Annotated in this window: 57 protein-coding genes, 1 tRNA gene and 1 pseudogene (2 of these 59 running past the window's edge); 43 read left to right on the top strand and 16 right to left on the bottom strand. The window is 66.5% G+C overall.

All coding sequences use genetic code 11. The annotated features are described in order from the left end of the window. A protein-coding gene (locus C1A30_RS29945; RefSeq protein ID WP_101951839.1) for an SDR family oxidoreductase crosses the window boundary here: on the bottom strand, positions 1–526 show its 5' portion. Its footprint begins 224 nt before the window's first position; 526 of the gene's 750 nt are visible here — the first part of the coding sequence; its start codon is at positions 524–526; the stop codon falls past the left edge of the window. A gap of 85 nt (positions 527–611) precedes the next feature. Further along, a complete protein-coding gene (locus C1A30_RS29940; RefSeq protein ID WP_101951837.1) occupies positions 612–2078 on the bottom strand; it encodes an aldehyde dehydrogenase in 1467 nt (488 codons plus the stop codon). 140 nt (positions 2079–2218) lie between these two features. Between C1A30_RS29940 and C1A30_RS29935 the strand changes: the two genes are divergently transcribed. The 9 genes from C1A30_RS29935 to C1A30_RS29895 all read left to right on the top strand — a co-directional run bounded on the left by C1A30_RS29935 (position 2219) and on the right by C1A30_RS29895 (position 9424). Beyond that, complete coding sequence (locus C1A30_RS29935) at positions 2219–2803, top strand: TetR/AcrR family transcriptional regulator (protein ID WP_101951836.1); 585 nt, start codon at positions 2219–2221, stop codon at positions 2801–2803. Then, positions 2800–4002 carry a cytochrome P450 gene (locus tag C1A30_RS29930; RefSeq protein ID WP_101951835.1) on the top strand — a complete coding sequence of 401 codons (1203 nt, stop codon included), beginning with the start codon at positions 2800–2802 and terminating at the stop codon, positions 4000–4002. Before C1A30_RS29935 ends, C1A30_RS29930 begins: the two co-directional genes overlap by 4 nt. Beyond that, positions 4003–4830, top strand: a complete 828-nt coding sequence (locus tag C1A30_RS29925; protein WP_101951834.1) for an SDR family oxidoreductase — start codon at positions 4003–4005, stop codon at positions 4828–4830. Positions 4831–4838: 8 nt separating this feature from the next. Further along, positions 4839–6179, top strand: a complete 1341-nt coding sequence (locus C1A30_RS29920; protein ID WP_369974219.1) for a cytochrome P450 — start codon at positions 4839–4841, stop codon at positions 6177–6179. Between the two features lie 10 nt (positions 6180–6189). After that, entirely contained in the window at positions 6190–6393 is a 204-nt protein-coding gene (locus C1A30_RS29915) for a ferredoxin (RefSeq protein WP_101951830.1), read from the top strand. Further along, entirely contained in the window at positions 6393–6938 is a 546-nt protein-coding gene (locus C1A30_RS29910) for a hypothetical protein (protein WP_101951829.1), read from the top strand. Before C1A30_RS29915 ends, C1A30_RS29910 begins: the two co-directional genes overlap by 1 nt. Positions 6939–7003: 65 nt before the next feature. Then, positions 7004–8131 carry an NDMA-dependent alcohol dehydrogenase gene (locus tag C1A30_RS29905; RefSeq protein WP_101951827.1) on the top strand — a complete coding sequence of 376 codons (1128 nt, stop codon included), beginning with the start codon at positions 7004–7006 and terminating at the stop codon, positions 8129–8131. 5 nt (positions 8132–8136) lie between these two features. Next, positions 8137–8571, top strand: a complete 435-nt coding sequence (locus C1A30_RS29900; RefSeq protein WP_101951826.1) for a nuclear transport factor 2 family protein — start codon at positions 8137–8139, stop codon at positions 8569–8571. Further along, a complete protein-coding gene (locus tag C1A30_RS29895; RefSeq protein WP_101951825.1) occupies positions 8567–9424 on the top strand; it encodes an SDR family NAD(P)-dependent oxidoreductase in 858 nt (285 codons plus the stop codon). The genes C1A30_RS29900 and C1A30_RS29895 overlap by 5 nt, the downstream gene beginning before the upstream one ends. Here C1A30_RS29895 and C1A30_RS29890 read toward each other — a convergent pair. Further along, on the bottom strand, positions 9414–10688 hold the full coding sequence (locus C1A30_RS29890) for a glycosyltransferase (protein ID WP_369974218.1): 1275 nt from the start codon (positions 10686–10688) through the stop codon (positions 9414–9416). The two genes, C1A30_RS29895 and C1A30_RS29890, sit on opposite strands and share 11 nt — an antisense overlap. A gap of 10 nt (positions 10689–10698) precedes the next feature. Between C1A30_RS29890 and C1A30_RS29885 the strand changes: the two genes are divergently transcribed. Further along, on the top strand, positions 10699–11103 hold the full coding sequence (locus C1A30_RS29885) for an HIT family protein (RefSeq protein WP_200828466.1): 405 nt from the start codon (positions 10699–10701) through the stop codon (positions 11101–11103). Between the two features lie 3 nt (positions 11104–11106). On the opposite strand, the gene C1A30_RS29880 is transcribed toward C1A30_RS29885, so the two are convergent. Together C1A30_RS29880 and C1A30_RS29875 are read right to left on the bottom strand one after the other, a co-directional pair. Then, positions 11107–12543, bottom strand: a complete 1437-nt coding sequence (locus C1A30_RS29880) for a cell wall metabolism sensor histidine kinase WalK (RefSeq protein WP_101951822.1) — start codon at positions 12541–12543, stop codon at positions 11107–11109. A gap of 21 nt (positions 12544–12564) precedes the next feature. Further along, complete coding sequence (locus tag C1A30_RS29875) at positions 12565–13284, bottom strand: response regulator transcription factor (RefSeq protein WP_067795208.1); 720 nt, start codon at positions 13282–13284, stop codon at positions 12565–12567. A 126-nt stretch (positions 13285–13410) separates the two neighbouring features. Between C1A30_RS29875 and C1A30_RS29870 the strand changes: the two genes are divergently transcribed. The 9 genes and pseudogenes from C1A30_RS29870 to C1A30_RS36255 all read left to right on the top strand — a co-directional run. Then, entirely contained in the window at positions 13411–14202 is a 792-nt protein-coding gene (locus tag C1A30_RS29870; protein WP_101951821.1) for a hypothetical protein, read from the top strand. A gap of 23 nt (positions 14203–14225) precedes the next feature. After that, positions 14226–14300, top strand: a tRNA-Thr gene (locus tag C1A30_RS29865). A 34-nt stretch (positions 14301–14334) separates the two neighbouring features. Then, complete coding sequence (locus C1A30_RS29860) at positions 14335–14739, top strand: HNH endonuclease (RefSeq protein WP_101951820.1); 405 nt, start codon at positions 14335–14337, stop codon at positions 14737–14739. Between the two features lie 52 nt (positions 14740–14791). Beyond that, positions 14792–15781, top strand: a complete 990-nt coding sequence (locus C1A30_RS29855) for a TIGR03885 family FMN-dependent LLM class oxidoreductase (protein ID WP_101951819.1) — start codon at positions 14792–14794, stop codon at positions 15779–15781. Beyond that, complete coding sequence (locus C1A30_RS29850) at positions 15778–17457, top strand: alpha-amylase family protein (protein WP_101951818.1); 1680 nt, start codon at positions 15778–15780, stop codon at positions 17455–17457. The genes C1A30_RS29855 and C1A30_RS29850 overlap by 4 nt, the downstream gene beginning before the upstream one ends. Before the next feature lie 71 nt (positions 17458–17528). Beyond that, positions 17529–17774: a BatC protein gene (locus C1A30_RS29845; RefSeq protein ID WP_101951817.1), complete on the top strand. Its 246-nt coding sequence runs from the start codon at positions 17529–17531 to the stop codon at positions 17772–17774. After that, the gene (locus tag C1A30_RS29840; protein ID WP_101951816.1) at positions 17746–18993 is read left to right on the top strand and encodes a cupin domain-containing protein; all 1248 of its coding nucleotides are present in this window, start codon (positions 17746–17748) and stop codon (positions 18991–18993) included. The genes C1A30_RS29845 and C1A30_RS29840 overlap by 29 nt, the downstream gene beginning before the upstream one ends. Beyond that, the gene (locus C1A30_RS29835; RefSeq protein ID WP_101951815.1) at positions 18990–19883 is read left to right on the top strand and encodes a sucrase ferredoxin; all 894 of its coding nucleotides are present in this window, start codon (positions 18990–18992) and stop codon (positions 19881–19883) included. The genes C1A30_RS29840 and C1A30_RS29835 overlap by 4 nt, the downstream gene beginning before the upstream one ends. Then, positions 19819–20721, top strand: a pseudogene (locus tag C1A30_RS36255) (MBL fold metallo-hydrolase); the annotation flags it as partial. The gene C1A30_RS29835 and the pseudogene C1A30_RS36255, both read left to right, overlap by 65 nt. On the opposite strand, the gene ponA2 reads toward C1A30_RS36255, so the two are convergent. The 3 genes from ponA2 to C1A30_RS29815 form a co-directional block, all read right to left on the bottom strand. Continuing rightward, on the bottom strand, positions 20684–23200 hold the full coding sequence (gene ponA2 / locus C1A30_RS29825; RefSeq protein ID WP_235010398.1) for a transglycosylase/D,D-transpeptidase PonA2: 2517 nt from the start codon (positions 23198–23200) through the stop codon (positions 20684–20686). The pseudogene C1A30_RS36255 and the gene ponA2 overlap by 38 nt on opposite strands. A gap of 101 nt (positions 23201–23301) precedes the next feature. Further along, a complete protein-coding gene (locus C1A30_RS29820) occupies positions 23302–24384 on the bottom strand; it encodes a dihydrodipicolinate reductase (protein WP_200828465.1) in 1083 nt (360 codons plus the stop codon). Positions 24385–24389: 5 nt separating this feature from the next. Beyond that, positions 24390–25415, bottom strand: a complete 1026-nt coding sequence (locus C1A30_RS29815; RefSeq protein WP_101951813.1) for a Rieske 2Fe-2S domain-containing protein — start codon at positions 25413–25415, stop codon at positions 24390–24392. Between the two features lie 49 nt (positions 25416–25464). Between C1A30_RS29815 and C1A30_RS29810 the strand changes: the two genes are divergently transcribed. Next, positions 25465–26076, top strand: coding sequence for a TetR/AcrR family transcriptional regulator (locus tag C1A30_RS29810; RefSeq protein ID WP_101952979.1), 612 nt, complete (start codon positions 25465–25467; stop codon positions 26074–26076). A 7-nt stretch (positions 26077–26083) separates the two neighbouring features. Here the strand turns inward: C1A30_RS29810 and C1A30_RS35880 are convergent, their stop codons facing one another. Beyond that, entirely contained in the window at positions 26084–26245 is a 162-nt protein-coding gene (locus C1A30_RS35880) for a hypothetical protein (protein WP_200828464.1), read from the bottom strand. A 110-nt stretch (positions 26246–26355) separates the two neighbouring features. Then, positions 26356–27951, bottom strand: coding sequence for a hypothetical protein (locus tag C1A30_RS29805; RefSeq protein ID WP_101951812.1), 1596 nt, complete (start codon positions 27949–27951; stop codon positions 26356–26358). Between the two features lie 464 nt (positions 27952–28415). Here C1A30_RS29805 and C1A30_RS29800 point away from each other — a divergent pair, with 464 nt between their 5' ends. The 7 genes from C1A30_RS29800 (at position 28416) to C1A30_RS29770 (ending at position 38487) form a co-directional block, all read left to right on the top strand. After that, complete coding sequence (locus C1A30_RS29800; protein ID WP_101951811.1) at positions 28416–31169, top strand: LuxR family transcriptional regulator; 2754 nt, start codon at positions 28416–28418, stop codon at positions 31167–31169. A gap of 61 nt (positions 31170–31230) precedes the next feature. Then, positions 31231–31896: an Abi-alpha family protein gene (locus tag C1A30_RS29795; RefSeq protein WP_235010262.1), complete on the top strand. Its 666-nt coding sequence runs from the start codon at positions 31231–31233 to the stop codon at positions 31894–31896. Then, the gene (locus C1A30_RS29790) at positions 31893–33155 is read left to right on the top strand and encodes a DUF445 domain-containing protein (RefSeq protein WP_101952977.1); all 1263 of its coding nucleotides are present in this window, start codon (positions 31893–31895) and stop codon (positions 33153–33155) included. The genes C1A30_RS29795 and C1A30_RS29790 overlap by 4 nt, the downstream gene beginning before the upstream one ends. Positions 33156–33225: 70 nt before the next feature. Further along, positions 33226–35415 (top strand): GAF domain-containing protein, encoded by a 2190-nt coding sequence (locus C1A30_RS29785; RefSeq protein ID WP_101951810.1) that lies wholly within the window; start codon positions 33226–33228, stop codon positions 35413–35415. After that, positions 35412–35792 (top strand): response regulator, encoded by a 381-nt coding sequence (locus C1A30_RS29780; protein ID WP_101951809.1) that lies wholly within the window; start codon positions 35412–35414, stop codon positions 35790–35792. The genes C1A30_RS29785 and C1A30_RS29780 overlap by 4 nt, the downstream gene beginning before the upstream one ends. Further along, positions 35792–36913, top strand: a complete 1122-nt coding sequence (locus tag C1A30_RS29775) for an adenylate/guanylate cyclase domain-containing protein (RefSeq protein WP_101951808.1) — start codon at positions 35792–35794, stop codon at positions 36911–36913. The genes C1A30_RS29780 and C1A30_RS29775 overlap by 1 nt, the downstream gene beginning before the upstream one ends. Beyond that, a complete protein-coding gene (locus C1A30_RS29770; protein WP_101951807.1) occupies positions 36910–38487 on the top strand; it encodes a peptide ligase PGM1-related protein in 1578 nt (525 codons plus the stop codon). The genes C1A30_RS29775 and C1A30_RS29770 overlap by 4 nt, the downstream gene beginning before the upstream one ends. Here the strand turns inward: C1A30_RS29770 and C1A30_RS29765 are convergent. Beyond that, the gene (locus tag C1A30_RS29765; protein WP_101951806.1) at positions 38474–39181 is read right to left on the bottom strand and encodes a cutinase family protein; all 708 of its coding nucleotides are present in this window, start codon (positions 39179–39181) and stop codon (positions 38474–38476) included. The genes C1A30_RS29770 and C1A30_RS29765 overlap by 14 nt on opposite strands. A gap of 57 nt (positions 39182–39238) precedes the next feature. Here C1A30_RS29765 and C1A30_RS29760 point away from each other — a divergent pair, with 57 nt between their 5' ends. The 3 genes from C1A30_RS29760 (at position 39239) to C1A30_RS29750 (ending at position 42294) form a co-directional block, all read left to right on the top strand. Continuing rightward, positions 39239–39604: a hypothetical protein gene (locus C1A30_RS29760; protein ID WP_101951805.1), complete on the top strand. Its 366-nt coding sequence runs from the start codon at positions 39239–39241 to the stop codon at positions 39602–39604. Positions 39605–39725: 121 nt separating this feature from the next. After that, on the top strand, positions 39726–41813 hold the full coding sequence (locus tag C1A30_RS29755; RefSeq protein ID WP_101952976.1) for a DUF4185 domain-containing protein: 2088 nt from the start codon (positions 39726–39728) through the stop codon (positions 41811–41813). Positions 41814–41817: 4 nt separating this feature from the next. Continuing rightward, positions 41818–42294: a hypothetical protein gene (locus tag C1A30_RS29750; protein ID WP_101951804.1), complete on the top strand. Its 477-nt coding sequence runs from the start codon at positions 41818–41820 to the stop codon at positions 42292–42294. Here the strand turns inward: C1A30_RS29750 and C1A30_RS29745 are convergent. Continuing rightward, positions 42280–43149, bottom strand: a complete 870-nt coding sequence (locus C1A30_RS29745) for a DKNYY domain-containing protein (protein ID WP_101951803.1) — start codon at positions 43147–43149, stop codon at positions 42280–42282. The genes C1A30_RS29750 and C1A30_RS29745 overlap by 15 nt on opposite strands. Before the next feature lie 16 nt (positions 43150–43165). Beyond that, positions 43166–43819: a M15 family metallopeptidase gene (locus C1A30_RS29740; protein WP_235010260.1), complete on the bottom strand. Its 654-nt coding sequence runs from the start codon at positions 43817–43819 to the stop codon at positions 43166–43168. Positions 43820–43912: 93 nt separating this feature from the next. On the opposite strand from C1A30_RS29740, the gene C1A30_RS29735 reads away from it, so the two are divergent. From C1A30_RS29735 to C1A30_RS29700, 8 genes are all read left to right on the top strand, one after another. Continuing rightward, positions 43913–45142, top strand: a complete 1230-nt coding sequence (locus C1A30_RS29735; protein ID WP_101951801.1) for a cytochrome P450 — start codon at positions 43913–43915, stop codon at positions 45140–45142. Positions 45143–45196: 54 nt separating this feature from the next. Beyond that, the gene (locus tag C1A30_RS29730) at positions 45197–46315 is read left to right on the top strand and encodes an XdhC family protein (RefSeq protein WP_101951800.1); all 1119 of its coding nucleotides are present in this window, start codon (positions 45197–45199) and stop codon (positions 46313–46315) included. A 55-nt stretch (positions 46316–46370) separates the two neighbouring features. After that, positions 46371–48686 (top strand): xanthine dehydrogenase family protein molybdopterin-binding subunit, encoded by a 2316-nt coding sequence (locus C1A30_RS29725; protein ID WP_101951799.1) that lies wholly within the window; start codon positions 46371–46373, stop codon positions 48684–48686. Next, positions 48686–49315 (top strand): SRPBCC family protein, encoded by a 630-nt coding sequence (locus tag C1A30_RS29720; protein ID WP_101951798.1) that lies wholly within the window; start codon positions 48686–48688, stop codon positions 49313–49315. Before C1A30_RS29725 ends, C1A30_RS29720 begins: the two co-directional genes overlap by 1 nt. Further along, positions 49312–50187: a xanthine dehydrogenase family protein subunit M gene (locus C1A30_RS29715; protein WP_101951797.1), complete on the top strand. Its 876-nt coding sequence runs from the start codon at positions 49312–49314 to the stop codon at positions 50185–50187. The genes C1A30_RS29720 and C1A30_RS29715 overlap by 4 nt, the downstream gene beginning before the upstream one ends. After that, positions 50180–50653 carry a (2Fe-2S)-binding protein gene (locus C1A30_RS29710; RefSeq protein WP_101951796.1) on the top strand — a complete coding sequence of 158 codons (474 nt, stop codon included), beginning with the start codon at positions 50180–50182 and terminating at the stop codon, positions 50651–50653. The genes C1A30_RS29715 and C1A30_RS29710 overlap by 8 nt, the downstream gene beginning before the upstream one ends. Positions 50654–50728: 75 nt before the next feature. After that, positions 50729–51055, top strand: coding sequence for a DUF732 domain-containing protein (locus C1A30_RS29705; protein WP_101951795.1), 327 nt, complete (start codon positions 50729–50731; stop codon positions 51053–51055). 45 nt (positions 51056–51100) lie between these two features. Next, positions 51101–51982, top strand: a complete 882-nt coding sequence (locus tag C1A30_RS29700) for an NAD(P)-dependent oxidoreductase (protein ID WP_101951794.1) — start codon at positions 51101–51103, stop codon at positions 51980–51982. On the opposite strand, the gene C1A30_RS35475 is transcribed toward C1A30_RS29700, so the two are convergent. The 3 genes from C1A30_RS35475 to C1A30_RS29690 all read right to left on the bottom strand — a co-directional run bounded on the left by C1A30_RS35475 (position 51983) and on the right by C1A30_RS29690 (position 54491). Beyond that, positions 51983–52402, bottom strand: a complete 420-nt coding sequence (locus C1A30_RS35475) for a hypothetical protein (protein ID WP_142392683.1) — start codon at positions 52400–52402, stop codon at positions 51983–51985. A gap of 271 nt (positions 52403–52673) precedes the next feature. Then, on the bottom strand, positions 52674–53510 hold the full coding sequence (locus C1A30_RS29695; protein ID WP_101951793.1) for an SDR family oxidoreductase: 837 nt from the start codon (positions 53508–53510) through the stop codon (positions 52674–52676). A 45-nt stretch (positions 53511–53555) separates the two neighbouring features. After that, positions 53556–54491 (bottom strand): enoyl-CoA hydratase, encoded by a 936-nt coding sequence (locus C1A30_RS29690; protein ID WP_101952975.1) that lies wholly within the window; start codon positions 54489–54491, stop codon positions 53556–53558. A 244-nt stretch (positions 54492–54735) separates the two neighbouring features. On the opposite strand from C1A30_RS29690, the gene C1A30_RS29685 reads away from it, so the two are divergent. The 5 genes from C1A30_RS29685 to C1A30_RS29665 form a co-directional block, all read left to right on the top strand. Continuing rightward, positions 54736–55083 (top strand): intersectin-EH binding protein Ibp1, encoded by a 348-nt coding sequence (locus C1A30_RS29685; RefSeq protein WP_101952974.1) that lies wholly within the window; start codon positions 54736–54738, stop codon positions 55081–55083. 126 nt (positions 55084–55209) lie between these two features. After that, entirely contained in the window at positions 55210–55572 is a 363-nt protein-coding gene (locus C1A30_RS29680; protein ID WP_101951792.1) for an intersectin-EH binding protein Ibp1, read from the top strand. 119 nt (positions 55573–55691) lie between these two features. Beyond that, positions 55692–56045 carry an intersectin-EH binding protein Ibp1 gene (locus C1A30_RS29675; protein ID WP_101951791.1) on the top strand — a complete coding sequence of 118 codons (354 nt, stop codon included), beginning with the start codon at positions 55692–55694 and terminating at the stop codon, positions 56043–56045. A 46-nt stretch (positions 56046–56091) separates the two neighbouring features. Next, on the top strand, positions 56092–56256 hold the full coding sequence (locus tag C1A30_RS29670) for a hypothetical protein (RefSeq protein ID WP_101951790.1): 165 nt from the start codon (positions 56092–56094) through the stop codon (positions 56254–56256). Further along, on the top strand, positions 56257–56537 hold the beginning of the coding sequence (locus C1A30_RS29665; protein ID WP_101951789.1) for a trehalose-6-phosphate synthase. 1180 nt of this gene lie beyond the right edge of the window; 281 of the gene's 1461 nt are visible here — the first part of the coding sequence; it begins with the start codon at positions 56257–56259; its stop codon lies off the right edge, out of view. It abuts the gene before it with no gap.

Here is a 56537-nt window from a genome sequence, read left to right as displayed (position 1 = left end):
GGCCGCCCAGTTCGGTGGCCAGTTGTTGGGTCAGGCCGTTGATGCCGACCTTCGCCAGACCGTAGAAGTTCGAGTACAGCCACGCCGCGGTGGACGACTGGTTGACGATCGCGCCGCCCCCGCGCTTGGCCATCTTGCGGTACACCGCGCGGGTGCAGACGAGGGCGCCGTCCATGTTCACGCTCATGAACTTCTTGTAGTAGTCCCAGTCGACGGTGATCAGGAAGTCCAGCTTCATGCCGCCGAAAATCGCGGCGTTGTTGACCAGGTAGTCGATACCGCCGAACTCCGACAGCGTCTGCGCGGCCATCTCTTTCGCGGACTCGGGATCGGACACGTCCACGTGGACCGCGAGCGCGTTGCCGCCCTCGCCCTTGATCCCGTCGGCGACCTTCTGCGCGCCTTCGGTGTTGATATCGGCCACCACCACCGCGGCGCCTTCGCGGGCCAGCGCCTCGGCGTAGGCCTGGCCGATTCCGCCACCGGCGCCGGTGACGATCGCGACCTTTTCGTCGAACTGTCCCATGTTTGTCCCTTCCCTACTGTCGAGTGGCCACTTATCGCACGTTATTCGGCCAAAAGGCGTGCTATAACTGGCCATTCGGCGACATCTAGACCGCCGTGGCAATCGCTTTGAGTTCGAGGTATTCCTCGAAGCCGGCGAGGCCCATCTCCCGGCCGATGCCGGACTGCTTGTAACCGCCGAACGGCATGTCGGCGGAGTACCAGACACCGCCGTTGATGTTGACGGTGCCGACGCGCAACCGCGCCGCCACCGCGTTGGCGCGCTCGACGTCGGCCGAGAACACCGTGCCGGACAAGCCGTACGGCGAGTCGTTGGCGATGCGCACCGCATCGTCGTCGCCGTCGTGGGCGATCACAGTCAACACCGGGCCGAAGATCTCCTCACGGGCGACCTTCGCGTTGTTGTCAAGGCCCGCAATGACAGTCGGCTCGATGAAGAAGCCGGCGTCGCGGTCGGCGGGACGGCCGCCGCCGCAGGCGAACGTGCCGCCCTCGTCGGTGGCCGAATCCAGGTAGCCCTGGACACGGTCGCGCTGCCGCGCCGAGATCAACGGCCCGCAAATGGTTCCCGCGTCCGCAGGGTCGCCGGGCTTCAGCGAGCCCATCGTCGCCGCGGCCGCCTCGACCGCCTCGTCGTAGCGTGCCCGCGGCACCACCAGTCGCGTGGTGATCGCACAGCCCTGTCCCGCATGCATCGACGCGGTGAACGCCGACATCGAACAGGCGCCCGCCAGATCCGCGTCGTCGAGCACCACAAACGCCGACTTCCCGCCCAGTTCCAGGAAGACCTTCTTCAGCGTCGCGGCGCCGTCGGCCATCACCGCGCGCCCGGTAGCGGTCGACCCGGTGAACGAAACCATGTCCACCCGTGGGTCTTTCGACAACAGCGCACCGACACCGTGGTCGCTGGAGGTGACGATGTTCAGCACGCCGGGCGGCAGGTCGGTGTGCTCGGCGACGAGCTCACCGAGGATCGCTGCGCACCACGGCGTATCCGGCGCGGGCTTGAGGACGACGGTGTTTCCTGCCGCCAACGCCGGGCCGAGCTTGGCGAGGTTGATCTGATGCGGGAAGTTCCACGGCGTGATCGCACCCACCACACCGACCGCCTCGCGGGCGACAGTGCGGTGCGTCTTGATGCCCATCGGTTCGGCGGTGCCGAAGTCCCTGCTCCACGCATACGACTCCGCGGTGTCCGCGGCGAAGCTCAGGTCGGCGACCGGGCCTTCCAGTTGGGCGGCGGCGGTCAGCATCCGCGGTGCGCCGACTTCGGCGATCGTCAGTTCGCGCAGTTCCTCGACGTGCGCCGTCAGCGCGTCCTGCAACTGACGCACGCACCGCACCCGGAATTCGACATTGGTCGACCAGTCGGTGTCGTCGAACGCGCGCCGGGCCGCCTCGATCGCCAGGCCCATGTCGTCCACGGTCGCGTCGGCCGCGACGCCGAGCACCTCTTCGGTCGCCGGATTGATCGTCTGGAACGTGCCGCCGCTGCCGGCCACCAGCTTGCCGTCGATGAACAGTTGACTCTGGCGATCGGTGAGCAGCCCCATGCCAATCCTCCGCTTCGTTGCTGGACAACTGTCCGACTTGGAATAATCGAACGATAGCCGCCGATGACGCAGCGTGGCAAGCATGACCTCGTTTACCTGCATGCTTGCTTCTGGCCCCTCGCGTCCGATAACTTGGACATGTGTCCAGCGATGCCGTGGCGGCGGTCACCGAACAGCCACGTAACCGGCGCCAGGAGGAGACCTTCCGCAAGGTGCTCGCCGCGGGTGTCGAGATGCTGCGGGAGTCGTCGTACGCCGACCTGACCGTGCGGGCGGTGGCCGCCCGCGCCAAGGTCGCCCCGGCCACCGCCTACACCTACTTCTCGTCGAAGAACCATCTGATCGCCGAGGTCTACCTCGACCTGGTCCGTCAGGTGCCGTACTTCACCGACGTCAACGACAGCCGGGCCAGCCGGGTCGAGCAGGCGCTGCGCGCGCTGACGCTGATGATCGCCGACGAACCGGAGGTGGCGGCCGCGTGCACGACGGCGCTGCTCTCCAACAACGACCAGGCGGTGCGCGCGGTCCGCGATCGCATCGGCGCCGAGATCCACCGCCGGATCCGCTCGGCGGTGGGACCGGATGCCGACCCGCGCACGGTCTCGGCGCTGGAGATGACGTACTTCGGGGCGCTGGTGCACGCGGGCAGCGGCGTCGTGACCTACCACCAGATCGCCGACCGGCTGTCCTATGTCGTCGGCCTCATCCTGGGAGAGAACTCATGACCGTCCAGGCGGCCGACCTGGTTTTCGACCCGTACGACTACGACTTCCACGAAGACCCGTATCCGTACTACCGGCGGTTGCGTGACGAGGCGCCGCTGTATCGCAATGACGAGTTGGGCTTCTGGGCGCTCTCTCGACACGCCGATGTGCTGCAGGGATTCCGCAACAGCACGACGCTGTCGAACAAGTACGGTGTGTCGCTGGATCCGGCGTCGCGGGGACCGCACGCGAGCAAGACGATGTCGTTCCTTGCGATGGACGACCCGGCCCACCTGCGGTTGCGCACCCTGGTATCCAAGGGTTTCACCCCGCGACGCATCCGCGAGCTGGAGCCCAGGGTCACCGAGATCGCCGTGGCACATCTCGAAACCGCCTTGCAGTCAGAAACTTTCGATTATGTCGACGAGTTCGCGGGCAAGCTCCCGATGGACGTCATCTCCGAACTGATGGGCGTGCCCCAACCCGACCGCGCCCAGGTCAGGGCGTGGGCCGACGGCGTCATGCACCGCGACGAGGGAGTCACCGATGTGCCGCCCGCGGCGGTCGAGGCGTCCATCAACCTGATCGTGTACTACCAGCAGATGGTGGCCGAGCGGCGCAAGAAGCCGACCGACGACCTCACCACGGCGCTGCTGGAAGCCGAGATCGACGGCGACCGGCTCACCGACGACGAGATCCTCGGCTTCATGTTCCTGATGGTGATCGCGGGCAACGAGACCACCACCAAACTGCTTGCCAATGCCGCATTTTGGGGCCACAAGAACCCCGATCAGCTGGCGCCGATCTACGACGACCTGGAGCGGGTGCCGCTGTGGGTGGAGGAGACGCTGCGCTACGACACCTCCAGCCAGATCCTGGCGCGGACCGTCTCGGGCGAACTGACGCTGTACGACACGACCATTCCCGACGGCGACGTGCTGTTGCTGCTTCCCGGTTCGGCCCACCGCGACGAGCGGGTGTTCGACAGACCCGACGACTACCTGATCGGCCGCGAAATCGGGTCGAAACTCATGAGTTTCGGCAGCGGCGCGCACTTCTGCCTCGGCGCGCACCTGGCCCGCATGGAGTCCAGGGTGGCGCTCGCCGAACTGTTCAAGCGAATCCGCGGATACGAGGTCGACGAGGCCAACGCCGTCCGCGTCCATTCCAGCAATGTCCGTGGATTCGCTCACCTTCCCATCACCGTGGAGGTTCGCTAGATGCCCCGGTTCGACCCACTTCCCGAGCGCAGGCCTGCGATCGTCGCAGGCGCGTCGTCAGGAATCGGCGAAGCCACCGCGATCGAGCTCGCCGCGCACGGCTTTCCCGTCGCGCTCGGCGCCCGTCGCGTCGAGAAACTCGACGAGATCGTCGGCAGGATCCGCGCCGACGGCGGCGAAGCCGTCGGATTTCACCTCGACGTCACCGACCCCGGATCGGTGAAATCGTTTGTCGCGCAATCGGTCGAAGCGCTCGGCGAGATCGAGGTGCTGGTGGCCGGCGCGGGCGACACCTACTTCGGCAAGCTGGCCGATATCAGCACCGACGAGTTCGAGTCGCAGTTGCAGATCCACCTGGTCGGCGCGAACCGATTGGCCACCGCCGTGCTGCCGGGAATGATCGAACGCCGGCGCGGTGACCTGATCTTCGTCGGCTCCGACGTTGCACTTCGTCAGCGCCCGCACATGGGCGCCTACGGCGCGGCGAAGGCCGCGTTGGTGGCGATGGTGACCAACTTCCAGATGGAACTGGAAGGCACCGGTGTGCGGGCGTCGATCGTGCACCCCGGACCGACGAAGACCAACATGGGTTGGAGCCTGCCCGCCGAGTTGATCGGGCCTGCGCTCGAGGACTGGGCCAAGTGGGGGCAGGCGCGCCACGACTACTTCCTGCGGGCGGCCGACCTCGCGCGCGCCATCACGTTCGTCGCCGAGACCCCGCGTGGTGGGTTCATCGCGAACATGGAACTCCAGCCCGAAGCGCCGCTGGCCGACAACAAGGACCGCCAGAAGCTCGCCCTCGGCGAAGAAGGGATGCCGAACCAGTGACCACAGCCATGGTGCCCCGTGTCTCCGGTGGAGAGGAAGAGCACGGCCATCTCGAGGAATTCCGCACCGACCCAATCGGTTTGATGAAGCGGGTACGCGACGAGTGCGGGGATGTCGGCTGGTTTCAGTTGGTCGACAAGCACGTGATCCTGCTGTCCGGCGCCGAGGCCAACGAGTTCTTCTTCCGGTCGGCCGACGAGGATCTCGACCAGGCCGAGGCCTACCCGTTCATGACGCCGATCTTCGGCAAGGGCGTGGTGTTCGACGCCAGCCCCGAACGGCGCAAGGAGATGCTGCACAACTCGGCGCTGCGCGGCGAGCAGATGAAGGGCCACGCGGCCACCATCGAGGGCGAAGTCAAGAAGATGATCGCCGACTGGGGCGACGAAGGCGAGATCGAACTGCTCGACTTCTTCGCCGAGTTGACCATCTACACCAGCACGGCGTGCCTGATCGGGCTGAAGTTCCGCGAACAACTGGACCACCGGTTCGCCGAGTACTACCACGACCTGGAGCGCGGCACCGATCCGCTGTGCTACGTCGACCCGTACCTGCCGATCGAAAGCTTCAAACGCCGCGACGAGGCCCGCGTGAAACTCGTTGCGCTGGTTCAGGAGATCATGGATCAGCGGCTGGCCAATCCGCCGAAGGACAAGGCCGACCGCGACATGCTCGACGTGCTGGTGTCGATCAAGGACGAGGACGGCAACCCCCGGTTCTCCGCCGACGAGGTGACCGGCATGTTCATCTCGCTGATGTTCGCAGGACACCACACCAGCTCAGGCACGTCGGCATGGACGCTGATCGAGTTGATCCGCCACCCCGAGGTCTACGCCGAGGTCCGCGCCGAACTCGACGAGCTGTACGCCGACGGCCAAGAGGTGAGTTTCCATGCGCTGCGCCAGATTCCGAAGCTCGACAACGTGGTCAAGGAGACGCTTCGGCTGCATCCGCCGTTGATCATCTTGATGCGGGTCGCCCAGGGCGAGTTCGAGGTGGCCGGCTTCCCCATCCACAAGGGCGATTTCGTCGCGGCCTCCCCCGCCGTCTCCAACCGGATCCCCGAGGACTTCCCCGACCCCGATGCGTTTAAGCCGGACCGCTACAACAAACCCGAGCAGGCCGACGTCGTGAACCGGTGGACCTGGATCCCGTTCGGCGCGGGGCGGCACCGCTGCGTCGGCGCCGCGTTCGCGCAGATGCAGATCAAGGCGATCTTCTCGGTTCTGTTGCGCGAGTACGAGTTCGAGATAGCGCAGCCGGCAGACTCCTACCGCAATGACCACTCCAAGATGGTGGTGCAGCTGGAGCGGCCGGCCAAGGCCCGTTACCGCAGGCGCGTCAAGTAGGGAGGCGACCATGGGCTTTCGGATCGAGGTCGACATGGATCTCTGCCAAGGCCACGCCATGTGCGAGTTGGAGGCACCCGACTACTTCAAGGTGCCCAAGCGCGGCCAGGTGGAGATCCTCAACACCGAACCGCCCGACGAAGATCGACCGCAGATCGAGCAAGCCGTATGGGCCTGCCCCACCCAAGCCTTGTCCATTAGAGAGGAAGACTGATGCCGTCACTGCCGCGCGAAGCACTCGACAAGTGGGTCGAGCAATGGCTGCAGGCCAACCGGGACTGCGAGAAGGCCGGTGACTGGACACCACTGGCTGACTTCTACACCGAGGACGCCACCTACGGCTGGAACATCGGGCCCAAGGAAGACGTTATGTGCGTGGGTGTCAACGAAATCCGGGACGTGGCACTGGGTTTGGAGATGCAGGGTCTGGAGAACTGGACCTACGAGTACCAGAAGGTGCTCGTCGACGACAAGCTCGGCGAGATCGTCGGGTTCTGGAAGCAGATCGTCAACAAGGCCGACGGCACCACCGACGAGATCTACGGAATCGGCGGCAGTTGGTTCCGCTTGAACGCCGACTTGAAGATCGAATGGCAGCGTGACTTCTTCGACTTCGGACACGTCTCCAAGATGTTCATGAAGCTGATCGAATCCGGTGACCTCAGCGAGGGCATGCAGAAGCGGATCGAGCGCAGCCTGGCCGGTGAGAAGCTGCCGGGCTACTACCCACTCGGAGAGGCACCCGTCCCGATCTGGTAGACAGCAAGCACACGTGTGACCTAGATAACTTAGTCTGACACGGGCACTCGAGAGGAGCAGGTTTCATGAAGACAAAAGGCGCTCTCATCTGGGAGTTCAACCAGCCGTGGTCGATCGAGGAGATCGAGATCGGTGACCCCGTCAAAGACGAGGTGAAGATTCAGATGGAAGCGTCGGGGATGTGCCACTCCGACCACCACCTGGTCACCGGCGGCATCCCGATGGGCGGTTTCCCGGTGCTCGGCGGCCACGAGGGCGCGGGCATCGTCACCGAGGTCGGCCCCGGCGTTGAGGAAGTCGCGCCCGGCGATCACGTCGTGCTGTCGTTCATCCCGTCGTGCGGGCACTGTCCGTCGTGTCAGGCCGGGCTGCGCAACCTGTGCGACCTCGGGGCGGGTCTGCTCAACGGCGCCGCGGTCTCAGACGGCACCTTCCGGATCCAGGCCAAGGGCCAGAACGTGTTCCCGATGACGCTGCTGGGCACCTTCTCGCCGTACATGGTCGTGCACAAGAGCTCCGTGGTGAAGATCGACCCGTCGATTCCGTTCGAGGTCGCCTGCCTGGTGGGCTGCGGCGTCACCACCGGCTACGGCTCGGCGGTGCGCACCGCCGACATCCGGCCCGGCCAGGACGTAGCGATCGTCGGCGTCGGCGGCGTCGGCATGTCCGCCCTGCAGGGCGCCGTCAACGCAGGCGCGCGGCACATCTTCGTCATCGAACCGGTCGAGTGGAAACGCGACGCCGCACTCAAGTTCGGCGCCACCCACGTCTATCCCGACATCAACACCGCGCTGATGGGCATCGCCGAGGTCACCTACGGCTTCATGGCCCACAAGGTCATCCTCACCGTCGGCGAACTCAAGGGCGAGGACATCGACAACTATCTGATGATCACCGCGAAGGGCGGCACCTGTGTGGCGACCGCAATCGGCAGCCTGCTGGACACCCAGGTGACGCTGAACCTGGCGATGCTCACCCTGATGCAGAAGAACCTGCAGGGCACCATCTTCGGCGGCGGCAACCCGCACTACGACATCCCGCAGCTGCTGTCGATGTACAAGGCGGGCAAGCTCAACCTCGACGACATGATCACCCGGCAATACAAGCTGGAACAGATCAACGAGGGCTACTCCGACATGCTGGAGGGCAAGAACATTCGCGGCGTGATCCGCTACACCGACGACGACCGGTGAGCCAAATGTCCCAGGAGACAGTGGAGAAGACACCCGTCGTCGCCGCATCGGAGGCGTCGTGGCGCTGCGTACAGGCCGGTGACAAGGACGGCTGGCTGGCGCTGATGTCCGACGACATCGTCATCGAGGACCCGATCGGCGACGCGGTCACGAACCCCGGCGGTGGCGGCGTTCGCGGCAAGGAGGCAGTGGGTGCGTTCTTCGACGCCAACATCGGCCCGAACACACTGACCGTCACGCGGGAGGCGACGTTTCCGTCGAGCTCACCGAACGAGATCGCCTACATCCTGGTGCTGCGCACGGAGTTTCCGAACGGTTTCGTGGCCTCCGTGCGCGGTGTGTTCACCTACAAGGTCGACGACGCGGGCCTGATCACCAACCTGCGCGGCTACTGGAACATGGATTCGATGCAGTTTTCCGAGCCGGAAAACAAGAATTAGCGGTCCACTCGACGGTCGCGGCGCGGTTGTCGTCGGCGGCACCCGCGGCATCGGTCTCGCCGTCGCCGAACTGCTGGCGACGCTGGGCGCCGGGGTGGTCGTCAACGGCCGCGACGCCGATGCGGCGGCCCAAGCGGCGCAACGCATTCCGCGGGCCGTGGCATCGGCGGGCTCGCCGGCAGAGCCCGCTGTGGCCGATGCGTTGATCGACACCTGCGTCGGCGAATTCGGCAGGATCGACGTCCTTGTCAACTGCGCGGGCACCGCCGGGCTGGCGGCCGAGTCGATCCTGACCGTCACCAGCGCGCAGTTCCGCGAGTTGATCGACGCGCACCTCGGCACCACGTTCGAGACGTGCCGCGCCGCAGCACAGAAGATGGTGCGCCACGGCGGCGGTTCGATCATCAACACCAGTTCGTTCGCGTTCCTCGGCGACTACGGCGGCACCGGCTATCCGGCGGGGAAGGGCGGCGTCAACGGGCTCACGATGGCGATCGCCGCGGAACTCGAGGAATATGGTGTCCGTGCCAACGTGGTCTGCCCTGGCGCGAAGACGCGGCTGTCGAGCGGACCCGACTACGAACACCACATCCGCGAGTTGAACCGCCGCGGCTTGCTGGACGACGCGAGCGCGCAGGCCGCGCTCGACGCTCCCGAACCCGAGTACGCCGCGTCGACGTACGCCTACCTGGCAAGTGACCTGGCCGCGCAGGTGACCGGCCAGATCTTCATCGCGGCAGGCAATTTCGTCGGCCGCTTCGACCGGCAGTCGCCGTCGATCCTGGCGTACCGCGACCACCACGACTCGCCGCCGTGGACGCTCGACGAGATCCACGCATTCGTTACGCGCTGAAAACCCTTCTCAGCGCGACGAATCGGATCAGCGTCGCCACCAGGTTCGCCCCCACCAACACCGACAGCTCCACCGCCTTGCCGACCGTCGGGTCGTAGCGGTGCAGCGCGAACAGCGAACCGCTGGTGATCGCCAGACAGAACGCGAACACCACGAGACCGTTCATCTGGTGTCGCGCGACGCCGGTGCGGCCCCGGATGCCGAACGTGAACGCCCGGTTGGCGGCCGTGTTCGCGATCGCCGTCAACAGCAGGGCGGTGAGGTTCGCCGCCTGGGCGCCCACCACGGGGTGCAGCAGCAGATACAGCAGCGCGTAGGCCAGTGTGCTGGCAACGCCGACGATGCCGAATCGCACCATCTGGCCGACCATTCCGCGGGGAACGCCGGGGACCAGCGGTTCGCGGCCGAGGCTGCGCTGCAGTTCGCGCAGCGGCAGTGCGCCGGTGGCCAGTGCGCGGCCGACCCGCCAGCAGCCCTTGAGGTCGTTGATGGCGGTGCGGACGATGTCGACACGCGAGTCGGGGTCGTCGACCCAGTCGACGGGCACTTCGTGGATGCGCAGCCCGGCGCGTTCGGCGATCACCAGCAGTTCGGTGTCGAAGAACCACCCGGTGTCGGCGACGTGCGGGAGCAGTTGACGCGCCACGTCGGCACGCACCGCCTTGAACCCGCACTGTGCGTCGGAGAACTTGGCGCCGAGCACCCCGCGCAGGATCAAGTTGTAACTGCGAGAGACGAATTCGCGCTTGGGCCCGCGCACCACGCGCGACGAGGCCGCCAACCGGGACCCGATCGCGACGTCGGAGTGACCCGAAATCAACGGCGCCACAAGCGGCATCAACGCCGACAGATCGGTCGACAGGTCGACATCCATGTAGGCGACCACGTCGGCATCCGACGCCATCCACGCGGTGTACAGCGCGCCGCCGCGGCCCTTCTGATCGAGGTGTATGACGTCGACGTCGGACAACTCCCGGGCCAGCGATTCGGCCACCGCCAGGGTGCTGTCGGTGCTGGCGTTGTCGGCGATCGTGATCCGAGACGGGTACGGCACCTCGGCGGCCAGGTACTCGTGCAACCGGCGGACGCTGCCCGGAAGGTCGCGCTCCTCGTTGTAAACCGGGATCACGATGTCGAGGACGTAGCTGCGTGTCGGGCGTTCGGCCACGTTCGCCGTGCGGGGAGCCGCCAGGTCAGTCACGATGTCGAGCGTCTCTAAACAGGCTGCTACCCCACTGCGCCGAGACTGGGAGCTTGCTGGAATGCTCATGCCCATGGCGACCGTCTTCACCAAGATCATCAACGGCGAAATCCCCGGCAGGTTCGTCTACGAGGACGACGAGATCGTGGCCTTTCTGACCATCGCGCCGATGACGCAGGGGCACACCCTGGTCGTGCCGCGGGCCGAAATCGACCAGTGGCAGGACGTCGAACCCGCGGTGTTCGGCCGCGTCATGGAGGTCGCGCAGTTGATCGGCAAGGCGGTGTGCAAGGCGTTCGACGTCGAGCGTGCCGGGGTGATCATCGCGGGCCTCGAGGTGCCGCATCTGCACGTGCACGTCTTCCCGGCCCGCAACCTCAGCGACTTCGGCTTCGCCAACGTCGACCAGAACCCGTCGCCGGAATCACTCGACGAGGCGCAGGCGAAGATCAAGGCCGCCTTGGCCGAATTGAGTTGAGCTTCAACTGACTTGGGCTGGCACGTCGGCGATCCGCGGCAGGTTCACCTTGAACCGGCAGCCCTTGCCCGGTGCGGTGGTGACGCTGACGGCACCGCCGTGCGCGTGCACCAGCGAATCGACGATCGACAGGCCGAGCCCGGTGCCGCCGCTGGCCCTGGCGCGTGACGAATCGGCGCGGTAGAAGCGCTCGAACACCCGGTGCGCGTCTTCCTTGCTCATGCCGGGACCCTCGTCGCACACCTCGAGCACGGCGTGCCCGTCGTCGGTGCCCACCCGCACCGTGATGCCCGCGGTGTCGGGGGTGTGCTGCAGCGCGTTGGCGACCAGGTTGCCGAGCACCTGCCGCAGCCTGGCCTCGTCGCCGAGCACCTCCGGAGTTCCGGGTCCGTCGAACACCTCCATGGTGATCTTGCGACCCGGCGGCGCGATCGACTGCGCGTCGTGCACGGCGTCGCTGGCGATGGCCAGCAGGTCGACGCGGTGCTGCTCCAACGGCCGCTGCTGATCGAGGCGGGCCAGCAACAGCAGATCCTCGACCAACAGCCCCATCCGGCGGGACTCACTTTCGATGCGGCCCATCAACATCTCGACGTCCTTGGCCGCGCCCTGCCGGTAGAGCTCGGCGAAACCGCGGATCGTCGTCAGTGGTGTGCGCAGTTCGTGGCTGGCATCGGTGATGAACCGGCGCATCCTGTCCTCGGAGGTGCGGGCCGCCTCGGCCGACGAATCCGACGACGCCACCGCGCGCTGGATCTGCGCGAGCATTCCGTTGAGCGCCAACGAAAGTCGGCCCACTTCGGTGCGCGGGTCACGTTCGGGAACACGACGGTCGAGCTGCCCCGCGGCGATCGCCGCTGCGGTCTGTTCCACCTCCACCAGCGGGCGCAGGCTGCGGTGCACCACCCAGTAGCCGACGACGCCGAGCACCAACAGCACGGCGGCGCCGATGCCGAGTTGCGCATAGATCAGCGCGCGCACCGTGGTCTGGACGTCGGACAGGTCGATCGCGACGGTGGTGAGTTCACCGCGCAGTCCGCGCACGCTCATCGCACGCCATTTGACGTCGGAGTGGTCGACCGAGCCGACCGTGACGGGCACCGGCCCCACATCGTTGTCGGCGGGCAGCGCCGGTTCGGCGGCGCGGTCGTTGACGGCCATCCAGATGCGGCCATCGGGGTCGACCCCGCGCACGTAGAAGTTGGACGGCGGCCGGGCCGGGTTAGGGCCTTCGATCGGGGTCGGCGGCATCCGCCGCGGGGCCTGCGCCCAACTGCGGGAGGCGTCGAGCAGCGTCTGGTCGACCCGGTTGGTCAGGTCGTGTCGAAGGATCGTCGTGACGGCGATGCCCGACGCCAACAGGCCGCCCGCCACCAGCACCAGGGTGGCGGCGACCAGGCCAACCCTTAGGGGTATGCCCCGCCCGCGCCGTACCGCCATGCCCCTATTGTCGCGAACTTACTAGCGCGGTTCACGCAGGACGTACCCCACGCCCCGCAACGTGTGGAGGAGACGCTTCTCGCCGGTGTCGATCTTGCGCCGAAGATACGACACGTAGGACTCGACGACGTTGACGTCGCCGCCGAAGTCGTAGCGCCAGACGTGGTCGAGAATCTTGGGCTTCGACAGCACCGTGCCTGCGTTGATGATGAAGTACCGCAGCAGCGTGAACTCGGTCGGCGACAGCGAGACGGGCTCGCCGGCCTTCCACACTTCGTGGGTGTCCTCGTCGAGTTCGATGTCGGCGAAGGTCAGCCGCGCATTGCGGGGCTCCTCGATGCCGCGGCCGGACCGGCGCAGGATCACCCGCAGCCGGGCGACCACCTCTTCCAGGGAAAACGGCTTGGTGACGTAGTCGTCGCCGCCCAGCGTCAGGCCCGCGATCTTGTCCTGCAGGGTGTCGCGGGCGGTCAGGAACAGCGCGGGGGCGTCGATGCCGTCGGCGCGCAGCCTGCGCAGCAGGCCGAAACCGTCCATGCCGGGCATCATCACGTCCAGGATCACTGCGTCGGGCCGCACTTCGCGGGCCTTGTCCAGCGCCGCGGGACCATTGGACGCGGTATGGACCTCGAAGCCCTGGAACTTCAGGCTCACTGAGAGTAGTTCGACGATGTTGGTTTCATCGTCGACTACGAGGACGCGCGCCTCGGGCAGATTCTCGGGTAGTGCAGCCATCGCCATTCCGCTAATGTCCACGATTTCGCTTGGAATTATCCTGCACAAACCCTGTCAACTTCCTGTGAGTGTGAATCCAGGCGGTACGCGGAAGCCACGGGTGCGCCGACCTTACACCCATAGACTGGGTGCATGAACCTCGGCAAAGCGCTGACCGATTTTGCTACCGCGCCGGTACGGGTCGGCATCGCGGTTGCTGAGACGGGCCTCGACATCGCGAAGAGCGCGCTCGGCCAGGCCCAGACGGGCTCGGGTTCTGTGGCGCACATCCTGGGCATCGACGATGCGGTCGAGCGGGCGAACCGGCTGGCCAAGCTGATGGACGACGATGCCCCGCTGGGCAGGGCGCTACGGCCGAACGGTCCGGTCGACCGGTTGCTGCAGCCCGGCGGAATCGTCGATCAACTGACTGCCGAGGGTGGCCTGCTGGACCGGTTGACCGCGGAGAACGGCGCGGTGTCGCGGGCGCTGGCCCCCGGCGGGTTGGTCGATCAGATCACCGCCGAGGGCGGATTGATGGACCGGATGACGACGGACGACGGCGCGCTGTCGCGGGTCATCGCGCCGGGTGGGCTGGCCGACCAACTGCTGGCCAACGACGGCCTGATCGAGCGGGTGCTGCGCGAGGACGGGGTGGCCGACCGACTGCTGGCCGAGGGCGGCCTGCTCGACACCTTGACCGCCGAGGACGGGCCGCTGCTCAAGCTCGCCGACGTCGCCGACACGTTGAACCGGTTGGCGCCGGGACTCGAGGCGCTGCAGCCGACCATCGATGCGCTGCACGAGGCCGTCGTGACGCTGGCGCAGGTGGTGAACCCGCTGAGCAATATCGCCGACCGAATTCCGCTGCCCGGCCGCCGGCCACGCGCCCGTTCGTCGTCGCGGACCGTGACATCGCAGCGCGTTATCGACGCCGAGCAGTGACCCGATAAACTCTGCAGCCGCAGGCCCCCTTAGCTCAGTGGTAGAGCGTTCGTCTTGTAAACGAAAGGCCGTCAGTTCAATCCTGACAGGGGGCTCCACTCACTTGTCAGAGCCCGGCCTTAGCTTCGGAGCATGAGACAGTGTCGCGGCTGCGGTCTACCAATCTCGAAGCGCAGCCAAAAGATCTACTGCGGGAACGCCTGTCAGGCTTCAGCCCGCCGCGAGGCTAATACCAAGCGGTGGCTCGAATCCGGCGAGGCACGCATTGACGGACACCAGGGCCATTACATTCGCGAGTACCTCGCCGCCGCGCAGTCGGGCTGTTGCGCAATCTGTGGCGCAGCGAGCACGTGGCAAGGCCTGCCGCTCGCGTTGGTCCTGGACCACATCGACGGCGACCCGACGAACAACTGCCGGGAGAATCTGCGGTTGGTTTGTCCCAACTGTGACTCGCAGTTGCCGACGTACAAGAGCCGCAACCGTGGCAAGGGCCGCCACTTCCGCAGGCAGCGATACGCCGGCGGCCAGTCGTACTGATCGTTAGCTGTACTACGACTGACGGGGCCGTCAAAACGGGTATGCCGCCGGAATGACGGTCATCGGCTTCCACTGCTCACACGAGCAGATCAACCCGGCTCAGTTGTTGCGCGACGTCCAGCGCGCTGAGCGAGCCGGTTTCACCGCCGGCATGTCCTCGGACCACTTCAGCCCGTGGAGTTCTCGGCAGGGCGAGTCCGGCTTCGCATGGGCGTTCCTGGGCGCCGCGCTGGCGTCAACAAAGCTGCCGTTCGGTGTCGTGAATGCACCTGGTCAGCGCTATCACCCCGCGATCATCGCGCAGGCCATCGCGACCCTCGGGCAGATGTTCCCCGGCCGGTTTTGGGCGGCGCTGGGGTCGGGCGAGGCCTCCAATGAGCGGATCACCGGCGAGGTGTGGCCACGCAAGGAGGTTCGCGACCGACGCCTGGTCGAATGCGTGACCGTCATACAGCGCCTACTCGAGGGTGAGGAGGTCAGCCACGAAGGCCTTGTGCACGTCAACCGGGCACGGCTGTGGACGCTGCCCGACGTGGTTCCCGACCTCGTCGGCCCGGCCATCACACCCGAGACCGCGGCCCGCCATGCGGCATGGGCGGACGGCTTGGTCACCGTCAACCAATCGAAAGACACTCTGCAGAACATCCTTAACGCGTACCGCGAAGCCGGCGGCCGCGGGCCTGCCCGGCTGCAGATCCACCTCAGCTGGGCGCCGACCGAGGAGCAGGCTCTCGCCATCGCCCACGACCAGTGGCGCAGCAATGTTTTCGCCCCTCCGGCGTGCTGGGATGTCGAGTCGGTCGAAGCATTCGATGTCATCAGCGAGAACGTCACTCCCGAACAGGTGAAGCAAACCGTCCTCGTCTCAAGCGATTTCGGTCAGCACATCGAGTGGCTGCGGGAATACGTCGACCAGGGCTGGGACGAGCTGTACCTGCACTTCGTCGGCAAGGAGCAGTCCGGCTTCATCGACGCCTTCGGCGAACACGTTCTGCCGCAGCTGTCACCGACCGCCCCGGAGCCTCGGGCGGCGATCGTATGAGGCGCAGCGACACCGGCGATTTGTGGTGGAAGAACGCAGTCTTCTACTGCGCCGACGTGGAGACGTTCTACGACTACGACGGCGACGGCTGCGGCGACATCCGGGGCATGACCGAACGCATCGAGTACCTGTTCGACCTCGGCGTGACATGCCTGTGGCTGATGCCCTTCTACCCGACGGCCCGCAAGGACGACGGCTACGACATCACCGACTTCTTCGGCATCGACCGACGGCTGGGCACCCACGGCGACTTCGTCGAACTCGTCCGCACGGCCAAGGCAACCGGCATCCGGGTCGTCATCGACTTCGTCATGAACCACACGTCCGATGCGCACCCCTGGTTCAAGTCCGCCCGCCGCAGCGCGGACGATCCGTACCGCGACTTCTACGTATGGAGCGCCACCAAGCCCAAGTCCAGCCGCAAGGACGTGGTGTTCCCCGATCAGGAGACCAGCCTCTGGCAGCTCGACCAGCGCACCGACCAGTGGTACCTGCACCACTTCCTCAAACACCAACCCGACCTCAACATCGCGAACCCCAAAGTACAGGAGGAGATTTCACGGACTCTGGGCTTCTGGCTGGAGCTCGGGGTCTCAGGTTTCCGGGTCGACGCGGTGCCCTTCATGTTCGCGAAAGACTCAGCGCCAGGAGATCCTGGCATCTTCGACGCCAGTCAGTATCTCGGCGACGTCAGGAACTTCGTCACCAGGCGCCTCGGCGACGCTGTTCTGCTCGGCGAGGTGAACCTGCCCTACAAGGATCAACTGGCCTTCTTCGGCGGGCCGGACGGCGACGGGCTGAACATGCAGTTCGACTTCATCGGAATGCAAGCGATGTACCTGGCTTTCGCCCGCGGTGATGCCGGCCCGATCGCGAAGGCTCTTCGGCAGCGCCCGGCACTGGATCTGACCAGTCAATGGGCCAACTTCCTGCGCAACCACGACGAGCTCACCCTCGACAAGCTCAAAGACAGCGAACGGCGGGAAGTCTTCGAGGCATTCGGTCCCGACAAGGACATGCAACTCTACGGGCGCGGGCTGCGCCGACGGCTGCCATCGATGTTCGGTGGTGATCAGCGGAGGATGCGGATGGCCTATTCGCTCGCGTTCTCGTTGCCGGGGACTCCCGTCCTCTTCTACGGCGAGGAGATCGGGATGGCCGAAAACCTCGACGTCCCAGGACGACTCGCAGTGCGCACACCGATGCAATGGACTGCGGGCCACAACGGCGGGTTCTCCGGCGCCAACAAACGCAGGCTGACCCGTCCACTCCCCGACGGCATCTACGGCCCCGACCGCATCAACGCCGCCGACCAACGCCACGACCACCAGTCCTTCTGGTGGTTCATGCGCGACCTCATCTACACCTACCGGCAGCAGCCGGAGATCGGCTGGTCGGTTGCCGAAGTCCTCGAGCAGCCCAACCCTGCGGTCCTGGCACATGTCTGCCGCGAGAAGTCGGGCTGGACGATGGTGGCGCTGCACAACCTCGGGGCGGACCGCTGCATCGTCCCGATTCAACTGGCCGACATACCGGCGGGCTGCACCCTCGTCGACCTGCTCGACGGGCTCACAGAACACCAACTGGATGCCGAGGGCAGGATCGACGTCGGCCTCGACGAGTACGGCTACCGATGGATGCGCCTTCGGCGGCCAGAAGACCAGCCGATCATCTGACCCCCAGGGCCCGTTTCGCCGGAGCCGTCGCGGGTAACTCTCAGCGCACGCATCGCGGGAAAGGGATCACCATGCCACTGGACGACGACGACATCACCACCTCGGGCGGCGGCGAAGGTACTGCCGACGGCGGGTCGAACCCCGAAGGTCACGACGGCGGGGCCGACGGTACGGCGGGCGGCGAAGGCCCGGCCGACGGCGGCTCCAACCCCGAAGGTCACGACGGCGGGGCCGACGGTACGGCGGGCGGCGAAGGCCCGGCCGACGGCGGCTCCAACCCCGAAGGCCATGACGGCGGTGCCGACGGAACCGCATGACGGCTTCGCGGCGCTGAGTCGCTGCATCGCGATCGACCCGGAATCCTTCGCCACCGAGTTCTGGGGTCATAAACCGTTGCTCAGCCCAGCGACTGAGCTGCCGCGTGATTTCCGGGACCTGCTCTCACCTGAGACGGTCGACGAACTGATCGCCGAGCGCGGGGTACGCGCGCCGTTCATCCGGATGGCCAAGGAAGGCGACGTCCTGGCCAAGGACTGTTACCTCGGGCCTGCCGGATTCGGCGCGGAGATGCCGGACCAGGTGGACTCCGCCAAGGTGCTCGCCCAATTCGCCTCTGGCGCAACGATTGTGCTGCAGGGCCTGCATCGACTGTGGCCTCCGCTGATCGACTTCGTCCGACAAGTCGTCGACGATGTCGGCCATCCGGTGCAGGCGAACGCCTACATCACACCGCCCAGCAATCGCGGCTTCGACCCGCACTACGACGTCCACGACGTGTTCGTCCTTCAGGTCGCCGGGCAGAAGCGGTGGATCGTGCACGAATCCGTACACAGCCATCCGCTGCCCTCGCAGCCGTGGACTCGCTACCGTTCCGCGATCGCAGAACGGGTGAGCGACGATCCGGTGATCGACACGGTGCTGTCCGAGGGCGACGCGCTGTACCTACCGCGTGGCTGGGTGCATTCGGCGCAGGCGTTGGACACCACGTCCATCCACCTGACGGTCGGCGTATCCACGGTCACCGGTGTGGATGTCGCGCGCGCGGTCGTCGACCAGTTGGCGGCGACCGAAGCGTTCCGACGGTCGTTGCCGCTGGGCCGAAATCCCACCGACGAGGATGAGATCATCGCGACGGTGACGAAAGTGATGGCGGAAATGGTCGATGCGCTGCGCGACGGGGCGGCCACCGTCAGCGCAGGCGCCGCCGCACAGTTGATCCAGGGGCACGCCAAGCAGACACGGCCCGTCGCCGTGCGCCCGCTGGCCGCGTTCGGCGCTTCGGAATCCGCTGTGACCACCCGGGTCCGTTGGCGCCGTGGGCTGGTGGCCACGATGGCACACACCGACGGACGGCTCGTCCTGCGATTGCCCGACAAGGTGATGACGTTCCCGATGTCGTGCGCGGAGGCCGTTGCGGCGCTTCACCGAGGGCTTGCCGTCGACGCGGCAACGATGCCGGGTCTCGACCGCACCGACGCCGCAGTGCTGATCCGTCGGTTGCTTCGAGAGGCCGTTGTCGAGCCGGACAACGGATGACCGCGGCCAGGCGAACGCCATGCAGCGATCAGTCGCTTGCCCGTGGCGATCCGATGTACGGCACCGCTTCGGCGGGCTCGTCGTGGGTGCTGCTCGAATTGCCAGGCGGCTGGGGACATTCGGCGTTCCTTCGGTCCCCGGCGATCATCGATCCCGAACTCGGCCGCGCCATCGTCCGCCGCGTCGAGACGGCGAAGATGCGCATCGCGGCGATACGCAAGCACGGACGCCGGCCAGCCACGCCGCGATGGCGATGGTTCATCGCGCACGCCGATGTCGGCGGCGAAGTGCTGTACGGCGGGGAGGTGGCTCATCCGCGCGAGTACCTGGACATCGCCCTCGACGGCAGTGACGGCACCGTGCAGACGGATCCGCTTGTCGCGGTCTGTGCGCACGGTAAGCACGATCAGTGCTGCGCTGTTCGGGGTCGCAGCGCGTGTAAGGCGATCGCGGCGAAGTACCCCGACTTCACTTGGGAGTGCTCGCATTTGGGCGGGGACCGGTTCGCGGCCACCATGCTGGTGTTGCCGGAAGGGCTGTGTTACGGACGGGTCGACTCGACCGATTCGGCGGATCTCGTGCGGTTGTATCTCGAGGGGCGGGTTGACAACGCGTTTCTGCGGGGTCGTACCTCGCTGCCGCATGCCGTCCAGGCCGCGCAGTACTTCGCCCGCGAGGCCACCGGTGACGACCGCATCGCCGGCTTGCCACCAGTCGAAGTCGAGCGGGGCGAGCACCGGATCCGCGTGGTGCTCAGCAGCGAAACAGGACCGCTCGAAGTCTGCCTCACCGAGGAGATGTCGGAGCCGCTGTTCTCGCAATGCCATGCGCAGGTGTCCGGCCGGGTGCGGACCTTCACGCTCGCGTCGATCACCACACCGCCGGGATGAATCGGCGCAGCCCCACCCGTTCCGGGCGTTAGGAAGCAGTCACGGATACGGAGGAGCGGTCATGAGCTTGGACAACATTTCGGACCTCGGCACGCAGGGTCTCGACGAGTTGGTGCCGTCGCGCTACGCCCTGCAGGTCGGCGATCTCGACGTGCTGGTGATCAGCGACGGCATGCTGCCGATACCGGCCCAGACGATGGCGTACAACGCCGACTCGGCCGACCTGGCCGGCTGGTTGGACGGCAATTTCCTGCCGCCGGACGTGCTCGACTGGCCGCTGAACGTGGCGGTGGTGCGCAGCGGCAGCCAGACCATCCTCATCGACGCCGGATTGGGCGGCGAGTTCCCCGACTTCCCGCGGGCGGGACAGCTGGCAATGCGGTTGCACGCCGCGGGCATCGACCCCGCATCGGTGACCGACGTCGTGCTGACCCACATGCACATGGACCACGTCGGCGGACTGCTCGGCGACGGCCTGCAGCAGGAACTCAGCCCAGACCTGCGGGTCCATGTGGCAGCCGCGGAAGCGGAGTTCTGGGAGGCGCCCGACTTCTCCCACACCCACATGCCCGCCCCGGTGCCCGACGCGCTGCGGTCCGCCGCCTCCCGGTTCCTCGACGAATACCGCGGCCGGTTACGACCGTTCGAGACCGAGCACGAGGTGGCGCCAGGAGTGCTGGTGACCAAGACGGGCGGCCACACCCCCGGACACAGCGTGGTCCGGCTGGCGTCGGGGGGCAACGCGTTGACGTTCGCAGGCGATGCGGTGTTCCAGGTCGGATTCGACCAGCCCGACTGGTTCAACGGCTTCGAACACGACCCCGAGGAAGCGGCCCGCGTCCGGGTCCGTCTGCTGCGCGAACTCGCGGCGACAGGCGAGGCGCTGGTGGCCACGCACCTGCCGTTCCCGTCGGTCTGCCATGTGGCGGCCGCCGGTGACGTGTTCCGGTGCGTGCCCGCCGTCTGGGACTACGGATTTCCACGATGGTCATGCCCTCTGGCGGCACTTCAGGAGGCGGCGGCTCACCCGGCGGTGGCGGCGGTGGTGGCGGCGGCGCAGGCGGGATGCCGTTGCTGACGTTGATCGTGATGATCGACCCAGGAATCGTCTTCCCGCTAGGTGACGTACCGACGACGGCGCCGTAGGACGCGGAGCTGTTCACCATCGTCGTCTTCTCGGCGACCTGGAATCCGGCGTTGCGCAACCGCTCTCGCGCAGCATCAACCTTCATGCCGGACACGTTCGGCACCTGGCTGCCCGACGTGCCGTCGACATAACGCAGGTCGGTCGGCGGCAGGTGCACCTCACCGAAATCCGTGGCGATCGGCTTCATCGCCTCGAACCAGGTGCGGGCGGGCTCACTACCGCCAAACAGGTTGCCGCTGCCGCACTTCCGCAACGGGAATGAGCAGATGCCGGACGGATTGCTCGAATCGTCGAAGATGTAGTTGGCCGCCGCGTACTGATTCGTGAACCCCACAAAACCCGCCGACCGATGTGCTTCGGTGGTGCCGGTCTTCCCCGACATCGGCAGATCCCACCCAACCGACGACGCCGCGCCTGCCGCGGTGCCCGGGCTGACGGAGTCCTTGCTCAGCGCGTTCGCCATCGTGTTGGCCAGCCCCTCAGGCACCGCCTGGTCACATGGTTGTCCTTCCACCGGCACGTCGTTGCCGTGGCGGTCGACGATCGCAACGATCGGGTTCGGCAGGCACCACGTGCCGCCCGAACCCAGTGTCGCCGCCACGTTGGCCAACTCGAGCGCGTTGAGCTGGAACGGCCCCAGCGTGAACGAGCCGATGTTCTGCCTCTTGATGAAATCGGCCAAACTCTCGTTGCTTTCGGGGTCGTACGACCTGGCGGTCCCCGGAAGGGCATAGGACCGAAGCCCCATCCGCACCGCCATGTCGACCGCGCGCGGAACGCCGACCTGTTGAATCAGCTTGGCGAAGGCGGTGTTCGGCGATACGGCCAACGCGTCGGTGACCTTCAGCGAGCCGCGGTAGTTCCCGGCGTTGCGCACACACCATGTCTCCTTCGGACACCCCGGCGTATCGCTGCTGCCGAGCCCGCGCGCCTGGAACGACCCAGGCACATCCAGCTGGAAGTCGATGCCCATGCCCATGTCGAGCGCCGCCGCGGTGGTGAAGATCTTGAATATCGAGCCTGCACCATCGCCGACCAGTGAGAAGGGCAGCGGCTGCATCGTCTCGTGTTCATGGTCGTTCAGCCCGTACCGCCGGTTACTCGCCATCGCCAGCACGTAGTGCGTGTCCTTGCCCGGTTTGATCACGTTCATCACGCTGGCGACACTGTCGAGGTCCGGGTCGGCCATCTTGTCCACCGCCGACTTGACCGACGCCTGCACCTTCGGGTCCAGCGACGTGCGAATCAGATATCCGCCGCGAGCCACCTGCTCCTTGCTGATGCCGGCCCGTGCCAGGTAGTCCAGCACGTAGTCGCAGAAGAAGCCGCGATCGCCCGCGGCGATGCAGCCGTTCGGCAACCCGTTCGGCTGCGGCAGTACACCCAGGGGTTGCGCCTTCGCCGCGCGCAGCTCGTCGGCGCGCTGGGGCAGATTCTCGATCATGGTGTCCAGCACGATGTTTCGCCGGCTGATCGCGCTGTCGGGATTGGTGTAGGGATCGTGCTGACTGGTCGACTGCACCAGCCCGGCCAGCAGCGCGGCCTGCTGCCAGTTCAGTTCGGAGGCGTTGATCCCGAAGTAGGTCTGCGCGGCGTCCTGCACGCCGAACGCACCGTTGCCGAAATACACCAGGTTCAGATAGCGGGTCAGGATTTCGGCTTTACTGATGGCCTTGTCCAGCGCCAGCGCCATTCGGATCTCGCGCATCTTGCGCGCCGGGGTCAGCGCGACGGCGGCACGCCGCTGTGCGTCGGTCTGCGCGGTGACCAACAACTGGTAGTTCTTCACGTACTGCTGCTCGATCGTCGAACCGCCGCGCGTGTCCGGATTACCCGCGAGGTACCCGGACAACCCCGTCAACGTGCCCGGCCAGTCCACGCCGTTGTGTTCGGCGAAGCGCTTGTCCTCGATCGAGACGATCGCCAACTTCATCGCGTTCGAGATCCGGTCCGTCGGCACCTCGAACCGCCGCTGCGTGTACAGCCAGGCGATCGGCTGGCCTTGCGCGTCGACCATCGTCGTCACCTGCGGTACATCACCAGCGATCAGTTGCGACGACCCGTTGGCGACGACGTCGGCCGCGCGGTTGGACATCAACCCGATGCCGCCGACGACAGGAAACATCAAGGCCGCCGCCAGCGCTCCGGCCATCACGCAACAGCCGGCCATCCTCCTGACGCATGCCCACGTCGGCCGCCCCTCCGACACGCGTTCAGGTTATTCGCAGGCGCCGCCCGAATACCGCGTAATGATGAAACCCGTTCTGCCAGCTAGACCTTGAACCGACCGGCGAGCCCTCGCAGCGGAAGGTCCGCACTGGTGAGCAGTCCAGGCGGCGCCTCGACCACCGACTTGATCGCATGCAGCGCGGGCATGCCAGTCACCGTCATGCCGATCGAGGCGAAGTTGTCGGGATTCGACAGATCCACTCCGGGTTTCGGGAAGATCATGTGTTTGTTGTAGACACAGGGGTCGCCCTTGATCTGAGTGATGTAGCAGCCCTTGATATCCCAATTCGGATCGGTGTGCGGCGTCATCTGCCACTCCAGGTGGGTCTCCACCCGTGGCACGCCGTCGACCATGCCCTGATACTTGATGTAGTTGCCGCCCAGCGAACCTTTCGGCAACACATACCATCCCAGATTGACGTCCTTGGTGCATGCGCCCAATTCGTAGCTGAACTTGACCTCGTCGAGTTGCAGATCGAAGCAGTCGGCCATCATCAGCACGCTGTCGGCGAACACCCGGGTGTACTTCTCGAGCTTGCCAGGGATGCTCGGATCGTCGACCGGCAGGCCGTAGCCCACCTCGATCCAGGTGTCCTTGCTGTGGTGGCATGACACGTCGACGGACTCGATGGTGGTGACGTTCTCGATCTCGGCGACGTCGGCCGAGCAGACCACGCCGAGAATCTGGTTCAGTCCGGGATTCATGCCCGTGCCGTAGAAGGACGACGAGCCTCGCTCGCACGCCTCGGCCAGTAACTGGCTGACCGGCTTACCCGACGGATGCGGATGGTTGGTGTCGCGGTGCCAACCGGTGATCCAGTCGGCCGTGGTGACGATGTTGATGCCGGCCTCGAGCACATTGACGTAGAGGTCCTCGTCGGGGAAGACCCCGTGGAACGTCAGCACGTCGGGTTTGGCGGCGATGATCTCGTCGATGGTGCCGGTGGCGATCACGCCGTTGGGTTCGATGCCCGCCAGTTCGCCCGCGTCCTTGCCTATCTTCTCCGGCGAGTAACAGTGCACCCCCACCAGTTGCAGGTCGGACTGGGCTCCATAGCGCCTGATCATCTCGGATCCCACGTTGCCAGTGGCGACCTGAAACACGCGAATCGGCTTGTTCGACAACAGGATCAACCCTTCTGATCGGTCGAGGCAAGGTCCGCGGCGCTGCCTCCGCGGCCGTCGGGATAGAACTGCATGGCCCATTTGCGGATCGCGGTGAAACCCTCGTACTCCGAGCTGGCCAGCGCGGGCGGATCGGAGTAGCGCTGATGCGACCAGATGTGGATGTCCTGACGGAACTGGCGGATGATCTCCTCGCCGAACTCGGCGGCTTTTCGCGCGGCCCGCTCGGAGTCCTTGCCGGGGGTGCGGCCGATGTAGGCCATGAACCGGACATCGGAGGTCGACTCGTCGACCGGGGTGATCGCCGAGATGGTGCGATTGTCGACCATCCCCCAGCTCTTGGTCACGGCGATGCCGAGCCCGCCGTTGATCGCCTCGACGCCACTACGGACGTCGTCGATGGACTGCTGATCGTCGCCCTCGAACGTGATCGTGAAGTCGACGTAGGAGACCGGTTCGGCGAAGTCATGCCTGGTGAAGATCGGGTTGATCGGCGTCTGGTGGACGTATTTGAAGTGCGCGAAGTCGACGCCGTTCTCCAGCACGTACTGCGGGTGCAGTTCGTGGCCACGCTCGAACAACCGCTGCTGCGGGTAGTAGTCGGCCACGCTGCTGCCGTCCCGGAAACTGGCGAACACGTCGGGTGCGTCGAAGTAGGGTTCGCGGCCCTCGACGTCGTGCCAGATGTAGATCGACTCGTTGCGCTCGACCACCGGATAGGTCGTCATCCGCCTGCCGCGGTTGGGTCTGCTCTCGTAAGGGATGCACACGTTGCGGCCCTCTTGGTCCCACTGCCAGCCGTGGAACGGGCACTGGATCACCTCGCCGACGACGTGCCCGCCGAACCCGAGGTGCGCGCCGAGGTGTTCGCAGTATGCGTTCATCACCGTGACCCGGCCGGACTCGGATCGCCACGCGACCAACTCCTGGCCGAAGTACTTCATCGCGTGGACGTCGCCGACGCCGACCTCGTCTGACCACGCGACCTGGAACCAGCCCGTCGGCTTCATGGACAGTGGCGGCTTGGCCATGTCGACAAGAATCACAGAGGGCTCTATCATTCGTCAAGTGCCGGACCCGATGACCCGACGGAGCAACCGCCGCGGCCAGGCGACGCGCGACGCCATGCTCGACGCGGCACTTCGCGCGCTGGCAACGGGTGATGTCGCCGCGGCGTCGGCCAACCGCATCGCGAAAGACGCGGGCGCCACCTGGGGCGCGGTCAAGTACCAGTTCGGCGATATCGACGGCTTGTGGGCAGCGGTGTTACGGCGCACCGCGGAGCGGCGCGGTCAGTTGCCGTCGAACGCGAATCCCCTTGCGCCGCTTCGAGAACGGGTGGCGGCGATCATCGACCTGTTGTTCGACGGGTTGTCCGCACCGGATTCGCGCGCGATCGAGACGCTGCGCGCCGCCCTACCCCGCGACGGCGCCGAGTTGGAACGGCTCTACCCGCGCACAGCCGCTGAGTTGCAATCGTGGGGACGGAGCTGGATCGAGGCGTGCCAGCAGGCGTTCCGCGACGTCGATGTCGACCCCGAACGCGTGCGCGAGGTCGCCTCATTCATCCCCGGCGCGATGCGCGGCCTGGCCTCCGAACGCCAACTGGGTTCGTACTACGACCTGGATCTGGCGCGGCGTGGGTTGACCAACGCCATCGTGGCGTACGTCCACCGTCCGGCCTGCGACTGAGTCGACGTCAACGACCTGACTCGTCGGGCACGTCGTGTCGGGTTTGGTGCCGGCCAGGGGCGTCCTGGTCGCCGTCACGGTGGTCGAGCTCTCGTTGCAGCTCGCGCTGGTCGTCGGTCGCCTCTCTGGCGTCCTTCGGCGTGCTGGGTGCGTCCTGTTGGTGCGTCATGTCGACCGCAGGGTGGCCCGATCTGGCGCTGGCGAAACCTGTGTCCGGCACGGATACCAAAGCAGGCCTCCCCCATCGCTTTGACGGGGAAGGCCTGCCTGTCGAAGGAGTTACTTGCCGCCCTTGGCGTGCTTCGGGCCGATCTTGGCGTGCTTCGGGCCCGCGGTGCTCTTGGCCGCGCCGCCGGACGTCGACGTGCTCGAGGACGCCGACGTGTCGGGCTTCGAGGCCGATGCGCTGTCGGCGGTGGTCGAACCGGTGGTGTCACCGCCGGCCTTGGTGGACTCCGAGCCCGAGGTCGGCTTCGGGTCGACCTTGTTTCCGGTCGTCACGTCGGTGCCCCCGTCGGTGGACTTGGTCGACTCGGGCTTGGTCGTCGAAGTCGTCGAATTGGTCGAATCCTTGGTGGCGCTGGTGGATTCGGTCGTCGTCGACTTCGTGTCGGTGCTCGCGGGCTTCTCCGCAGCCGGCGCGGTCGCCTCAGCGGAGGTGTCCGACTTGGCCGGGGCAGTCGACTCCGCGGCGGAGCCCGTCTTCAGCGTGATCGTCTTGGCCGGCGCGGCGGGCAGCGCCGCAGCCGCGGTCAGCGTCGAGGTCTTCACCGCGGGCGTGACCGCAGGCGGAACAAGCGCCTTCGCAATCGCCTGCGCCAGCGCTTGCAGCGAGTTGATGGTGCCTGCGAGTTGGACGGTCAGCGGGTTCAACGACGTGATATTGAGTGGCCCGCTCAGGAGGCCGCCTGCCACGACGGTGACCAAATCCGGGGGGAAGCCGGCAACGGAGGCCAGGTTCGGTCCGAACCCGCCGTTCAGCACGCCATCCAAGACGGTTGCCGGGCCGTTGACGATGGCCGCCAGCGCACCCACCGGGTTGCCGGCGCCGATGGCCGCGCCGACATTGTCGAGCGCAGCACCGAAGGCGCTCGCGCCGCTGATCGCCGGCCCTAGGAGCCCGGTGACGACCTGCGAGAGAGGCGACACCACACCACCGTCCTGGACGGCATTGATCACGTTCACCACATTCTGCAAGGGGTTCGAGATGATCGTCCCGAGCGGCCCGACGCTGTTGATCGCGTCCACCACTGCCTGCAACGGCGTGGTGACGGTGGCGGCCAGGAGCGGCTGAATCGTCCCTTGGACCGGGAACACCGTCGCAATGGCGGCGCTCAGCACGTTGTTGATTGCGTCCTCGACGCTGCCCTTTGTCAGGTCACCGAGGGCGGCCTGCAGCAGCGGCGGCGCTGTCGACGTCACCGCGGTGGAGATTTGACCGAGTGCCGTTTGAATCGCCGTGAGGAGGCCTTGAACCGCGCCGGGCTCGGTTCCGGCGAGCCCTGACAACAGAGTCGTCGCGGCGTTTGGCAGAGCCGCGATCGTCCCCAGTGGGGAAGTTGTCGGTAGCACCGCGGCGAGGGCCTTGACCGTCGCGATCTGGTTCGCGAGCACCTGACTCAGGATCGGTGTCGGATTTGCCTGCGCGGCCTTCAGGATGGCCTGCAGATTGGTGACGGCCTCCTGAAACACCTGCGGGTAGCTGATTGGGGTGGTCGCCAGCTCTGCGGCGGCCAGCTCGACCGACCTGGCTACCTGCGCCGGGCTCGGAACGTGGACGTCGGGTAGTGCCGGCGCGATCGGAGATACGGCTATCACGCTGGCGCCGACCAGCGCGATGCCCGCGGTGGCGTATGGACGGCTGGCAACTTGCATTGAAAAACCCCTTGGCTGGTCATCGCCGGCACTGCCGGAACTTACTTGCGAGTAATGTCACAAGCAGCGATGACTTAATCACCAACGGCGTTAGTTGCCTATCGCGTGATCTGATGATCTCTCGGGAGCCTCGCAGTAGATGTTTGCCAAAATGCGTTGCAGCCGAGCGTCTTTGCAGTTCACCGACGCTTTCACGTCAGATCAGAAGTCGCCGTGGACGACCGATATCCCTCGATTGGGCCGCCGTGGCGCGCCGTCTCACACGTTCCGACGAGCCAACGCAAGCCACCGAAGCGCTGCGGTAGCGACTGCGCGGTCGATCTCGCGTGTTTGCGCTACCAGGCGCACCGGACCAACGGAATCATTCTGGCGAATCGGCGTTAGTCACTACGTAACACTGTTCGGCCCGTCGGGGGTGCGTGGCCTCAAAGCACCGATATGGGGCGCGACGGAATGAACGACTGATGGCGCGGATCGCGCTACGAGGGCGCAGCGACGCGATGTCGAAGGCGCTGAACGCTCTGGATCGAGCGGCCCGCACCGGCCAGGGCGCCGTGGTCGTGGTCAGCGGCGAACCCGGTATCGGCAAGTCGGCGGTGCTGCGTGCCATCGTCGAACAGGCCTCACGTGCCGGGTACAAGGTGGGCAGCGGCAAGGCTGAACAAGGCGACCAGATCGCACCCGGTGCACCGCTGCTGGTGTCGCTTCGCTCGGGCCCTCACCCGCTGTTGCCTGCCGACGCGTTCGCCAGTCTCGCGCCGCTCTACGACCAGCCGCTGTGGCTGGTCGACCGGATCAGCGCGCTGCTCGAGGAGTTGGCCGCGCACGGGCCGGTGCTGATCGCCATCGACGACGTGCAGTGGGCCGACCGGCTGACCAGGTTCGCGCTGCGCGTCCTTCCCGCGAGGCTGGCCGGGTCTCCCGTGGTGTGGGCGGTCACCAGTCGGTGGCAGCCCAGCGACCCGCTCGACGAATTGATCGCCGGCATCGACGACGCCACCACAATCACCCGCATCGAACTCGGGCCGCTGACGCTCGCCGACATCGACGGCATCGCGACCGATCTGCTCGGCGCCGAACCGTCCGTGCAGACCCGCAAACTTCTCGGCGGCGTCGGCGGCAACCCGTTCTGGGCCGTGCAGGTGATCGAGGGGCTGGCCCGACGGCACCAGCGCGGACAGGACGCCGGTGACCTGCACGCCGAGTTGTCCGTCGGCGTCCGGGCGCGGGTCGGCAGCTTGTCGGGGCCCGCGGCCGCCCTTATCAGGCTGGCCGCCGTATGGGGTCGCGCCATGACCCTCGCCGACGCGGGGCACCTGCTCGGCAGCATGTCGGAAGCCCAACTCGCCTTACTGGCCCGCGAAGGCGTCGACAACGGACTGCTCGGCAGCGTCGACGGTGAAGTCTTCTTTCCGCACGACCTCGTCCGCGAAGCCGTGTACGCGGACATCCCGCCGGGAGACCGTCGCGCGCTGCACCGCGCGTGCGCCCGCTTCATCGTCGGCGACGGCCGTTCGGCGCTGGCCGCGGCCAACCATTTCCGCGCGTGCGCCACCAAAGACGACGAGGAAGCCGTGCTCGCCTTGGAACAGGCGGCCAGGGAATGCATGGTGTCGATGCCCGATCAGGCCGCCGAACTGGCGCAGCAGGCGTTCGCGCTGACGACCCAGGGGCATCCGCTCTGGCTGCTGGCAGGCGAGCGCACGGTCGAGACGCTGGTCAATGTGCAGCGCGACGGCGAGGCGTTGGCCGTCGCGGATCGGCTACTCGCGGTCGCGGACGATGCCGAGACCATCGCCCGCGTCGAATTGCAGGCCTGTCGTGCGCTGTGGTGCGCCAACGATTGCGAACAGATGGAACGCCGGGCGGGCGCCGCTCTGGCGATCGCCGGAGTGTCAGCGGCTGCGCGCGCTCAGCTGTCCGCGGCGCAGGCGTTGGCCGCGTCGCGCACCCAGTCGGCGGCGCGCGCCGAGACCATGGCGCAGGCCGCGCTTGCCGAGGGAAACCGCCTCAGCGACACCTATTCTCAGCGCCTGTCCGTCGTCGCGTTGATCGAGACGGCCCGCAACGAGGGCCGCCATCGACTCGCGCTCGAGCGGTTCTCCGACCTTCGCCGGCTGTCGGATTCGGCGTACGAAGCCGAGGAGATCCGCACCCTGCAGCACCTCGACCGTTACGACGACGCCGAAGCCATGCTGGTCAAGATCCGCGAAGCGCATCAGGACGCCGACAGCCAGGCGCCCGCGATCCTGTACGCGCAGATGTGGCAGGACCACAACCTGGGTCGGTTGGATGCCGCCGAGGCGGGCGCGCGCACCCTGTTGCGCCTTGCCGACGAGACAGGGAACTACGGGTTCCGGCTCAATGCCAGGATGGTGCTCGCCGCGGTAGCCAGGTACCGGGGCGAATTCGCAAGGGCGACCGAGCTGTTGGCCCCGGTCGCGGCCGAGGAGACGGTACCGCGGCTACGGTTGATGCAGGGCTGGCTGAAGGCCAGTGCAGGTGACTACGCGGCCAGCCTCGCGATCCTCAATCCGCTGCTCGACGGTATCGAGGACTTCCGTGACCCGTGGCCGTGGTCGCCGCCGTGGATGCGAATCCTGGCGCGGATCGGCCTGGACGGCGGAGATCGCGAGTTCGCACGCAAGGCGGCCCACATCGCCGACCTTGCGGCACAGCGCAATCCGGGTGTGCCCACGCTGGAGGGCACCGCGTTGCACATCCACGGTTCGTTGACAGGCGACTCCGCGCTGCTTGCCAGGGCGGTACAGGTACTGCGTGAATCGCCGCGTCCGCTACTGCTGGCCGATGCGCTCACCGATTACGGGTCGACGCTGTTGGCCGTCGACCGGTCCCGCGAGGCGATCGACGCGCTGCTGGAAGCGGCCGAGATCTACCAACGCGTCGGCGCCCAATCCGGCAGCCGTACCGTGGCGAAACTTCTTCGCAGCCACGGCATTCGCGGCGTCCGGATCAGTGCGCCCGCGCCAAGGCCTGCGACCGGCTGGGCGGCACTGACGCCTACTGAGTACCGGGTGGTCGACCTGATCAGCACCGGGCACACCAACCGCTCGGCCGCGGCCGAGCTCGGGGTATCGCCGAACACCGTCAACACCCACCTGAGGGCGGTGTTCCGGAAGCTGGACGTCAAGTCCCGGGTGCAACTGACGATCGCGCACCGCGAGCACACATCCGGGTCGTCGGGGACAGGCTCTTAACCGCCTGCCGATTTTGCGCCTGATCGTGATGATCGACTGGCGCAGACGTTACGGTTCACCCGTGGCGAACTCCCAAGATCCGTTCGGGCTCGTCGGCATGGCGTCGGGTGTCGCGAAGTTCTGGCTTCGCACGTCCATCCGCACCCAGGAACAGTTGATGGCGCTGCTCGGCGAGCAGCCCGAGGAGTCCGAGCCTGCGAGCCCGGCACAGCCGCCCGCCAAGGAGCCCGACACCGATGCGCTGAGCTCGAAGATGCGTGGCCTGTTGGACCGGGCGCTGGACAACAGCACCAGCAGCAGCCGGATGGAGTTGTTCCACCACATCCTCGACCAGTTGGTCGCCGACGAGGCGCGGATTATCAGCGCACTGTCTGACGGGTCGTCGTCGCCGGTGGTGAGCGTGCACGACTGGACCCGCCGTCGTGTTCAGGGCCGGGCGGTGCTGGAGAATGCGTCGCTGATCGGGCGGACGGCCAACGTCGCATTGCCCGAGATGGTTCCGTCGTATGTCAGCCACCTGCTGTCGCTCGGCCTGGTGGAGATCGGACCGGAAGACCCCGATCTCAAGGACGACTACGAGGTGCTGATGGCGGAGAGTTCGGTGCTCGCCGCGATCAAGACCGCCTCGCGCGGACCGCTGGCCGCGAAAGTCGACAAGTACACGCTGACGTTGTCCAGCCTTGGGCAGGCGTTGTGGGCGGCGACCATGCAACAGGACGGCCCGTGACCCATCTCGTGGTCGCGCTGCAGACCTGGGATGAGATCAAACATGACTTCGGTGCCAACTGGCTGATCTACCTTTCGATGCCGTTCGTGGCGGCGTTCGTCGGCTGGAGCACGAAAATCGTTGCGCTGGAGATGATTTACCGGCCGCTGGAATTCAAGGGCATCGGACCGGTCGGCTGGCAGGGCATCGTGCCGCGACGAGCAGGCAAGGTGGGCTCGAAGACCATCGAATTGCTGACGGCGAACCTGCTCAAACCCCAAGAGTTGCTCGAGCGCATCGATGCCGCCGAAGCCGTTGAGGCGCTGCGAGTTCCGCTCAACCAGGCGATCGACGAGATCACCCGCGACCTCGCCGAGGAAATCCGCCCGGGGCTGTGGGACTCGCTACCCGATGCCGCCAAAAGAGCCATCCAGGAACGGATTCACGCACAAGCCCCGCGTGTCACCGAGAACCTGCTCAACGGGATGAAGGCGGACCTGGACCGCTACGTCGACCTGCAATTCCTCGCCGTCACGACGCTGGTGCGCAACAAGGACAAACTCATCAAGCTGATGCGCGGCCTCAGCGACGACGCGATGGCGTTCGTGCGGCGCAGCGGGATCTACTTCGGCTTCGCTATCGGGCTGGTGCAGATGGTCGCATGGGCGTTGTTCAAGAATCCGTGGATCATGCCTGCGTTCGGTTTCGCCGTCGGCTTCCTCAGCGACTACATCGCGCTGAACATGTTGTTCCGGCCGGTGCAGCCGAAGAAGTTCTTCGGCATCGTCAGGTTCCAGGGGCTGCTGCACGCCCAACGCGACAAGATCACCCGCGATTACGCCAGGATCCTCGCCGACGACCTTTTCGCGCCGCAGATCCTCTTCGACGGCATCATCTCCGGCCCCGGCTCGGACAAGCTGTTCGCGTTGGCCGCCAAGGAAGTCGAGGCGGCGGTCGACGCGCAGACCGGGATCGCGGGCCCGATCGTCGCGCTCGCGGTCGGCACCAAACGCTATCGCGCACTGAAGGACCGAGTGGTCGAGCTTGTCCTCGAACGGTTCCCGTCCACCTTGCTCAAAGCGCAGGACTACGCGGCCGACGTCATCGACCTCGAGAACACCATCGTCGAGAAGATGAACCAGCTCACCAATGAGCAGTACGAATCGATCCTCCGGCCGGTCTTCAAGGACGACGAGCCGTTGATGGTCGCCGTAGGCGGCGTCCTCGGCGGGGTGGTCGGCGAGCTGCAGGTGCTGATCATCGAACAGTTCGGGCACTGACCGCGCCCAATCCGCTGTCAACCGCGGTCAAGGGGGGCCACACTGAGAAGGTCTCCGGGGGGAGGAATCGGTGGCCGAACGCAGCGAGCGCACCACGCGGGTGTCGCGGGCTTCGACGGAGCTGAACCAGGCGTTACGAGATGCCCGCGAACAGTCCGCAGCCAGCCGGCAGATCCTCGCTGCGCTCGGCAGGGCCGACGCCGACCCGGGGGCGATCCTGGACACCATCCTCGAGCGCGCCGAAATCCTGTGTCGGGCCCAGGCCGCCAACCTGTACATCCCCGAGGGCGATGCGTTCCGGTTGTCCCGTGCGTCGGGCAAGATCCCCGAAGAGTTCCGCAGGTACCTCCAGGACCACCCGCTGGCCAGGAACAGTTCGTCCACCGTCGGCCGTGCGGCGGTGGAGAAGCGCACGGTGCAGATCGCCGACGTGCTCAGCGACGCCAGCTATGGCCGTCCCGATCTACAGCAACTGGCGGGCTACCGCACGCTGCTGTCCACCCCGATGATGCTGCAGAACGAGGTCGTCGGGGTGCTGTCGATGTGGCGGACCAGCGCCCAGCCGTTCAACGCCCGCGAATGCGAACTCCTCGAGGAGTTCGCCGTCCAGGGCGCGATCGTGATGCGACAGGTGGCGCTGCTCCGCGAACTCGGCAGCAAGGTGGCACAACTCGAGGCGCTGCGTGACGTCGGCGACGCGGTCGGTTCCACCCTCGACCTCGACGAGGTGCTCGACCAGATCGTCAGCAACGCGGTGCGGCTGACCGCGACCGACGGCGGTTCGATCATGGAGTACGACGAACCGAGCAACTCGTTTCACGTTCGCGCCACCGCAGGCACCGACCCTGATCTGCTGAAAGCGTTGCGCGCCATGGTGATCGACCGCGACTCGACGCTTGTCGGACGTGCGGCCACCGCCCACCGCACCCTCGAGGTGCCGGACCTGACCACCGTCGACCTCGATCCGCATCTGGAGGCGTTGTATCGCAACGGCTGGCGGTCGGTGCTCGCGGTGCCCATCCTGCGCGGCGAGCGGATTCTCGGTGTGCTGGTGATCCGACGGCGCAGCACAGGGTCGTTCGGCCCGTACGTCGAGTTACTCGAGACGTTCGCCGGGCAGTCCGCACTGGCCATCGTCAACGCGCGGTTGTACGGCGAATTGCAAACCAAGACAATAGAACTCGAAGTCGCCAGCCAACACAAATCCGAGTTCCTGGCCAGCATGTCGCACGAATTGCGCACCCCGCTCAACGCGGTGATCGGCTTCTCGGAGGTGTTGTTGGATCGGATGTTCGGCGAGCTCAACGAGCGCCAGGACGAATACCTGCGCGACATCTGGACCTCCGGCAAGCACCTGCTCGAGTTGCTCAACGAGATCCTCGACCTCTCCAAGGTCGAGGCTGGCCAAATGGTATTGGAGCCAACCACGTTCAACGTCGGCACCGCAGTGGAGTACTGCCTGGCGATGGTCCGCGAACGGGCGGCTCAACACGGCATCACCGTCGACGTCGACGTGGCCGACGAGATCAGCACGATCGACGCCGACGAGCGGAAGTTCAAGCAGGTGGTGCTCAATCTGCTGACCAACGCCGTCAAGTTCACTCCCGACGGCGGATCGGTGTCGCTGCGCGCCTACCGCGAGCAGGACGACCTCGAGATCACGGTGACCGACACCGGCATCGGGGTACCTCTCGAGGACCAGGAGCGGATCTTCGAGTCATTCCAACAGGGCCCCCGCGGCGCGCCGAAAGAGGAGGGTACCGGCCTCGGACTGACGCTGTCCCGCCGGTTCGTCTGGCTGTGGGGCGGGCGGATGTGGCTGCACAGCACCCCCGGCGAGGGTGCAACGTTCGGGTTTTCGATCCCCGGCGTGCTGCGCCGTGGTGCGCCCACGCCGGAGCACCTTCCCGCGATCCTGCTCGTCGACGACGACTGGGCGTCACTGGATTTGAATTCGGCCTATCTGGACGGATCGCCGACGCGGGTGCTGCGCGCCAAAGACGGCGTCGAGGCACTCGCGATCGCGCGCACGCAGTTGCCGGCGGCCGTCGTGCTCGAGATCGGGTTGCCACGCCGCGACGGCTGGCAGGTGCTCACCGAACTCAAGGAGGACCCCGCCACCGCGGCCATCCCGGTCGTCGTCGCCACGGATGTCGACGACCGGACGCGTGCCCTCTCGTCGGGCGCCGACGTGTACCTGCGCAAGCCGATCGGACGCGAGGAACTGATGGACGCGTTGAAACAGGTGGGCGCCCTGTGACGCCCAGGCGCATCCTCGTCGTCGAGGACAATCCGTTGAACCTCAAGCTGGTTCGCGATGTCCTCAGTTTCGCCGGCTACGACGTCGTCGAGGCACAGTCCGGTGAGGAAGGTCTGCGCGTCGCCAAACAGACCGCACCCGATCTGGTGCTGCTGGATCTGCAACTGCCTGGCATCGACGGAGCCGAGACACTGCGCCGACTGCGGCAGGACACGCTCGGTCCGCACGTCCCTGTCGTCGCGGTGACGGCGCTGGCGATGGCCGAAGACAAAGCGCGGGCATCGCAGGCCGGCTTCGACGGATACGTCGAGAAGCCGATCAGCGTGCGCGCACTGCCCGGTCAGATCGAAGCGTTCCTCGCCGGGCGGCCGGCTTGATGGACGCCACCGCGACCGTGCTGGCCGTCGACGATCAGCCCACCAACCTCAAACTCCTCGACGCGGTGCTCACGCCGCGGGGGCATCGGGTGCTCACGGCGCAGTCCGGTGCTGAGGCGTTACGAGTGCTCGACGCCGAAGACATCGACCTGGTGTTGCTCGACATCCTGATGCCCGAGATGGACGGTTACGAGGTCTGCCGACGGATACGGGCAAACCCCGCAACAGAATTCCTGCCGGTGGTGATGATCACCGCCAGCGGAAGCGAACAGCGGTTGGTCGCTTTGCAGGCCGGCGCCGACGATTTCGTCACCAAACCGTTCGACAAGAGCGAACTGCTCGCCAGGGTCGCGTCGCTTGCGCGGATCAAGCGGTACCACGACACCATCCGGCGTCAAGCCGCCGAACTGGCGGAATGGAACGCCGAACTCGAGTCCCGGGTGGCCCGGCAGGTCGACGAACTCGAGCGGACCAATCGGCTCCGCCGCTTCCTGTCCCCGCAGCTTGCCGACCTCGTCGTGGGCGACGAGACGCTGCTGGCCAGTCACCGCCGCGAAATCGTGGTGTTGTTCACCGATCTGCGGAACTTCACTCCGTTCGCCGAGACCAGTGAGCCAGAGGAAGTGATGGGCGTGCTTGCCGAGTACCACCACTCGATAGGAGCCTTGGTGCACGCGTACGGCGGCACGCTCGAACGGTTCACCGGCGACGGCGTCATGGTCTTCTTCAACGATCCCATCTCCTACGACGACTCCGCGGAGCGCGCGGTCCGGATGGCGTTGGAGATCCGCGACGCCGTCCGCGACCACGCCACCCGCTGGCAACGGTACGGATTCGCGCTGTCGCTGGGAATCGGTATCGCACAAGGCTTTGCGACGCTCGGGCGGATCGGTTTCGAAGGCCGGTTCGACTACGCGGCCATCGGCAGCGTGACCAACCTGGCCGCCCGGCTGTGCTCGGACGCCCTCCCGTGGGAGGTGCGGGTCACCGACCGCGTGCTCGCCGCCACCGAACACATCGCCGTGGCCGAGATGGTCGGCGACGTGGCACCAAAAGGATTCAGTCGCACGGTGCGCGTGCACAACATCAGCGCGCTCAAGGAACAACAGGGGGAACCATGACACAACTGGACGCGCCTGGTCGCACACTGTCGCAGCTCGACGACGACGAATGCTATCGGCTGTTCGACGATCTGCAAACAACGATGCCAGCCGTCTGGGAATCGATGCGGCTGGACATGGAAGACGAATCGGTCGTCGTCGTCCCGTCGATCAGCATCGAACGCACCACCGCGGGCAGCGGCACCGTCATGCAGGCGATGGAGGAACGCGCACTGTTCCTGCTGCTGCTGCTTCGGCAGCCGCGGTTGCAGATGATATACGTGACGTCGCAACCGATTTCGGAGTCGATCATCGAGTACTACCTGGGTCTGCTGCCCGGCGTCATCCCCAGCCACGCCCGCGCCCGGCTCACACTGGTTCCCGTCGGCGACGCGTCGGCCACCCCCCTGAGTTCGAAACTGCTTGCGCGGCCGCGACTGTTGCGGGAGATCCGATCGCTGATTCCCAATCCCGCCCGCAGCCACCTCATCCCCTACAACACCACACCACTGGAACGTGATGTCGCGCTGAGCCTGCGGATCCCGATGTACGGCGCTGATCCCCGACTCGAAGACCTCGGCAGTAAAACCGGTTGCCGCCGGATGTTCGAGGAACTCGGGGTGCGCTGCCCGGTCGGGGCAGAAGACCTGCACACCGTCGACGACATCGTCGCTGGCGTGCAGAGCATGCGTGCCCGGCGGCCGTCGCTGAGCCAGGCGATCGTGAAGCTCAACGAAGGAGTCTCCGGCGCGGGTAACGCGATGGTCGACCTGAGCGACCTCCCCGCCCCGGACTCACCGGACGAGGCTGCCGCCATCCGGGACCGCCTGATGCACATGCAACCCGAAGCCGAAAACCTCTCGGTGGCGGCCTATCTGGACGCGTTCGAGAAGCACGGCGGCATCGTCGAGGAGCGCATCACCGGGGAGGCGCTGACCAGTCCGAGTGTCCAGATGCGGGCCCTGCCCGACGGCACTGTCGAACTGCTATCCACCCACGACCAACTGCTCGGCGGGGCCAGCGGGCAGAAGTATCTGGGCTGCGTGTTCCCGGCCAATCCCGAATACGCCGCCGCGATCGCCGAGCCGGCCATGGTCATCGGCAGACGCCTCGCCGAACTCGGCGCGCTGGGCAGGTTCGCGGTGGATTTCGTTGTGGTGCAGGACAGCACCGGCGCGTGGACGCCGTACGCGATCGAACTGAACCTTCGCAAGGGCGGCACCACACATCCGTTCCTCACGCTGCAATTCCTCACCGACGGCAGCTACGACGGCGCGCGTGGGGTGTTTCTCACGCCGAGCGGCAACGAGAAGTATCTGGTCGCCACGGACCACTTCGAGGACGACCGACTCAAGGCGTTGACCGTGCGTGAACTGTTCGACGTCGTGGTGCGCCACGGCCTGCATTTCGATCAGGCCCGGCGGACAGGGGTGGTCTTCCACATGATCAGCTGCCTGACCGAATGCGGTCGCGTCGGCCTGACCGCGGTCGGCGACACCCCGCAGGACGCGTGGCAGATCTACGAGAAAGCCCAATCCGTGGTCCTCGAGGAGGCCGAACAGGCGCTCGAGGAAGGCTTCGTCACAACCGACTGACGGCGAAGTCCGCGGCCTGGTTGACCATGCCGTTGAAGCCGTACGAAGCGTGCGCGAGGGTCGGCCCGCCCAGCGGAGCACCGTTGCAGATGGTGTCGCCGTCGGCGCACAGATCGATGGTCTTGGGTGCATACAGCGGGCCGATCACGACGGTCGGCGCCCCGGCGTCGCGAAGCCATTGATCCGACGGCTTGCCGAACAGCACCACGGCGGCGACGTGGTTGGCCACCTCGGGCGACATCGGTTGCGGGACGAACGCGGCAGGAACCCCGTCGGGGACGACCGCGGAAGTGGTGAACCCTGCCACCGCGGCGCCCTGGGAGAATCCGCCGAGCACGATCTTGGTGTTCGGGCAGGTGGCGGCCGTCGCCTGCACATGGTTGGCCGCGTCTCTGATGCCTTCGACCACCGTCGCCGCGAACTCGATGCCCGCGGTGAAATCGCTGCTCGCCGGGTAGTTGACCGGGTAAACCGCCAGCGATCGGTCGCCGACCCTGACACGCAGCGCATCGACGAACGCCTGACCGACGCCGCCGACGCCCGGCGGCTCGCTGGTTCCGCGCGCGAACACCACCTCGATGTCGGAGCACGGTTCGGCTGAGGCGACGGGAGGGGGCCCGCTCAACAGGGCCGCCGCTGTCACGATCGCGACACCCGCAGCCCGGACGAAACGAAGTATTCGGTGACTGGTCATGACGGATCTCCAGTACCCAGTTGTTTGTCTTTGTCAAACACGATAAAGCTAGGGGCCATGGCGGACGCCGGGTTTTGGATCGCATGGGGGCTACCGACGCAGGGCCGCGAACTCCACGCCCTCGAACTGCTCAGGGAGACAAGGGGCTACCTCGAGGAACTCACCAACGATCGCCGCATCGAGCGCTTCGACATCAGCATCCTGAAGCCGCAGACGACCGAGTTGGGCGGCTTCATCCTGATCCAGGGCACGAACGAGCAGATCGACAGGCTGCGCCGCGACGACGACTTCCAGGTGTGGGTCAACCGGGTGCAGTTGGTCGCCGACCAGGTGGGCATCGTCGACGCCTGGGTCGGCGAAGGCATCACCGAAGCCATCGACCTCTACGATGAAGCGCTCCGAAAAGCCGGCCTGCTCCCGTAGCTCCCTTGGCAAGCACCGATCGAAAACCCCAACAAGATCAAGACCACAGCGACTGATGTGATTTGTGGGACGTTTGTCCCTTTTGCTGTGGGCAGTTGTTCGATTCGCTTTAATGCACGTCATGGGAGCCGCAGCGTTTGTCGGCCGGGTCGGGGGGCTTGCGGTCGCGCTCGGAGTTGGCACCGCGATCGCCACGGGGCACGGGGTCGCCGTCGCGGACACCACCGATTCGGACCCACCGTCTGACACCTCGACCGAGACCGGGTCGGGCGGGACCGAAACCAAGACCACCACCTCGACCACCACCCACACCGAAACCTCCTCTCAGCCCGTCACCTCCGATTCGGACAAGGACACGGCAGGGTCCGAAGACACCAAAGCCACCACGGGACCCGTGAAGGGCGTCGTCACCGCCCAGACCAACACCGGAACATCCGGCGGCACGGTGACCAAGCCGACGACCGTGCCGACGCCCGAATCCGAAGCGTCTGAGCCCGAGACGCCCACGCCCGAGCCCGCTGAGCCCAGTGCGACTCCGCAGCCGAAGCCGACCAGCACGAAGAAGGCGTCGGCCAAAGCCGTCGAAAAATCGGCCCCGTCGCCCACTGCGCGCGCCGTGTCATCCGTCGCGGATCCGGCGGTATCGATCCGATCAGCCGACCTCGCCGACCCCATAGCCGTTTTCGCCGACGCGCGCACACTTGCCGCCGCCTCGCCGACCATGATGCCGACCATGATGTCGCCCAAGACGGCCGCCGCGGTCACCACGCTGGACACCCAGGCCCCGAAGGTCCCCACCACACCCCAGAACCCGCTGACCGCAGTGACCAAGCTGGTGTCCAACGTCATCGGTTTCGTGCTGAATCCGTTGGCAGGCAACGCGCCGACGACGCCGGCCCAACCACCGCTGATCTGGAGCCTGCTTGCGTTCGCCCGCAGGGAGTTCGACAACTTCTTCGCCGCGCTGGCGGGTAGCCCCACCGATACCGCATCACCGGTGCAGCGGCTCACCAGTCTGGCGTTGGCGGCCCTGGTGCCGGATCGGCCGAACTTCCCGTACCCCGGTCAGCAGCTGAGCCCGTCGACCAAGTTCGTCGACTGGGTGACGGGAAACTTCCTGCCCAACAACACCGACCAACGCTTCGACATCTGGGGCACCGACGTCGGCGTCATGTGGGACAACGGAATTCCCGACGACCCCAAGACACTGATCAACGAGCACCAGGTGCTCATCGCCGTCGGCGACACCTTCGGCGGTGACCAGATGAGCGGCTATTGGCGCAACAACACCATTCTGCGCAGCGGCGACACGTTGCTCGTGGACGGCATGTCGATACCCGACGGAGAGTGGTTCAACGGCAACATGTTCGGCGGCGCCCCACTGAACAGCCCCACCTCGGCGCGTCCGGTCATCTTCAAGGAGATTCTGCCCGCCGGTCTGCCGACGGGGGTGACGCTGATTCCGACGGCGGGGATTTCGCTGCAGACCCCCGGCACCAAGTACGGGGCGACGCAGTACATGAGCTTCATGTCGGTCAAGCAGTGGGGTAATCCTGGTTCCTGGACGACGAACTATTCGGCCATCGCGTATTCGGTGGACAACGGCGAGAACTGGCTGGTCGCCCCGACGAGTGTCCGAATGAACTCGGGCGGTAACAAGAACTTCCAGCAGCAGGCGTTCGTGATGGGCAACGACGGCTACGTGTACGCCTACGGCACGCCGAACGGCAGGCAAGGCGCGGCGTACGTCGCCCGGGTGCTGCCGCAGGACATCCTGGATGTCTCGAAGTACGAGTACTACCGCAAAGGCACCAAGACGTGGTTCTCGAGTACGCCCGCCGGGTGGTACAAGAATGCCCCGAGCAAGGCCACCTCGGTGTTCGGCAAGGAATCCGGCGCATGCGGGGTGGCCAAGGCGGGTAACACCGTCAGCGAAATGTCCGTGCAGTACAACAAGTCGCTCAACAAGTACGTGGTGCTCTACGGCGACCAGTTCAACAACATCGTGATCCGCACCGCGGACTCGCCACAGGGCAAATGGTCTACGGCGACAACCATTCTCAAGCAGCAAAACGGCGGCATCTACGCGCCGATGATGCATCCGTGGTCGCCATCGACGTTGGGCACGGGCACCGACCTGTACTGGAATCTATCGCTGTGGTCGGAGTACAACGTGATGTTGATGCGTACCGACCTGACTAAGGTGTGATCCCATGCGACGGATGACAATCGCAGCCGCAGTGGTGTCAGCGGCGGTGGCCACTGCGCCCGTTGCGCCCGCGGATCCGTCCGCGCCCCTGGACGGTACGCCGTGTGCTTCGGACCTGGCCGACGTGATGACCTGGCCTGCCGACGCGCAGATGCCGCTGCTGTGCACCGACGGTCGATGGCAGACGGTCACGTCTCCCCCGCCGCCGAACGACCGGTGGCTGAGTTTCGGACCGACGATGACACTGCACGGCCAGGGCCTGCGCAATCCCAGCGTCACCTCCGGCGACTGGACAGCCACCCCGCTGGACGCGAACGGTCGCTGCCGCGCCGAGCAACGGGCCGTCGTCGAAGCCGGCGTCGTCGGCCCCCCGCAAACTGCGGAAAGCGAACCTGGCCAACCACTTTCGTTCCACATGCTGCCGCAGCTGTACTCGATAGAGATGAGCGGCCACTGCCTATGGACGCTAGTCCGCGAATGAGATCGACGTCTCGCTGCAGTTGGTGACGGCGCGCCCAGGCTCGAAGTCCCGCGGGTCGGCGCCCGCGATGACGGTCTGCCGGTAGTAGGCGCGCTCGGCGTCCGCGGAACATTCGAAGGCGGCGTTCAGCACGCGGAAGGTGGCCGGGTCGGCGCCGTCGATCGCCTTGCCCATCCAGTAGACGCGGGCGTCGTCGCGTGCGTACGGCCCGTCGAGCGGACGAAACGACGCCGCATCTGCGACCGCCACCGGGTCGGCGAAGTAGAACACGTGCCGGGCGTCCTGCGCGTAGGCGCCTCCGACGACCCGGAACGTGGCCGGGTCGGCGCCTGCGATCGGATTACCGTTCACGTGCACGGTCCGGCCGTCCTTCGTGAAGAGGTAGTGGTCGTTGTTCGCGACGACCGCGAAATGTGTTGGGTCGTCGGACAGTATCCCGCCGTCGGTCCAGTACACCGCGGTGCTGTCCTTGGACAGTCCGCCGTCGAGCAGTTCGAAGTGGGCGGGGTCGTCGCTGATCGGCCGGTCCAGTTGGTAGACGCGGCTGCGGTCCTTGGCGAACCCGCCGCGGCCGAGTACTTCGAAAGTCGCTGCGTCGACGCCGGATATCGGATGGCCGTCGAAATAGGCGGCTGCGTTGTCCTTCGCGTAGGTGGTGTCGAACGCCTTGAACGACGCCGGATCGGCGCCCGTGATCTCGAACGCGTTGCCGGGGAACGCGGCCAGGTAGTAGACCTTGTCCCCACGCACGTGGTAGCCGGCGGCGTCGAACAGCGAGTTGGGTGTCTTGTTACCGCTGCAGGCCTGGGTCAGCGTCACCGCCAGCAGACACAGGGCTGCAATCGATCTGCGCATGCGTTGATCGAATCACCTAATTCACAGCCACATTGACAATCGGGCGCTTCTGGTGCGCGTCGCTGGTGTCGAAATGCCACCACTCACCCTGGTAGACCGTCAGCCCGCCCGCCTTCATCGCGTCGCGCAACCGGCCGCGATTGGCCTGTGCGGTCGCGCTGACACCGTCGGTCGCGTAGGCGAACGCGCTGGATGTGAAGTTGTCGAAATCGGTGCCCATGTCGATCGGGCCCGCGGCGTCGGCGATCGTCACGTCGACCGACCGGCCCGTTTCGTGGCTACTGGAGTACGGGCCGGGCCGGGCCACCCAGTTCGGGTTGGGCACCGCCTCGAACATCCGCACCTGCACGTCGTGCGGCCGATAGCAGTCCCAGAACTGCAGCACTTCACCTGCCGGTCGCAGCACCGCCGCCGCGGCGGCCAGTCCCTGCGCCATCGACTCGTGCACCAGGCACCGGGCGTCGGCGGGATACAGCGGCACACCCACGAAGTTGTTCGGCGTCGCGTACCGAAGGTCGATGACCGCGTCGGGCACGACGGTGCGGACGTCGACCAGCCCCGCCGCCCGCGCGGCGTCCGAAACCGGAGGCACCGGCGCCGCGGTCGCAGTGCCGGGAACAGCGCAGATCGCGCACGATATCGCCAGCGCAGCCCAACCAGGTACGCGCACGCAGACACCTCCCGAAAGCAGGTAGCCACCTACGCTATCGGGTCTACCTGCCCGGCAAGACGATGAAGGCATCCGGAGAACGAGGAGGCCACCGTGAGCGTCGTCAGGGTCACCTGCCCCACGGTTTTCGAAGCCGACCTACCCACCGTCTCCTACGAGGACGCGCCCACTCCCGATGCCGTGCACACCGCGCTCAAGGAGGCGCGCGATCGGTCCCCGATCGCGATGGGCGCGCACGGGCCCGAGATCTTGGGCTACGAGTTGGCACATACCGCCCTGCGCGATCCCCGGCTGGCACCGCCACCGGGCTTGGGCCTCGAGGCACAGGGCATCACCTCAGGTCCGCTGTGGGACCGCGTGACCGCGACGCTGCTCAGCGTCAACGGCGAGGAACACGCCCGCATGCGCCGGCTGATGTGCAAGGCCTTCAGCCCGCGCGCGGTCGCCCGATTGGACACCACGATCGTCGACATCGTCACGCAACTGACCGATCCGCTGCTGGCCGCGGGCCGCTGTGACGTCGTCGCCGATATCGCCCGCCCGTACCCGGTTCCGGTCATCTGCGTACTGCTCGGCGCGCCGAAACAGGACTGGCAGCTGTTCTCCGCGTGGGCCGACGAGTTCTTCAAGACGTTCACCTTCAAGGCGGCCGAGTACGAGCCCGACATCTTGAAGGCGTGGGGTGAACTCGACGACTACGTCGACGACATGGTCGCCGACCGTCGCAACTCCCCCACCGACGACCTGATCTCCGAACTGATCCGCGCCGAGGACGACGGCGACCGGCTGAGCATGGCCGAACTGCGGATGCTGGCAGGCGGCCTGCTGATGGCAGGCACCGACACCACCCGCAACCAGGTGGCCGCGGCGGTCGACGTGCTCTGCGATCATCCGCAGCAGTGGGCGCTGCTCGCCGAACGTCCCGAGTTGGCGATGCACGCGGTCGAGGAGTTGATGCGCTACCAACCCGTCACCATCGGGGTCATGCGCATGACGTTGCAGGACGTCGCATACGAAGGCGTCACCATCCCGGCAGGCACGTTCGTTCTGGTCAACACCGTCGCCGCGAACCGCGACCCGGCCGTCTACGACGACCCGGACCGGCTCGACATCACCCGCGACGGTGCCGCCCCGATGCAGTCCTTCGGTGCGGGCGCGCACTACTGCCTCGGCGCGAACCTCGCCCGGCGTGAGATCGCCGAAGCCTTGCGCGTCATGACCCGGCGGATGCGCAACGTGCGTCGCAGCGGACCGGCGCCGTGGAAGCCGATGGTGGGGATCACCGGACCCGCCACTCTTCCGGTGGAATTCGACGCGGCTTGAGCCATCGCTGAGCACTCGCCCAAGGACGCTTGGCCGCGGGCATAGACTTCGGGCGTGCGAGACGTACTCGACGATCTGCTGACCGTATGGCGGGCCGGCGGCACGGCGGGTGTCGCCACCGTCGTGCGCACCATCAAGTCCGCGCCGCGCCCCCCGGGCGCCACCATGGTGGTCGCCCCCGACGGCACGGTCGCCGGTTCGGTGTCCGGCGGCTGCGTCGAGGCCGCCGTCTACGAACTCGCCAACGAGGTGGTCGCCAGCGGCCAACCGGAACTGCAGCGCTACGGGATCTCCGACGACGACGCATTCGCGGTCGGATTGACCTGCGGCGGCATCATCGACATCTTCGCAGAGCCGGTGTCGCGCAACACTTTTCCCCAGCTGGAGGCGATCGCCGACAATATCGGCGCACGCCGCCCGACGGCCGTTGCCACCGTGATCGCCCACCCCGACCCCAGCTGGCTCGGGCGCAGGCTGGTCGTCGGACCGGACACCGTCGACGGGTCGCTCGGCTCGCAGCGCGCCGACGACGCGGTGGCCGACGACGCCAGAGGCCTGCTCGCCGCGGGCCGCACGGCCGTGCTGAGTTACGGGCCCGACGGCCAGCGCCAGGAGGCAGGCATGGAGGTGTTCGTCGCCAGCCACGCACCGCCGCCGCGGATGCTGATCTTCGGCGCCATCGACTTCGCCGCCGCCCTCGCCCGGCAGGGCTCCTTCCTCGGCTATCGGGTCACGGTGTGCGACGCCAGACCCGTGTTCGCGACGCCCGCCCGATTCCCGCACGCCGACGAGGTCGTCGTCGACTGGCCGGACCGCTACCTGCGCGAGCAGGCCGAACAGGACGCGATTGACGCCAGGACCGCGATCTGCGTGCTGACCCACGATCCCAAATTCGACGTGCCGGTGCTGCAGGTGGCGGTGCGGCTACCTGAGGTGGACTACATCGGCGTGATGGGCTCGCGCCGCACGCACGAGGACCGGATGGCCCGACTGCGCGACGTCGGCCTGACCGACGCCGAACTCGATCGGGTGTCCAGTCCGATCGGCCTCGACCTAGGCGCGCGCACCCCCGAGGAAACCGCGGTGTCGATCGCCGCGGAGATCATCGCCCGCCGCTGGGGCGGCGGCGGCAAGCCGTTGGCCGAGGTCGGCGGCCGTATTCACCACGATTGATTAGATGAGACAACGAGGGTGGAAATGTCGCTCTCAAATACGATAACGTGATTCCGTGACGGAAACGGTTGCCCCCCGATATGCAGGCGCCCGAGTTCCCCGCGTCGAAGACAACCGCCTGCTGACCGGTCGCGGCACCTTTGTCGACGACGTCATCAGGCCAGGCATGCTGCACGCCTGTTTCGTGCGCAGCCCCTTCGCACGCGCGAAGCTGGGCGGCATCGACGCCTCCGCTGCCCTGGCGCTGCCGGGCGTGCGTGCGGTATTCACCGCGGCCGATATCAATCCGGATGTCAAAGAGGCCTGGCACGCCGTCGCCGGCAAGGACATCGCGGACACGCCGCGGCCGCCGCTGGCCGAGGGCGAGGCGAAATTCGTCGGCGACCCGGTGGCGTTGGTGATCGCCGAGAGCCGTTACATCGCCGAAGACGCCGTCGAACTGGTCGAGGTCGACTACGAACCGCTGCCTGCGGTCGTCGACTTCACCAAGGCCGTCGGCTCCGACGTGATCGTCCATGAGGCGTATCCCGACAACGTGGCGGGCGGGTTGGCGGGTGCGCCGCCTGACGAGGAGACGTTCGCATCCGCCGCGCACGTCGCGGAAGCCAGTGTCTACCAACAGATCTACGCGCCGGTGCCGATGGAGACCCGGGGCATGGTCGTCGAGTGGGAGGCGTCGTCGGAGGAACTGACGGTGTGGGCGTCCACCCAGACGCCGCACGAGCTGCGGGCGTTCGCCGCGAGACTGCTCGGCATTCCGGCGCAGCGCGTGCGGGTCATCATGCGCGACACCGGCGGTGGTTTCGGCCAGAAGGTCGTGCCGATGCGCGAGGACATGTGCATCCTGCTGGCCGCCCGCAAGGTGGGGTTCGCGTTGAAGTGGATCGAGGACCGGCGCGAGAACCTGATGTCGGCCGGCCAGGCGCGCCACGTCGACGGCAAGGCCAGGATGGCGTTCGACGACGAGGGCAACATCCTGGCCGCCGACATCGACTTCACCTACGACATCGGCGCATATCCGACGCCGTACCCGGTGCTGACGACCGCCGCGGTCGGCATGTTCTTTCCCGGCCCGTACCGGGTGCCGAAGGCCAGCTTCAACTACAAGACGGTGTTCTCCAACACCGCGGGCCTCGCCGCGTATCGCGGACCGTGGCAGTACGAGACGCTGACCCGCGAGATCCTGCTCGACATCGCCGCGCGCAAGATGAACATGGATCCCGTCGAGCTGCGGCGGCGCAACATCCTGCGCGGCGACGAGATGCCCTACTTCAACCCCAACGGCATGCCGTACGACCACGTCGCGCCAGCGGACACCTTCGATCAGGCAGTGAAAATCCTTGACCACGAAGGGTTTCGCCGCGAACAACGCGAGGCGCTGGAGCAGGGCCGCTACATCGGCCTCGGCTTCTCGGCGTACATCGAGCCGACGGGCGCGGCCACCGGGCACCTCGCCACCGAGGGCGCGACCATTCGGATGGAGCCCACCGGCAAGATCAACGTCTACGTCAACGGCGGGTCGACCGGCAACAGCCTCGAGACCACGGTGGTGCAGTTGACCGCCGACGCGCTCGGCGCCGAGATCGACGACGTGTCAACGATTCAGGGCGACACCGCAGTGACGCCGTATGGCGCGGGCACCCAGGGCAGTCGGTCGGGTCCGATGACCGCGGGCGCGGTCAACGAGGCGGGCACGATCCTGCGCAAGCAGATCGTCGCGATGGCCGCCGCCAGGCTCGGGGTCGACGAGGACGCGATCGAACTGGGCGGGTCCCGCGCTTTTGTTCGCGACGACGACTCCAAGAGCGTGACGTTCGGCGAACTGGCCTATCGCGCGTACTACGAACCGCAGCAGTTGCCCGCAGGGATGTCGGCGTCGTTGGAGGCGACCGCGCGCTTCACGTCGCAGGCCCCGATCCACTGGGCGAACGCCACCCACGCCTGCACCTGCGAGGTGGACATCGAAACCGGCCATGTCACACTCATGCGCTACATCGTCAGCGAGGACGTCGGCGCGATGATCAACCCGAACGTCGTCGAGGGCCAGATCGCGGGCGGCACGGTTCAGGGCATCGGCGGCGCGCTGCTGGAAGAGATGGCCTATGACGACGACGGAAACCCGTTGTCCTCCACCTTCGTCGACTATCTGGTGCCGACGGCCACCGAGGTGCCACCCATCGAGTTCGGCCACGTCGAGATCCCGGGACCGGGCGTCGGCGGTTACAAGGGCGTCGGCGAGGGCGGAGCGATCGGGGCGACGCCCGCGGTGATCAATGCGATCAACGACGCGTTGGCGCCGCTCGGTGTGACACTGACCCGATTGCCCGCCAGTCCCTGCGCCATCGTTGCGCTCATCGAGGAGTCCCAATAGTGGAGCTGAACAACGAATTTCGAGTCGCGGTGCCTGCGGCGACGACGTGGGAGGTGCTGACCGACGTCGAACGGGTCGCGCCGTGCCTGCCGGGGGCGACGCTGCTGTCGGTCGACAGCGACCAGTTCACCGGTGCCGTCAAGGTGAAGGTCGGCCCGATCACCGTGTCGTACAAGGGTGAAGCGGCGTTCCTGGAGAAGGACGCCGCGGCGCAACGGGTGGTGCTCAAAGCCAACGGCAAGGAGACGCGGGGCAACGGCAACGCCGCCGCGGTGGTGACGGCGCAACTCAAGGACGAAGGCGACGCCACCAGCGTGCTGATCACCACCGACCTGACCATCTCGGGTAAGGCGGCTCAGTTCGGCCGCGGGGTCCTCGGCGACGTCGCAGGCAATCTGATCGCCCAGTTCGCCAAGGCGCTCGAGGCCGACATCCTCGGCGGAGCTGCACCTGCCGCCAGCGCGCCTGCGGCTGAAACTCCCACGGCGGCAAGCCAACCCGCGGCGGCCGATTCCGTCGACTTGTTGAAGGTAGTCGCGGTGCCGATGGCCAAGCGGTTCGCACCGGCGCTGGCTGCGCTGACGGTGGGCGGCATCATCGGCTTCCTGCTGGGCAGGCGGCGCCGATGAAAGCTGCCGCATTCGCCTACCACCGACCGAGCGCGGTGGACGAGGCGGTCGATCTGCTCGCCGAATACGGCGAGGACGCGAAGATCCTCGCGGGCGGTCAAAGCCTGGTGCCCATGTTGGCGATGCGCCTGACGCATTTCGACAACCTGATCGACATCTCCCGGATCGACGAGCTTGTCGGTATCGACCTGCAGGACGGGCAGATTCGGATCGGGGCAGCGACGCCGCACGCGTTCGTCGGGATGGACGACGAGGTCGCCGACTCCGTGCCGTTGTTGACGCTGGCGACGCCGTACATCGGGCACTTCCAGATCCGGACGCGCGGCACGCTCGGCGGCGCCATCGCCCACGCGGATCCGGCCGCGGAGTATGCGGCGGTCGCGTTGGCGTTGGACGCGCACATGGAGGCGGTGGCGCCACGGGGGACGCGTCAGATTCCGGCCTCGGCGTTCTTCACCGGGCTGTGGGAGAACTCGATGGCCGCCGATGAGATTCTGACCGCCGTGCGGTTCCCGGTCCGAGGTGCGCGGTCCGGATTCGCGGTGGAGGAATTCGCGCGCAGGCACGGTGATTTCGCGATCGCGGGGGCGGCAATCGCCGTCGAACTGGACGACGATTCACGCGTCAGCCGCTGCGGGATAGGGCTTTTGGGACTCGGCTCGACGCCGCTGCGCGGTTCGGCCGCGGAGGAAGCGGTGCTCGGGCGGCCGGTCGCCGACGTCGCCGCTGACGAAGTCGGCCGGTTGGCGATCGACTCACTCGACGACATTCCGGCCGACCTGCAGGGCTCGGCCGCCTATCGGGCCAAGGTCGGGGCGACCATGGTGGCCCGCGCATGGGAGAAAGCGACCGCGGAGGCGAGCAATGCATGAGTGGCCGGTGAAGGTGTCCGTCAACGGGCAACCGACCGAGGCGACCGTGGAACCGAGGCTGACGCTGGCTGACTACCTGCGTGAGAGGTGCGGCCTGACCGGGACGCATCTGGGCTGCGAGCACGGTGCCTGCGGGGCGTGCACCGTGTTGGTCGACGGGCAGGCGACGCGCTCGTGTCTGATGTTCGCGGTGCAGGCCGACGGGTGCGAGGTGACCACGGTCGAGGGCATCGCGTCGGAGGACGGGGAGTTGTCGCCCGTGCAGGCGGCGATGCGCGCGTGCCACGGCCTTCAGTGCGGGTTCTGCACGCCGGGATTCGTCGTGTCGATCACCGCGCTGCTGCGGGACAACCCGACGCCGACGGACGAGGAGATCCGGGAAGGCCTGTCCGGCAATTTCTGCCGGTGCACCGGATATCAGGGCATCGTCGACGCAGTTCACCGCGCCGCGGAAATGCAAGCCTGACTAACTGCCCCCTAGGCAGAGTTTCCTTTGCTGACGTACGCTGCTGGGTGGCCGGGGACGTTACTGGGGAGACAGATGAGAAAGAAGCACCTGCTGGCGGCGGTCGCATTCGCAGTGGGCACGGCCACGGCGCTCGCGGCGCCGGCCTCCGCCGATGATCAGTTGGACCAGGCGTTCCTCAAGGGTCTGCAGCAGAAGGGCGTCTCGGTGAGTTCGCCAGACCAGGCGTTGAGCCTGGCACATTCGACGTGCGACATCCTCGAGCACGGCGGCACCGTCAACGACGCGCTGAACATGCTGACGAAGAAGACCAAGTGGTCGATCCAGAAGTCCGCGGACTTCGGCGGCCTGGCGGTCTACGCCTACTGCAAGGACAAACTGCCCTCGGGCAGCGGCGGCTGACCCCGCCGTTCAGCGGCGCACAGCAACACCCGGCAAGGTGGACCCATGAAGATTGGGTTCATCGGGTTGGGAAACATGGGCGCGGGCATGGCGGCGAATCTGCTGAAGGCCGGCCACGAGGTGACCGCGTACAACCGGTCGCAGGACAAGGTGGCGGCGCTGGCAGAGCAGGGCGCGACGCCGGCGAAGTCGGTGGCCGACGCGTGTCACGGCGACGTCGTGATCACGATGCTGTCCAACGACGAGGCGGTTCACGCGGTGACATTCGGCGACGACGGCATTGTCGCGACGCTGCGTCCTGGGGCCACGCATGTGTCGTCGAGCACCATCAGTGTCGCGCTGACAGAAGAGTTGATGGCAGCGCATACGAAGGTGGGCCAACAGTTCGTCGCGGCGCCGGTGTTCGGAAGACCCGAGGCAGCGGCTGCGGCAAAGCTTTTCGTGGTCGCGGCCGGCACGAAGGCGGCGTTGGAGCCAATTGCAGCGGTGTTCGATGCGATCGGTCAACGGACCTTCGTCGTCTCCGAGGAGCCGAAGGCGGCCAGCCTGGTGAAGCTGAGCGGTAACTTCCTGATCGCATCGGTGATCGAATCACTCAGCGAGGCAATGGCTTTGGTTGCCAAAGCCGGTGTGGACAAGACGGCGTACCTCGAGATTCTCACGTCGACGTTGTTCGGCGCGCCGGTGTACAAAACGTACGGCGGGCTGATCGCGCGGGAAGAGTTCGAGCCTGCGGGGTTCGCGGCCGAACTCGGCGCCAAGGACGTCCGTCTGGTGCTCGCCGCGGGTGAGGCACTCCAGGCGCCGTTGCCGATCGCCAGCCTGCTGCGAGACCGCTTCCTCACCCTGCTCGCCAGCGGCGGTGCGGCGTTGGACTGGTCTGCGCTCGCCAAGGTCGCGGCGTGGGAGGCAGGCGAAACGCGCTAGCTAGATGTGCCCGGCGCCCATTCCCATGCCCATGCCACCGGGGTGCATGCCGATGCCGGGATGCATCGCGTCGAAGCCTGGGTGCATGCCCATGCCGACGCCCATCCCCCCGGTCATCCCGCCGATCGGCCCCATCGGGGGTGTCGGCATGGGCGGTGGCGGCGGCGGAGGTGGCGGCGCGGGATCGTAAGGCCCGCCCTGGCATATCCCTTGGCCGGGGTCGATCGCGCAACCGACGCTCGAAGGCGAGGTGGGCATGCCCCACGGACCGCCCATACACACGGCGTCCGTCGGGTCCGAAATACACGCCGGGTCACCTGGGCCGGTGGGTTGGTCGTCGGCGTTCGCGGGCACGACCCCAAACGCCACGGCCATCGCGATGGGCGCTATCCCCACCACTGTCCTAGCCACCCAACTCATGCAGGAATGGTGCCACGCTCGAGCTATGTGCGGACGCAAAACGCCTGAGACACATACATTTTCGACGCGAGCGTCAAAACAGTGGCTGCGCCCAAACGCGTTTCGGCTACCGGGTCCAGGGTAAAACGTTGGGCGATGGGCCGTCGGGTGGGCTGCGAGACACCGCAGGACCGTCGAACGAAGCAGCAGACGGAATCGGGAACATGGCCCCATCATCACCGCCATCCACGACAGAATGCCCATCCGAACATCGCGCCTGTGGATAACTCCGCTAGCCGGACACGACCCCGCGCAGGCCGTCGGCGCCGAAGAGCGGTTCGAGCATCGACGAGTAATCAGGACCGCGCCGCACCAGGACACCGCCGTCGACATTGATCACCTGGCCCGTGATGTAGCTCGACGCGTCGCTGAGCAGGAACACCGCCGCGTTGGCGATGTCCTCTACCTCACCGGGCCGCGGCAGCGGCGTGATGGTCGCGTAGTCGGCGCTCAGCTCTGGCGAATCAAGAACGGGCGCAACGAGTTCGGTGCGGATCAGGCCCGGCCGAATGCAGTTGACGCGCACCCACGACGCGCCGAGTTCGTCGGCGGCCAACTGCATCAGGTGATCGATGCCCGCCTTCGAGACGCCGTACGCGCCGAACCACCGGTGCGTATTGCTCGCCGCGATCGAGGAGATGCCGACGAACGATCCACCACCGCCGCGGACCATCTCACGCGCGGAATGCTTGAGCACGTACATGGTGCCGTTGATGTTCAGGTCGACGGTGCGCCGCCAGGCCTCGGAATCGATCTGGGTGATCGGTCCGATGGTCTCGCTACCGCCCGCGCAGTGCACCACGCCCCACAACCGGCCTGTCCACGCGGTGGCCGCCTCGACGACATGCGCGACCTCGTCCTCGTTGGTGACGTCCGCGGGTTCGTACACCACCGCGCCGGGGCCGCCCAGCGCGGCGATCTCGTCGGCGGCGGCCGACAGCTTGTCGGCATTGCGCCCGACCAGCATCGCGTTGCCACCGGCGGCCACTACCGCGGCGGCCGTTCCTTTGCCGATTCCGCTGCCACCGCCGGTGACCAGTACCGTTCGCTCCGCCAATGACACCTGCACCGCTGCCCCTCCGCCCGGGTTACTAGAACAGGTTCTAGTTATACGTCACGGCTCGTCGCGGCGGGCGAGCTTGGGGGCACCCAGCGTCCGCCAGTCCGGCACATTCGGCGGCAAGCCGATGGGATACCGGTTCTCGTTGGCCGCCGCCCAGTGGGCATGCCCGAGTTCGTGGATGTGGAACGCGTGCCGCAGCGCCTCGGTGAATCCCATGGCGTCGGCCGCGGCATTGACGGAATCCTTCACCAGCAGCGCCGCCATGGTCGGCCGCTCGGCAATCCGCCTCGCGAACTCCAACGTCTTGTCTTCGAGGTCCGCGCGGGCAAACACCTTGGACACCATGCCGAGCCGGTAAGCCTCATCGGCATCGATCGAATCACCGGTCAGCAGAAGCTCTTTGGCCTTCCGTGCGCCGAATTCCCAAGGGTGAGCATAATATTCGACACCGGGCATTCCCATGCGCACGGCCACCACGTCGCTGAACTTCGCGTCGTCTGCCGCGACGATCAGGTCGCACGCCCAGATCAGCATGAGCGCCGCGGAAATCGCGTTGCCCTGCACCTGCGCGATGGTGATCTTGCGTAGATCGCGCCAGCGCCGGGTGTTCTCGAAGAAGTAATGCCACTCCTGCAGATACGTCTTCTCCGCGACGGCCGACCGTGTCGCGCCATTGATCTGAAACGTCGGGTGCTGTCCCGGTCCGGGCGTGCGCTCGGCCAGCGCCTCCTCCGACCCGAGGTCGTGTCCTGCCGAGAAGTTCTTGCCGCGGGCGGCCAAGATCACCACCCGCACCTCGTCGTCGGCTTCAGCGCGGCCGAAAGCCTCATCGAGCGCTACCAACAGCGTTCGCGATTGCGCGTTCTGGGCCTGCGGCCGGTTCAGCCAGATCCGCGCGATGCGGCCCTCGTCGAGGGTCTCGTAGGTCACCTGCTGGGGCGCTTCGCCGCCCGCCGGGACCGCATTGCTCAGATCGGGGCTTGCCACGCGGACCACCTCGTTCGCTCGAGAAAGCATTGACGACTGCACATTACGGTGCCACACCAAGCTTGTTTGAAGCGGTGCCACAGCTAGTTGACAGCAACCTGCCAGAATTGGCACTCACGCACCACTTTTATCCCATTTGACGCGGCGTTTTGTACATGTGCAGCGTAATGTCTCCGCTAGCAGATCCACTCTGCCGCCACAACTTCGGGCGACGAAAATCAGCAAAACTACAGAAAGCGTGATGATGCCGACCTTGAAACTTCCAGCGCGACGACTGCTCCTTGCCGGTGGATTTGCGGTCGCAATCGCGGCCGCGCCAGCGGTGGCCGTCATCGCCGCACCCACCCACTCCGCACCGAGCATCGCGGCGTGTCCGAGTGGCGAATCCGAGGACACCTTCACCGGTGAGTGCACGCCGGATCTGGTGCCCAACTCACCTGAGGTCGGCGTGACCTCGCCCGGCGGTCTGCCGGAGGTGGACAACATTCCGTGCACCGGAGGCAATTCCGGCCAGTGCATCGGCCTTTCGGAGGAAGAGCAGGCGGCCGGTCCGCAGCCGGTGCCGCACTCGACCATCAGCTCGAGCCCGTAGTCGCGGGCCGACGACAGGCCGGGGCGCACCAATGTGCCCCGGCCTTTTTCATTTTCGACCCAACCCATTCCCAGCCAACACCGAGAATCTCTGCGGGCTTCTCTCAGCATTCGTAGACTTCTGGTCATGACGACAGACCTGACGCGCACCCGACGCCTGCTTCTCGCCGGCGGCTTCGCTGTCGCGATCACCATTACCCCGGCCGTTGCGATCGTCGCACACCCCACGCACACAACGGATTTCAAGCCGGTGGCGGCCTGCACGGACGGTGAGGAGGAGGACGTCTTCACCGCGTCCTGCACGCCGTTCCTGGTGCCCAACTCACCGGAGGGGTTCACTTCGACCGCCGCCAATCCGGATATCCCTGAGATCCAAGGGGTGCCCTGCCTCGGCGGGCGCAGTTCGGCCGCCTGCATAGGCCTGGCCGAGGACGAGGCGGCCGAAGGCCCGCAACCGGTGCCGAGGTCCACCATCGAAGCCAGCCCATAACGGCAGCCGATCCGCAAACCCGAGGGTCGCCCTCTCAGGGAACTCGCAGAACTTGTGCAGATTCCTGCCAGCTTCCATAGAATCCCGACGAGATGGTCAATAACTACAGAAGGCGTGACATGGCGACCCTAGAGCTTTCAGTACGACGATTGATCCTTGCCGGCGGCTTTGCGGTTGCGCTTGCCGCTGCCCCCGCGATGGCCGTCGTCACCATTCCCAGCGCCTCGGCGGCGCCGGAGGCCCAGTGCCCCGCCGGTGAAGAGGAAGACCTGTTCTCTGGCGCCTGCGTGCCCCACACTGTGCCCAACTCAGGGGCAGCGTTTTCCAGCATCGCAGGCAACCCCGACCTGCCTGCCATCGGCGGCATCCCCTGCACGGGGCACAACTCGGGCGAGTGCATCGGCCTCGCGGAGGAGTCAGAGGCGCTGGGCCCGCAGCCGGTGCCGCATTCGACCGTCAGTTCGAGTCCGTAGCGGACGGCATCGTCCCCTGTGGGGAACGGGTCGGTAAGGTTGTCATATGCCTGCGAAATCAGACCCCGCTGAGATCGGTGACGTCGAACCACTTGCCGATAGCACTGCACGCCAGGCCAGGCGCGTTGTCGCTGCGTACGCCAATGACGCCGACGAATGCCGGATCTTTTTGTCCATGCTCGGCATCGGACCGGCGAAGCTCGAGGTGTAAGTGACTTCGGGGCGCGGCCAAGCGCACGGCCCCGGGGATGCGGACTTTGTGGTGGTGGCCAATCGGCTGCCCATCGACATGGAGCGCCTGCCTGACGGCAGCACAACATGGAAGCGGAGTCCCGGCGGTTTGGTGACCGCCCTGGAGCCGCTGCTTCGGCAGCGGCGCGGAGCGTGGATCGGCTGGCCAGGTATCCCGGACGTCGACGAGGATCCGATCGAGCAGGACGACATGTACCTGTGTCCGGTCCAGCTGTCCGCCGACGACGTCGCCAAGTACTA

Origin of the sequence: Mycobacterium sp. 3519A (assembly GCF_900240945.1) — a bacterium.
In the GTDB taxonomy this organism is placed as follows: domain Bacteria; phylum Actinomycetota; class Actinomycetes; order Mycobacteriales; family Mycobacteriaceae; genus Mycobacterium.
The sequence above is the reverse complement of the archived record's forward strand: the minus strand, read 5'-3'. Positions and strand labels throughout refer to the sequence as shown.

Bases quoted from the DNA above. Each gene is read 5' to 3' on its own strand.
- C1A30_RS29940 (WP_101951837.1), bottom strand. From the start codon at position 2,078: ATGGGGCTGCTCACCGATCGCCAGAGTCAACTGTTCATCGACGGCAAG.
- C1A30_RS29930 (WP_101951835.1), top strand. From the start codon at position 2,800: ATGACCGTCCAGGCGGCCGACCTGGTTTTCGACCCGTACGACTACGAC.
- C1A30_RS29925 (WP_101951834.1), top strand. From the start codon at position 4,003: ATGCCCCGGTTCGACCCACTTCCCGAGCGCAGGCCTGCGATCGTCGCA.
- C1A30_RS29920 (WP_369974219.1), top strand. From the start codon at position 4,839: ATGGTGCCCCGTGTCTCCGGTGGAGAGGAAGAGCACGGCCATCTCGAG.
- C1A30_RS29915 (WP_101951830.1), top strand. From the start codon at position 6,190: ATGGGCTTTCGGATCGAGGTCGACATGGATCTCTGCCAAGGCCACGCC.
- C1A30_RS29910 (WP_101951829.1), top strand. From the start codon at position 6,393: ATGCCGTCACTGCCGCGCGAAGCACTCGACAAGTGGGTCGAGCAATGG.
- C1A30_RS29905 (WP_101951827.1), top strand. From the start codon at position 7,004: ATGAAGACAAAAGGCGCTCTCATCTGGGAGTTCAACCAGCCGTGGTCG.
- C1A30_RS29900 (WP_101951826.1), top strand. From the start codon at position 8,137: ATGTCCCAGGAGACAGTGGAGAAGACACCCGTCGTCGCCGCATCGGAG.
- C1A30_RS29885 (WP_200828466.1), top strand. From the start codon at position 10,699: ATGGCGACCGTCTTCACCAAGATCATCAACGGCGAAATCCCCGGCAGG.
- C1A30_RS29880 (WP_101951822.1), bottom strand. From the start codon at position 12,543: ATGGCGGTACGGCGCGGGCGGGGCATACCCCTAAGGGTTGGCCTGGTC.
- C1A30_RS29875 (WP_067795208.1), bottom strand. From the start codon at position 13,284: ATGGCGATGGCTGCACTACCCGAGAATCTGCCCGAGGCGCGCGTCCTC.
- C1A30_RS29870 (WP_101951821.1), top strand. From the start codon at position 13,411: ATGAACCTCGGCAAAGCGCTGACCGATTTTGCTACCGCGCCGGTACGG.
- C1A30_RS29860 (WP_101951820.1), top strand. From the start codon at position 14,335: ATGAGACAGTGTCGCGGCTGCGGTCTACCAATCTCGAAGCGCAGCCAA.
- C1A30_RS29855 (WP_101951819.1), top strand. From the start codon at position 14,792: ATGACGGTCATCGGCTTCCACTGCTCACACGAGCAGATCAACCCGGCT.
- C1A30_RS29850 (WP_101951818.1), top strand. From the start codon at position 15,778: ATGAGGCGCAGCGACACCGGCGATTTGTGGTGGAAGAACGCAGTCTTC.
- C1A30_RS29845 (WP_101951817.1), top strand. From the start codon at position 17,529: ATGCCACTGGACGACGACGACATCACCACCTCGGGCGGCGGCGAAGGT.
- C1A30_RS29840 (WP_101951816.1), top strand. From the start codon at position 17,746: ATGACGGCGGTGCCGACGGAACCGCATGACGGCTTCGCGGCGCTGAGT.
- C1A30_RS29835 (WP_101951815.1), top strand. From the start codon at position 18,990: ATGACCGCGGCCAGGCGAACGCCATGCAGCGATCAGTCGCTTGCCCGT.
- ponA2 (WP_235010398.1), bottom strand. From the start codon at position 23,200: ATGGCCGGCTGTTGCGTGATGGCCGGAGCGCTGGCGGCGGCCTTGATG.
- C1A30_RS29815 (WP_101951813.1), bottom strand. From the start codon at position 25,415: ATGGCCAAGCCGCCACTGTCCATGAAGCCGACGGGCTGGTTCCAGGTC.
- C1A30_RS29810 (WP_101952979.1), top strand. From the start codon at position 25,465: ATGACCCGACGGAGCAACCGCCGCGGCCAGGCGACGCGCGACGCCATG.
- C1A30_RS35880 (WP_200828464.1), bottom strand. From the start codon at position 26,245: ATGACGCACCAACAGGACGCACCCAGCACGCCGAAGGACGCCAGAGAG.
- C1A30_RS29805 (WP_101951812.1), bottom strand. From the start codon at position 27,951: ATGCAAGTTGCCAGCCGTCCATACGCCACCGCGGGCATCGCGCTGGTC.
- C1A30_RS29800 (WP_101951811.1), top strand. From the start codon at position 28,416: ATGGCGCGGATCGCGCTACGAGGGCGCAGCGACGCGATGTCGAAGGCG.
- C1A30_RS29775 (WP_101951808.1), top strand. From the start codon at position 35,792: ATGGACGCCACCGCGACCGTGCTGGCCGTCGACGATCAGCCCACCAAC.
- C1A30_RS29770 (WP_101951807.1), top strand. From the start codon at position 36,910: ATGACACAACTGGACGCGCCTGGTCGCACACTGTCGCAGCTCGACGAC.
- C1A30_RS29765 (WP_101951806.1), bottom strand. From the start codon at position 39,181: ATGACCAGTCACCGAATACTTCGTTTCGTCCGGGCTGCGGGTGTCGCG.
- C1A30_RS29760 (WP_101951805.1), top strand. From the start codon at position 39,239: ATGGCGGACGCCGGGTTTTGGATCGCATGGGGGCTACCGACGCAGGGC.
- C1A30_RS29755 (WP_101952976.1), top strand. From the start codon at position 39,726: ATGGGAGCCGCAGCGTTTGTCGGCCGGGTCGGGGGGCTTGCGGTCGCG.
- C1A30_RS29750 (WP_101951804.1), top strand. From the start codon at position 41,818: ATGCGACGGATGACAATCGCAGCCGCAGTGGTGTCAGCGGCGGTGGCC.
- C1A30_RS29745 (WP_101951803.1), bottom strand. From the start codon at position 43,149: ATGCGCAGATCGATTGCAGCCCTGTGTCTGCTGGCGGTGACGCTGACC.
- C1A30_RS29715 (WP_101951797.1), top strand. From the start codon at position 49,312: ATGAAAGCTGCCGCATTCGCCTACCACCGACCGAGCGCGGTGGACGAG.
- C1A30_RS29710 (WP_101951796.1), top strand. From the start codon at position 50,180: ATGCATGAGTGGCCGGTGAAGGTGTCCGTCAACGGGCAACCGACCGAG.
- C1A30_RS29705 (WP_101951795.1), top strand. From the start codon at position 50,729: ATGAGAAAGAAGCACCTGCTGGCGGCGGTCGCATTCGCAGTGGGCACG.
- C1A30_RS29700 (WP_101951794.1), top strand. From the start codon at position 51,101: ATGAAGATTGGGTTCATCGGGTTGGGAAACATGGGCGCGGGCATGGCG.
- C1A30_RS35475 (WP_142392683.1), bottom strand. From the start codon at position 52,402: ATGAGTTGGGTGGCTAGGACAGTGGTGGGGATAGCGCCCATCGCGATG.
- C1A30_RS29685 (WP_101952974.1), top strand. From the start codon at position 54,736: ATGCCGACCTTGAAACTTCCAGCGCGACGACTGCTCCTTGCCGGTGGA.
- C1A30_RS29680 (WP_101951792.1), top strand. From the start codon at position 55,210: ATGACGACAGACCTGACGCGCACCCGACGCCTGCTTCTCGCCGGCGGC.
- C1A30_RS29675 (WP_101951791.1), top strand. From the start codon at position 55,692: ATGGCGACCCTAGAGCTTTCAGTACGACGATTGATCCTTGCCGGCGGC.
- C1A30_RS29670 (WP_101951790.1), top strand. From the start codon at position 56,092: ATGCCTGCGAAATCAGACCCCGCTGAGATCGGTGACGTCGAACCACTT.